The sequence below is a fragment of the Pseudomonas sp. XS1P51 genome, assembly GCF_054897845.1.
Genome location: NZ_CM142707.1, coordinates 1,023,702 through 1,077,237 on the forward strand (window position 1 = coordinate 1,023,702; position 53,536 = coordinate 1,077,237).

Sequence of the window (53,536 nt, forward strand, 5' to 3'; positions counted from 1 at the left end):
CTTGAAGCGCGTCACCCGAGTCAACACAAACGCCGCCAACGTCCCCAGCGCTACGGCGGCAATCGCGGTGTAGCAGGCGATTTCCAGCGAGCGCACCACCGAGCCCATCAGCTGGGTGTTGTCGAGCAAGCCGGCGTACCACTTGAACGACCAACCACCCCACACCGTCACCAGTTTCGAGGCGTTGAACGAGTAGATCACCAGGATCAGCATCGGCAGGTAGATAAACGACAGGCCGAGCACCAGCATCAATTTTGAAAATCCGAAACGTTTCATCCCCGTGCCTCCATCTCTTTGGCCTGACTACGGTTGAACAACAAGATCGGCACAATCAGGATCAACAGCATCACCACCGCCAGGGCAGACGCCACCGGCCAGTCGCGGTTGTTGAAGAACTCTTGCCACAGCACACGACCGATCATCAGCGTCTCCGGGCCGCCCAGCAGTTCCGGAATCACGAACTCGCCGACCACCGGAATGAACACCAGCATGCAACCGGCGATGATCCCGTTCTTGGCCAGCGGCACCGTGATTTTCCAGAAGTTGTTGAAGTTGCTCGAACCCAGGTCCGAACCCGCTTCCAGCAGGTTTTGATCGTGCTTGACCAGGTTGGCATACAGCGGCAACACCATGAACGGCAGGTAGGCGTAAACCACGCCGATGTACACGGCCGTGTTGGTGTTGAGGATCTCGATCGGGTGGTCGGTCAGCCCGGTCCACATCAGGAACCCGTTGAGCAAACCGTTGTTGCTGAGAATGCCCATCCATGCGTAGACGCGGATCAGGATCGCGGTCCAGGTCGGCATCATGATCAGCAACAGCAGAACGTTTTGCGTTTCCTTGCTCGCCTTGGTGACCGCATAGGCCATCGGGAAACCGATCACCAGGCACATCAGCGTGCTCAAGAACGCGACCTTCAACGAGCCGAAGTAGGCCGAGATGTACAACTCATCCTCGGTCAGCAGCGAGTAGTTGCCGATGTTCAGCAGCAGCTGAAATTTCTGCTCGGCGAAGGTGTAGATCTCGGAGTAAGGAGGAATGGCCAGGGCCGCTTCCGAGAAGCTGATCTTCATCACCAGGAAGAACGGCAACAGGAAAAACAGGCACAGCCACAGGAACGGAATCCCGATGACGAGCTTTCGACCACTCGGCATCAGCCGCATGAACTGCTGATTGAGTGTTTTCATGAGCGCAGTACCACGCCGCTGTCGTCTTCCCACCACACGTAAACCTGGTCGTCCCAGGTCGGTCGTGCGCCACGGCGTTCGGCGTTGGCCATGAACGACTGCACGACTTTGCCGCCCGGCAATTCCACGTAGAACACCGAATGGCCGCCGAGGTAAGCGATGTCATGCACCTTGCCCTGGGACCAGTTGTAGCGGGTCTCCGGTTGGGTGGTGCTGACCAGCATTTTTTCCGGGCGGATGGCGTAGGTGATCGACTTGTCCTGCACCGAGGTGCTGACGCCGTGACCGACGTAAATCTTCTGCTCCAGGTCCGGGCTGTGAATGATTGCGTGACCTTCAAGGTCTTCCACAACAGTGCCGTCGAAGGCGTTCACGTTGCCGATGAACTCACACACCATGCGGCTGACCGGCGCTTCATAAATGTCGACCGGGCTGCCGATTTGCGCGATCCAGCCCAGGTGCATGATTGCGATGCGCTGGGCCATGGTCATGGCCTCTTCCTGATCGTGGGTCACCATCACGCAGGTCACACCGACGCGCTCGATGATTTCAACCAACTCCAGTTGCATCTGCGAACGCAGTTTCTTGTCCAGCGCGCCCATCGGTTCATCGAGCAGCAACAACTTCGGACGCTTGGCCAGGGAACGGGCCAACGCCACACGCTGACGCTGACCGCCGGACAACTGATGGGGTTTGCGTTTGGCGTACTGGGTCATGTGCACCAGACGCAGCATCTCTTCAACACGGGCGTCGATTTCGCTGGCGGGCAAACGGTCCTGCTTCAGGCCGAAGGCGATGTTTTGCGCCACGGTCATGTGTGGGAACAGGGCGTACGACTGGAACATCATGTTGATCGGCCGTTCGTACGGGGGCATGTCAGTGATGTCGACGCCGTCGAGCAGAATCCGCCCTTCGGTCGGGCGCTCGAAGCCGGCGAGCATGCGCAGCAGGGTCGATTTGCCGGAACCGGAACCGCCGAGCAGGGCGAAGATTTCGCCTTGATGAATCTCAAGCGAGACATCGTCCACCGCCGTGGTTTCGTCGAATTTCTTGGTGACGCGGTCGACTTTCACCAACACCTTTTTCGGTGACTGGTGACCTTCAAGAGCCTTCCTGTAGATGCTGGAGGCATTTGCCATGTGAAACTCCCAACAGGTTTCAGTCGTCGGGCCAACGCGGCCTGACTTAAGAGTGGATTCCAGGCCAGAGCCGTACGGTGTCAGTCAGTTCAGCGGCGCCCCCTGTGGGAACGAGCCTGCTCGCGATTGCGGTGGATCAGTCACCCTTGATGTCGCATGACACACTGCAATCGCGAGCAGGCTCGCTCCCACAGGGGGATTTGCGCTTGCTTCACTGGCATCGCCCGGCTCGGGCTTATTCGGCACCGCCGTCCTGGCTGCCTGGGTCGTACTTGTTGTTATTGCGGTTCATCTATTACGTGAGCGACCGGCGCGCAAAGGCACGCCCGCCTGACTCACGGGGGCAGTAAATTGAGTGCTTGTGGTTTAAGTCAGCGCTTATTGCGTTGCGCGGCCCGTCGCCGGCATGCATCGCCGAACGCCTGGAAAATACTCAAGTAAGGAGGATTCGAAAGCACCTGCCATTCCGGGTGCCATTGCACGCCGACGGCGAAGGTTGGGCTGTGTTCCACCGAGATCGCCTCGATCAAACCGTCTGGCGTAATCGCTTCGGCACGCAGGCCGGGAGCGAGTCTGTCGATGCCCTGACTGTGAATCGAATTGACCTGGAACACCGACGGCAGGTCCAGCGATTCAAACACGCCACCCGGTTGCACCGTCACCGCATGCGCCGGTGCGTACTGCACCGCCAGATCCGGGCTGTCCGCTTCACGGTGATCCAGCATGCCGGGCAGTTCATGCACCTTCTGATGCAGGCTGCCACCAAACGCCACGTTCATTTCCTGAAAGCCACGGCAGATGCCGAGTACCGGAACGCCCGCCGCAATGGCTGCACGCAATAAGGGAAGGGTGGTGGCGTCCCGCGCCGGATCGTGATCCGTGCCGGGAGCGCTGGCCGGGCCTTGATAGTGGAAGGGCTCCACATTCGAGGGCGAGCCGGTCAGCAGCAGACCGTCGAGATGCGCGAGCACATCAGCGATCTCGGTCAGTTCAGCCAGAGAAGGAATGACCACAGGCAGCCCCAAAGCCGCGACGCTGACAGCACGCAAGTACTTGTCGCCGCTGACGTGGTAGGGGTGCAGGCCAATCTGTTTGACGCACGCAGTAACGCCGATCAATGGCTTGAATGCCATTTTTATCACCTCGAAGTTTCACACTTGAACGAGCTTTTCCGGAGCTTAGCCTTGTTGATTTTAATTAACAACTCTCATGTAAAAAATTCTAAACGCCGCACGTCCGATGCTGAGGATTTTCGCGGCGCGCAAGCCTGATCTGGCACTCTCGTGCCCAAAAAAGGCCAGAAAATAAAGGATGAGAGGCCGAGTGTTCGCTATTGACTTCACTTTGCCGTTCGGGTTGACTGGCTCGGCGAAACAGCAGTGAACATAATAATTAACAGCTAATAGGTGCATCATGTCGGTCCCTCTGCGTACCGTTCAACTCAACGAAGCAAACGCATTCCTTAAGAAATATCCTGAGGTTTTGTACGTCGACCTTCTGATTGCGGATATGAACGGTGTGGTGCGCGGCAAGCGCATCGAGCGCACCAGTCTTCATAAGGTCTACGAAAAAGGCATCAACCTCCCGGCGTCACTCTTTGCTCTGGACATCAACGGCTCCACGGTGGAAAGCACTGGCCTGGGTCTGGACATCGGCGACTCGGACCGGATCTGCTTCCCTATCCCAGATACCTTAAGCATAGAACCCTGGCAAAAGCGCCCGACCGCGCAGCTGCTGATGACCATGCACGAACTCGAAGGCCAACCGTTCTTCGCCGACCCTCGCGAAGTGCTGCGTCAGGTGGTGAGCAAGTTCGATGACATGGGCCTGACCATTTGCGCCGCGTTCGAACTCGAGTTCTATCTGATCGACCAGGACAACGTGAACGGTCGTCCGCAATCGCCACGTTCGCCGGTGTCCGGCAAACGTCCGATGTCGACTCAGGTGTACCTGATCGACGACCTCGACGAATACGTCGATTGCCTGCAAGACATCCTCGAAGGCGCGAAAGAGCAGGGCATTCCTGCGGACGCCATCGTCAAGGAAAGCGCCCCGGCGCAGTTCGAAGTGAACCTGCATCACGTCAATGACCCGATCAAGGCCTGCGACTACGCGGTGTTGCTCAAGCGTCTGGTGAAGAACATCGCCTACGACCACGAGATGGACACCACCTTCATGGCCAAGCCATATCCGGGCCAGGCGGGTAACGGTTTGCACGTGCACATTTCGATTCTCGACAAAGCAGGCAACAACATCTTTGCCAGCGAGGATCCCGAGCAGAACGCCGCGCTGCGACACGCGATCGGCGGTGTGCTCGAGACCCTGCCGGCGCAGATGGCGTTCCTCTGCCCGAACGTCAACTCGTACCGTCGTTTCGGCGCGCAGTTCTATGTTCCGAACTCGCCGAGCTGGGGCATCGACAACCGCACTGTGGCGGTACGTGTGCCGACCGGTTCGCCGGACTCGGTACGCATCGAACACCGCGTTGCCGGCGCCGATGCCAACCCGTACCTGTTGATGGCGTCGGTATTGGCCGGCATTCACCACGGCCTGACCAACCAGATCGAACCGGGCGCCCCGGTGGAAGGCAACAGCTACGAGCAAAACGAACAGAGCCTGCCGAACAACCTGCGCGATGCCTTGCGTGAGCTGGACGACAGCGAAGTCATGGCGCGCTACATCGACCCGCTGTACATCGACGTGTTCGTGGCGTGCAAGGAAAGCGAGCTGGCCGAGTTCGAGAACTCCATTTCGGACCTTGAGTACAACTGGTACTTGCACACCGTCTGATGGGCCAACCCCCATCTTTGATGGCGGACAAATAACCCTGTAGGAGCTGCCGAAGGCTGCGATCTTTTGATCTTGATCTTCGGCGGCATCCCTGACGTCAAAAGCCAGATCAAAAGATCGCAGCCTTCGGCAGCTCCTACAGGGCGCCGGGCTAACGATCACTTATTCCTCTGCGTCGAGTCACAACCATGACAAACACTCGCAGCGACTGGGAACAACGCTTCCAGTCCTTAACAATCGAAAGCCGAGCATTCATCGACGGCCAATACCGCGCGGCACTCAGCGGTGACACCTTCGAATGCATCAGCCCGGTCGACGGCCGTTTCCTGGCCAACGTCGCCAGCACCGACGAAGCCGATGCCAACGCGGCAGTCGCCGTCGCACGCCAAACATTCGAATCCGGCATCTGGTCCAGACTCGCCCCGGCCGAACGCAAGCGCACTCTGATCCGTTTCGCCGATCTCATCCTGGCCAACCAGCAAGAACTCGCCCTGCTCGAAACACTCGACATGGGCAAACCGATCAGCGACTCGATGAGCATCGACATCCCGGCGACCGCCAACGCGATCCGCTGGAGCGCCGAAGCCATCGACAAAATCTACGACGAAGTCGCCGCCACGCCGCACGACCAACTCGGCCTCATCACCCGCGAACCTGCAGGCGTTGTCGCCGCCATCGTGCCGTGGAATTTCCCGCTGATCATGGCCAGCTGGAAATTCGCCCCGGCCCTCGCGGCCGGTAACTCCTTCATCCTCAAGCCTTCGGAAAAGTCGCCACTGACCGCGATCCGCATCGCCCAACTGGCGCTGGATGCCGGCATCCCGAAAGGCGTGTTCAACGTCCTGCCGGGCTACGGCCATACCGTCGGCAAGGCGCTGGCGTTGCACATGGACGTCGACGTGCTGGCCTTCACCGGCTCGACCGCGATCGCCAAGCAACTGCTGATTTACTCTGGCCAAAGCAACATGAAACGCGTCTGGCTCGAAGCAGGGGGGAAGAGCCCGAACGTGGTGTTCGCCGACGCGCCGGATCTGCGCGCGGCAGCACAGGCAGCGGCCAGTGCGATCGCCTTCAACCAGGGCGAAGTCTGCACCGCCGGTTCGCGTTTGCTGGTGGAGCGTTCGATCCGCGAGCAATTCATTCCGCTGCTGGTGGAAGCGCTGCAAGCCTGGAAACCGGGATACGCTTTGGACCCGGAAACCACCGTCGGCGCGGTCGTCGATCAGCGTCAACTGGACAACGTGCTGCGCTACATCCAGGTCGGCAAGGACCAGGGCGCGCAACTGATCGCGGGCGGCAACCGCACCCTCGAAGCCACCGGCGGCCTGTACGTGGAACCGGCGATTTTCGACGGCGTGACCAGCGCCATGACCATCGCCCGGGAAGAAATCTTCGGCCCGGTGCTGTCGCTCATCACCTTCGACACCGCTGAAGAAGCACTGGCGATTGCCAACGACAGTATCTTCGGCCTGGCCGCAGGCGTCTGGACCAGCAACCTGAGCAAGGCCCACACCTTCGCGCGCGGCTTGCGTGCCGGTAGCGTCTGGGTCAACCAGTACGACGGCGGCGACATGACCGCACCGTTCGGCGGGTACAAGCAATCGGGTAACGGTCGGGACAAATCGCTGCACGCGTTCGACAAATACACCGAACTCAAAGCGACCTGGATCAAGCTCTAATACTTCTACAACGGCGGTCGCCGGCAGGTGTCGGCGGCCATCGGAGAATTTTATGAAGCAAACACATGTAAACAGCTACTACGCCGCCACCCGCAACTTCACCGGCGATTTCCCGGTGCTGGAACACGCGGTGGACTGCGACGTCTGCATCATCGGCGCCGGCTACACCGGTTTATCCTCGGCGCTGTTCCTCGCCGAGGCCGGCTATAGCGTGACCGTGCTCGAAGCCGCCAAAGTCGGTTTCGGCGCCAGCGGTCGCAACGGCGGCCAACTGGTCAACTCCTACAGCCGCGACGTCGATGTCATCGAAGAACGTTACGGCGACAAGACCGCCGAAGTCCTCGGCAGCATGATCTTCGAAGGCGCCGACATCATCCGTCAGCGCATACAACACTACGACATCCAGTGCGACTACAAGCCCGGCGGAATCTTCGCCGCGCTGAACAAAAAGCAGCTCAAAGGCCTGGCCGAGCAAAAGAGCAACTGGGAGCGCTACGGCAACAACAATCTGAAAATGCTCGACGCGGCGGACATCAAGCGCGAAGTCGGTTGCGACAACTACGTCGGCGGCTTGCTCGACATGCAGGGCGGCCACATCCACCCGCTGAACCTGGCCCTCGGCGAAGCCTCGGCCATCATCGGCCTGGGCGGCAAAATCTACGAACAATCGGCCGCCGTGGAAATCACTTACGGCGAACCGATCACCGTGCGCACCGCCAAAGGCCTGGTCCGCGCCAAGTACCTGCTGATCGCCGGCAACGCCTACTTGCCGCAAGACCTCGACAACCGCGTCACGCGAAAAAGCATGCCGTGCGGCTCGCAAATCGTCGTCACCGAACCGTTGTCCGAGCAAGTCGCCCGCAGCCTGATCAAAAACAACTACTGCGTCGAAGACTGCAACTACCTGCTCGACTACTACCGCCTTACCGCCGACAACCGCCTGCTGTACGGCGGCGGCGTGGTCTACGGCGCCCGCGAACCGGACGACATCGAACAACTGATCCGCCCGAAAATCCTCAAGACCTTCCCGCAACTCAAGGACGTGAAAATCGACTACCGCTGGACCGGCAACTTCCTGCTGACCATGTCCCGCATGCCGCAATTCGGCCGCATCGAGAAAAACGCCTACTACATGCAAGGCTACAGCGGCCACGGCGTCACCTGCTCGCACCTGGCCGGCAAACTCATCTCGGAAATGATCCGCGGCGACGCCGAACGCTTCGATGCTTTCGCCTCGCTCCCGCACATGCCCATGCTCGGAGGCCGCACCTTCCAGGCCCCACTCACCGCCATGGGCGCCGCGTACTACGCACTGCGTGATCGTTTCGGCATCTAACCCCGACGCACAATCCTGTGGGAGCGGGCTTGCTCGCGAAGAGGCCGTATCAGCCACCATCAATGCCGCCTGACACACCGCCTTCGCGAGCAGGCTCGCTCCCACAAGGAATCCAAGGTGTACACAAAATCTGTGACCAACCGGGACCCAACTGTGGGAGCGAGCCTGCTCGCGAAGAGGCCATATCAGCCACCACCAACATCCCCTGACACCCCGCCATCACAAGCAACCCCACTCCGACAAGGAATCCAAGGTGTACACAAAATCTGTGACCAACCGGGACCCAACTGTGGGAGCGAGCCTGCTCGCGAAGAGGTCGTATCAGCCACCATCAATGCCGCCTGACACACCGCCTTCGCGAGCAGGCTCGCTCCCACAAGGAATCCAAGGTGTACACAAAATCTGTGACCAACCGGGACCCAACTGTGGGAGCGAGCCTGCTCGCGAAGGGGCCATATCAGCTACCACCAACATCACCTGACACCCCGCCATCACAAGCAACCCCACACCTCAAAAGCATCCCCGACAACCTTTTCACCCACCCACTCATCGAACCTGCTGAGCAACACGAACAAACGTGATTTAATACCCGCCTTTCACAATCCTGGGACAGGGAAGCGGTACTTTCGCGGCCAAAAGTCGCCCGCCATCCACCCCCATAACCCTTAAGTATTCTTCGCATAAGGCTGTCATGGACACGGGCTCACGACTCAAATTAGTACGCGAAAGCTACAAACTCTCCCAGCGCGAGCTGGCCCGGCGTAGCGGCGTCACCAATGCCACCATCTCCCTGATCGAACAGAATCGCGTCAGTCCCTCCGTCAGCTCCCTGAAAAAACTGCTCGAAGGCATACCGATGTCTTTGGCGGATTTCTTTACCTTTGACCAACCGCCGCGTGAGCATCAGTACGTGTTCCGCGCCAATGAACAGCCTGATCTCGGGCGTCATGGGTTGCGGTTGCTGCTGATTGGGGCGTCGGTGCCGAGTCGGCAGATGCGACTTTTGCGCGAGCAGTACGCGCCAGGGGCGAGCTCGGGGGAAGAGCCGATTGTGCATTCTGAGGGGGAAGAGTGTGGGCTGGTTACGCGGGGGACGGTTGAGCTGACGGTTGATGGGCAGATTAGTGTGTTGAATGCCGGGGATGGGTATTACTTTCCGACGACGCTGCCGCATCGGTTTCGGAATATTGGGGCGGATGAGGCGGAGATTATTAGTGCGAATACGCCGGCTAACTTTTGATGGGGGGCGGTGATGGGGCCGCTTTCGGCCAAACGCTGTCGGTCAGCACGGGCAGAAAGCGGCCAAAAGCTGCTAATCAATACTGAGCAGAAAGCAGCCAGAAATGGTAAGAGGTTTTTCATATTGCTCAGCGAGTCGCTAGTCCATTGTGCGTTCGGGTTCAAAGCCTGCTGGCGATTTCCTTCCATATGTAGGCGTAGTTGTATTTCAGCCAGCGAACCAGCACTTTATCGAACTGTCTGCGAAACCAATTTCGTTCTCTTGCTGCCAGCCTTTCCTCTATCGAGACTCTGAGTATGTCAGGATCAAAGCCCGTCCATACCGGAGGCACAGCTGCTACAAGATTGGTGAAACACACCGGTGCGACCTCTGAATAAAGGATTTCGTACAGAATGTCAGGGTCGACGCCTCTGACCTTTTTCGCTACATAGTCATATTCGACTGGGAAATCGTTGAATGGCTCGGAGAGTGCGGCTCTGACCTTTGTCAGTTGTGGTTCAGTCAGAAGATGTCCCAATGTGTGAATTCCTCCAGCTCTTCATCCAGTGAGCTCGCCACCGCTTCGCCTGCGACACCACCGGCGACTGTCCCAGCCAAGACAACTGCAATCGCGCAAATAGGGGCAGCAGGACCACAAATCGCGCTGACGCCCATCCCAGCAAGGATACCGCCTACCGCACCAGCACCGACGATGATGCCTTGGCGCGCCGTTTCTTTGGGTTTGTTTTCAGCATTCAATATTTGATAGGTCGCCAGAGCCGCCGTCACGAGAACGCCGAGTTTGCCCATGATCAGGATTTTTTTTTGTGCCGGCCGTGAATCTGGCATTATCCCGGCCCGCAGATTCCAGAATGGTGTAGTGGACCTTGTTCTTTTCTACTTCTGAAAGGCTGTCGTAACCTTTTTGGAATAGGCTTTCAGAGTACATATCTAAAAGCGTTTTGAGCCCCCGTCCTTCTTTTTTCTTCCTTTGGACGATTGCCAAACCCTGCGCAGAGGTGAATTTGCGATGCTCCATCATGATTTTGTTTCGCATCTCATGACTGAACTTCACACCTTCTTGCGCCGTAATCTTTCCAGCTTTCACGTCATCGCGGGGTTGCTGGGACATGCGTTTAATGTTCTTGGTATAGCTTGCCCTGATTTTTTCATCAGAGATGGCATCCAGCGAAAACCTCAGCGCAGTGCCCTCCATCAGTTCTAACGCCCTGTCGAGGGGAGAGTCTTGCAAGGCGTGCTCACGCTGAACGACATAGCTGCCGGTGACAATGTACGGCTCAGTCATAGGATGGTCCTTATCCTAAAATTGTGTTCAATAGGCTCTCGGTGAGGGAGGGGGCCTCTGCGGATGCTCGCTCTTCAAACTTGAGCATCACGCATGTCTTGCCCGATGGATTCGAAAATTTAACGGCGTTGTCCTTATCGAATACACCGGGAAGCGATGAGCCATCCTCAAAATGCGCGGAGCACGATAAGCCCTCATAGCTTTCTTCAGCAGGGGATTCTGAAGCCGATCCAGCGGGCGTAACCCGCTAAGGGTGTGGGAGGAACAAACTCGCAGGGTGTATGGGTATCGCCGATTATCACCGTCCCCGACCCGCCAACTACAACACCGCCGTGGGTGCCACCAGTGTCGATGGTTGCGGCATTCTTGCCGTTGATGAACACAGTCGAAGACAGCCCTGATGAAAGCGCACTGCCGCACGTGCAGGTGTCGCCTTGCCGTGCTGCGGAAAGTCCGTCGAAAAACACGTCGGGAGAGGCTACCCAATGGGATTAGTACCGTGCCCCGGCAACGGGCAACTGTATGGATCACTCTTACGCGCTGCTGGCCTAGCCACTATGACCTCCTGTCAAATCCGTGTGAGCGTCGTAACCTACCAGACCAGATCGCCCAATAGAAATCTCCGTGGTGATGGGCGCATGCAATGATCAGCGCTTGAACCAAGAATTCACTATGAAGCGAAGAAAAAGCTGCATTTGATTGCAAAGGTCAAGGGCAGCAATCAGCTGTGGATTCAACCTGTCGCCACAGTCAGCTATGGGTCGCCTACTGCCAGTCACGAACGGCAGCAGTTGCGCTAAATTTGCCATTCACAATTTAATGCACCCCGGTTCACTCAATCCAAACACCCAAAATTGCCAAATATGATCACTCAATAAAAACCCGCAAAAAGATGCGGGTTTTTTATGGCTGAAATGCGGGTCACTGCGGCTCAGGCACATCAAACCCACGCTGCTCAATCACCCGAAACACATCGCTTACGTCCTGGAGCAAAATCCGGGCGATGTTGGCGACGGTGTTGATGTCATTTTCGGCGTAGTCAGGGAGGCTGGTGCAGCCCATGAGCTGGAGGTAGGGGAGGACGGGGTAGTCGGTAGCGAATTGGGACATGGGGGTGAAGCGGCGGGGCGGATTGTTCGTTGTCATAAGTAAATCTTCCTCGTATCTGAAAGAAGAGCTACTGCCGTTCGCTGCGATTCGAATGGGTGGTAGCTGTGTGCGGGTTCGCAGACCGAGGATACGAGGAACCCGGCAGACCCGAAGGTCTCCCACACACAGCCACCATAAAGCGGATTCCGGGCGCTGTTGCGACCTTCATTCAAATTATGGTGCTGGGTTCTACACGTATCTTAAGGGCTGCGAAACCCCATCGCCGACTTATGTCAGCGACGGGCCGAATATAGGCGTCCATTTTGGTGCTCGCAACTGGCCTGTAGGACGCTTTTTCGATCCTTGCAGCAAGGCGGATCGCCACTGTTTTCGGGCTTCTCGCGGTATTCCGGGTGGTGCGGAGTGCCATGGGAAATGGGGGGGTAGGTTTGGGGGCCGCTTCGCTGCCCAACGGGGGTAAACCCCCTCGCCACGAAAGGTAAATTCCTACACGATTTTCGGACGTCAGGATCAAAAGATCGCAGCCTTCGGCAGCTCCTACATGGATTCGGCGATGGCTTCATGATTTGGTGTGTCAGGCAGAAATGGGAAAGCCCCGAATCACCGGGGCTTTGTCGTTACTGATCGTGCAGTTTTCAAATTGTTATTGCGGGGCGCATAGCGTCATTGTCTGGCCTGCGGTGAATGCGGGTTGTGATCGGTGTGCTTCGGCCCAGCCGCTGCCCACGCGATCAACCCGAACAGTGGCACAAACACGATCACCACCATCCACACCAGTTTGTTGCTCGATTTGCCTTCGGCCTTTCGCACCCGGTTGATCGCCCATAACTCCACCAGTACCAGAACTGCCGCGAGTACGATCCAGATTGTTTCGATTGGCATTAGTCACCTCCTGATAGTCATTCAGTTAGGTGAGTGGGTTTGGGTGGGGTTCATTAAATTTCGGGGTTTTGTGGGATCGGTGGGCAGGGCAGAAATGACTTCATCTTCCAGGGATCAGCACATGTCCACGCGTCGCGGGTTCATCAAGCCGGTATTCGGTTAAATGGTTTGAAGGTAAAGTGCCATCACTGAGCGCAACAACTTTAAAAGGACATTTATGAATTTCCCGAACTCTCGCATGTACCACAGCACCGACGGCATTGAGGGTGAGCAACTCAGCCCCTGCCAGGTGGTGCTGCGCGATGATGTAATGGTCGTCGAGTACGTCGACGGGGCCGGTAACCGCGCGACTTATCACGCTCGACAGGTCGCCGAAGGACAGTTCGAGATACGGCAAGAGCTTGAGGACGATGATTATCTCTACACCGCTACGCTGCGCCGGGAAACCAGCGACTTCTACGATGGCGAGTGGTCCCAGCGCTACGGCAACGAGTACAAGAAGGGTTTGTGGTCCATTGAGCTGGCTTAAGGTCTGAACAGGGGTCGGATTCGTGGGGGAGCAGACAGCGATTTACCATTCAACTTCCGGTCTGCAGCTCGCTTGCATCCCGAGGGTGACGCGACTTTTTCAAGATGGAAAACCGAGCCTGCTACCTTCATCCTTCAACAACACTCTTTAGTGCGCCCAATACGATGACCGATCTGAACGACAGGATTTCCACAAGCGAGCCGCAGCCAGTTGAGGCCTCCCCGCGTCGCCGTTCTTTACTGGCGGCTTGCAGTGTGCACGCCGTGCATGATGGTCTGACCGACGTGATCTACGTGTTGTTGCCGATCTGGCAGCTGCAATTTGGCCTGAGCTTCGCGCAGGTCGGGCTGTTGCGCGGTGCCTATTCGGGAACGATGGCTGGCTTCCAGCTGTTGGCGAGTCGCGCGGCCAAGCGCTGGGGGCGTGAGCGCATGCTGGTGGGAGGAACCGCGCTGGCCGGTTTGGCCTACCTGTTTGTGGGGCTGGCGGACGGGTTGCCGTTGCTGTTGTTGGCGCTGATGTTGGGCGGGTTGGGCGCCAGTACTCAACATCCGTTGGCGTCTTCGATGGTCAGCGATGCCTATGAGGAGGGCGGCGGCGTCAAGGAGGCGTTGTCGCAATACAACTTTGCCGGTGACATCGGCAAGATGCTGATCCCGGCCCTGGTCGGCGTATTGCTGACCGTCGTCACTTGGCGTACCAGCGTCACGCTGCTGGGCTTGCTGGGCCTGGTCGCTGCGGGGTTGCTGGGGTGGTTGATCGCGTCGCGCAGCGTGCCGACTTTCCGATTGAAGAACCCCTCCAGGGCGCCGACCGGAACCGCCTCCGTCAGCGGGCTGCGTGCGCTGCTCATGACCGGCGTGCTGGACAGCGCGGTGCGAATGGGGTTTCTCACCTTCTTGCCCTTCCTGTTGACGAGCAAAGGTGCCGGGACGGCGGGCATCGGTCTGGCGTTGGCGCTGTTGTTCGTCGGCGGTGCGTTCGGCAAGTTGCTGTGCGGTTATCTGGGCGCGCGTATCGGCATGATGAAGACGGTGTGGCTGACGGAATCCGCGACCGCGCTGTTGATCATTCTGGCGGTGTATCTGCCGCTGACCGGCGTCATGGTGATGTTGCCGCTGTTGGGGCTGGCGTTGAACGGCACATCGTCCGTGCTCTACGGCGTGGTGCCGGAATTATCCAGTGCAGAGAAGCGCGAGCACGCTTTCGCGCTGTTCTACACCGGCACCATCGGTGGTGGGGCGCTGGCGCCGGTGCTGTTTGGTCGTCTGGGGGACGCCACCGGGATCCCCGTCGCCGTGATGACGCTGGCGGCGATCTTGTTGCTGACGTTGCCGTTGTCCTGGTGTGTGCAGCGGGGCCTGGACCACGCTGCACAAAGTCAATCCGGCTGTTAGTGCATCTTGCTGTGATCAGCCATGCCGAGAGCCCGAACCTCGGCTTGCACTTCTATCGTTTCTTTCTCGCCCTTGGCGTTTTCCACGATCAACGTCAGGGGCACCTTGCTGCCTTCCTTAACCTGAGCCGTCAGGTCAATCAGCATCACGTGGTAGCCATGGGGATCGAAGCTCACCGGCTTGCCGGCCGGCAGCGCGACGGACTCGACCTCACGCATGCTCATCACATCGTCTTTCATGCTTGATTGGTGAATTTGCACCGTGTTGGCGACGGGCGACTGTACGCGCAGCAGCTTGCTGTCGCTGTCGGCTTGCAGGGTCATAAAGGCTCCGGTCGACTGCTGGCCGGCAACTGTCGCGCGGACCCAGGCGTCGTCCACTCGGGTCTGAGCGGATACCTGACAGGCCATGCCGATCAGGGTGCATCCCAGGACCAGTTGTTTAACACGTCGCGAGAAAGCGCTTTTTGCGCGTATCGAATTCATTAGCAGACTTCCATGACGGTGAGCAGGTCTTCTGCGCACTCTTGAGCGGTAAGGGACGCGGACAGCCCCAGGCGCAAGTTGCCCCGGGAGTCGAAGACAAAGCTGGTCGCGGTATGGGAAAGGGTGTAGCTCGAACCGCTCGGGATTTTTTCAAAGAACACGCCGAACTCCTTGGCGGTGGCGGCGGTTTGTTCCAGCGTGCCGTGCAGCGCCTCGAAACTCGGATCGAACGACTTGACGTAGGCGTCGAGCATTGGCGGTGTGTCGCGCTCAGGGTCCAGGGTGATGAAGATCACCTGCAGTTTTTCGCCATCGCGGCCCATCAGCTTCTTGGCCTGCGCCGCACGGGCCAGCGTCGTCGGGCAGACTGCCGGGCATTGGGTGAAACCGAAGAAGATCATCGGCATCAGGCCGCGATAGCTGCTCAGCAGCTTCGTTTCGCCCTGGGCGTCTTGCAGCTTGAAGGTACGCCCCATGATCTTGTCGCTGAGATCCTTGCCGTACTTGAACGACAGCTTGCTGCTGTCATCGCAGCCGGTGAGCAGACCAAGACTCAACAGGCTTATACCGCGCAGGACCGTGCGACGGGTGAACAACGTACTCATGGGGAAAAATCCTGTGTAGCGACTTGAGATCGATCGCAGCTGACTAATCAGACGAAAAAAGCGCGTGGATATTAACAAACTGTTGCCGTGCGTCGCTCATTGTCTGACGCGAGGTGATTTCGGTACAGGGGCAGGAAACCGGGAAAAATGCGGGTCAGTACCGAACTTGCAGGCGCCAGCGCTGACCCTGACCCGTTACCGGGCTTTCCAGTGACCACCGCCGCTCTCGCAATCAATCTTCGATTGAGTGAGGTTTTCTGCGCTGTAGTAGTAGGTGGTGACCTGAGCCTTGTCGGGAATGTTAATCGCGTTGCTGTTCTTGTCCTTGCTGGTGGAGTGCGGGTTGGCCAGCGATTCCTGAGTCAACGTAGCGATGCAGGTGGCTTGATAATGATCGTCGCACTGTTCGACTTTTTTCTTGGTGCTGGTGAGCATTTCCTTGCTCTCGTTGCTGCAAGACCAGTCGATTGAGTTCACCGGCATGCCTTCGTACTCATAGCAGCTATGGGATTCAACCACCGGCACGGAAGGGCTTTGGGATCGGGTCAGCACGTCACAGCCTTCAGCAAATACCAGGGTGGGGCTCAGGCTGGCGATCAGAAGCAGAAGTCTACTGTTCATCGGGATTTCCTCTCCAATGGCGCCTTGCCTGGTCAAAGGTCGGCGCTGATAGAGTTTCGAAAACGCGATGAGGTGTGGGGTTCAATCCGTTTTGATCCGCTGCCAGCAGGGTGAAATCAAGACCTGAACTGCAACGTCCACCGCGTAGCAGCTGGCGAAGCCTGCGTTCGGCTGCGCAGCAGTCGTGAAACCTGCCTGCATGATTTTCCTGAATCACCGCGTCGCCTGATATCACGACCGCTGCGCAGCCGAACGCAGGCTTCGCCAGCTGCTACAGGGGCGTCATTCTTCACTGCGAAATGAAGTCGCGAATCGCTTGAATAGTCTGGGTCGGCGCTTCTTCCATCAGCCAGTGTCCCGCCCCGGGAATCACCACTTCCGTGACCTTGTCCGCCGCATTGCGCATCACGATCGCTTCATTGTTGCCGAAGGATTTCTCTCCCCCGATGGCCAGTACCGGCATCGTCAGCCGCGTCTTCATCGAGGCTTCGTTGTCCGCCGCGTCCTGACGAATGCTGCGGAACTGGGCGAAGGCGGCGCGCATGTTGCCGGGGCGGGCATAGAGTGCGGCGTAGTGCTGACGGGTGGCTTCATCCACTTTGCCGGGGTCGCCGGCGAACTCGTTCCAGAAGCGGTCCAGGTAGATGCGCTCACGACCGACGACCAGGCGCTCGGCATCCGGGCCGCCAAAGTCGAAGTGCCACAGCATCGGCGAGCGAACAATGTCGTTCCAGGGCGGAATGCCCGGCACGGGCGCATCCATCACCACCAGGCGATCAGTCAGCTGCGGATAGCGCGAGGCGTAGGCGAAGGCGACCATGGTGCCGATGTCGTGGCCGATGACCACCGAGTGTTCGATGCCCAGAGAGGCCAGCACTCCACGGATGTCGCCCGCCTGAGTCTTCTTGTCGTAGCCGCCATCCGGGATCGACGACAAACCCATACCACGAAGATCCGGCACCACCACCGTGTGATCCCTGGCCAGGTCGGCGGCCAGTGGCGCCCACATGTCGCCGGTGTCGCCAAAACCATGCAGCAACACCACGGCGGGGCCCTTGCCGCCGACGCGAACATGCAGTGTGACGCCTTCTACAGGGATGTCTTGGGTACGGAAGGAATTGAGAAATGGCGTCACTTCGGCCTGTGCCGGGAGGCTTAGTGCAAGCAGCAGGGAAGCGGTCCGCAGGAGGCGGATCATGTCGTGTCCCCAAGGGTACGCGTGGAAAGTCACGTACCGCATTCGCCGGCAAACATCACACTCGACAGGGCGAGTTGTCCGAGACAAAACAAGGCACTGATCGGAGGAGCGTAGACCGTTTTGCGACGTCCTGATGTGCCAAACTATAGGTTCGTTTACGTAACCGAGTGGGTCAAACATTGATCGAACGACGTCAATTCAGCGGAGGCATGAAGGGGAAAAACCTCCGCTATCTGAATGAAAACTCCGGCGAGCCTGGGCGAATGACTCGCACAGGCTTTTTGCTGCTCGAGCATTTCTCGCTGCCCGCGTTCACCCAGGCGCTGGATACGATTGTCACCGCCAATCTTCTACGACCCGGGTTGTTCTCTTCCCGAACCTTCGGCTTGAACGACGGCGAGGTCATCAGCGATCTGGGGCTGGTCATCCGGCCTGATGTGCGTATCGATTGTTCAGCGATTCAAGACCTGGATCTGCTGGTGATCTGTGGCGGCTACCGGACAGAGCTGAAGGCGACTGATGAGTTGATCAGCTTGCTGAGAGCGGCGTCCGATCATGGCGTCAGCCTGGCTGGTTTGTGGAATGGCGCATGGTTCCTCGGCAGCGCAGGTTTGCTTGACGGCTATCGTTGCGCGATTCACCCCGAACATCGCCCCGCACTCGCGGAAATCTCCAAGGCGACACATGTCACCAGCGAGCCCTTCGTCATTGATCGAGACCGGCTTACGGCGTCCAGTCCTTCGGGGGCCTTCCACATGGCGCTGGACTGGATCAAGGGCTTGCACGACAAAGCCCTCGTCGAGGGTATTGAGGACATCCTGGCTTTCGAGGAGTCCCGCTACCGGCGCATAAAACCGACGGAAAATGTCTGTGTGAGCGCGCCATTACGCGAGGTGGTGAAGCTGATGGATGCCAACCTCGAAGAGCCTCTGGAACTGGAACAACTGGCGGTCTACGCCGGCCGTTCCCGTCGTCAGCTGGAGCGTTTGTTCAAGGAGCAACTGGGCACGACGCCGCAACGGTATTACATGGAATTGCGCATTACCGAGGCGCGCCGGTTGCTGCAGCACACAGAGTTGTCCCAGGTGGACGTGCTGGTTGCTTGTGGCTTTGTCTCGCCGAGTCATTTCAGCAAGTGCTATAGCTCGTATTTTGGCTACAGACCGTCCAAGGAAACGCGGCTGGTCAAATAATCGTATGAGACGAACCCTGGCCTCGGAAATCCAGGTAAACGAAAACTGGGCGCTTACTGACAGGCGACCGTAGACCAGACCCAGCCCACTAACCGGCTGGTAATCAGTGCCGCGTCGGAGTTTTCATCAACCACGATGAGAACGTGCCGCACCTGTCGTTAAAATACAAAACGCCCGATGCGGTGCATCGGGCGTTGGGGTGAAACAGGTCTAAGGTCTGATCAGCTATCGGTTAAATCGCTCGACCAGTGAATACTGGGTTTTAGCTGTCTGGGTCAGTTCCTTGCTCAGTTCTGCCGAGTGCCTGGCTTGTTCAGACGTTTGATCTGCCAGATTCGCGATGGTCGTGATGTTGCGGCTGATTTCCTCGGCCACGGCGGTTTGCTCTTCTGTTGCCGCGGCAATCTGGGTGGTCATGTCAGTAATGTTCGCGACGGCTTCACTGATACCCACCAGTGCCTTATCCGCCTCAAGCACCCAGGCGACGCCTTCTTCGGCCTGACGATGGCCGCTTTCCATGGTCTTCACGGCATTATTGGACGAGATCTGTAGTTTGGAAATCAGGCTATGGATCTGGGTCGTGGACTGGGTGGTGCGCTGGGCCAACTGACGCACTTCATCCGCGACGACGGCGAAGCCTCGACCCATGTCACCCGCGCGTGCAGCTTCGATGGCGGCATTCAACGCCAGCAAGTTGGTTTGATCGGCGATGCCTTTGATGACGTCGACCATCGTCCCGATTTCATCGCTGTCCTTGGCCAATTGCGCGACCGTCAGCCCCGTTTCACCCACAACAACCGAGAGGCGCTGGATGGCTTCCCGGGTGTCTCGGGCCACATCGCGTCCGCGTCCCGTCAGCACATTGGCCTCCTGAGTGGCGTCAGCGGTGCGCTGGACGTGGCTTGCGACTTCTTGTGTGGTTGCGGCCATCTGATTGACGGCTGCCGACACTTGCTCGGTCTCGACGCGTTGACGTTCAAGCCCGCGCGAACTGTCGGAGGCGAGGCCGTCGGATCTTCCGGCGAGGCCGGTAAGTTGCTCTGCGGTGTCCTGTAGCCGGGTCAGGCAAGTTTTCAGGCGCGATGCCTGGCTGACAAAGGCCGTTTCAAGGCGGGCCTGAGGGCCACGTGCATCGCTGTACATTTTCGCGATCAACTGGTCGGAGGTGGTGGGTTCGGCCATTTCCAGCAGATGCAGCGCCCCGCGTTTTTGTCGGCGCGAGACAAGCAGCCCAGCAGGAACCGATACGCCTACCGCCAGGATTATCGCCTCCGTAGTGCCGAGCAGGACACCGCCCAGCGTACCCACCAGGCCCATCGCCAGGACCGGCAGCCAATCGAGGAGGGCCGGTTGCCATTTATCACTGCCTGGGATGGCGGACTTTCCTTGGCTTATACGCGTGTAGAGGGCTTCGGCGCGACGAATCTGTTCGGCAGTCGGTTTGACCCTGACCGATTCGTACCCGACGACCTGGCTGCCTTCGAAAACAGGTGTGACATAAGCATTGACCCAGTAATGGTCGCCATTCCTGGAGCGATTCTTGACGATCCCCATCCAGGGCTTGCCTTGCTTGAGAGCGCCCCACATGTGGGCAAATATGGCGGAAGGCACATCGGGGTGCCGAACGATATTTTGCGGCGCGCCTATCAATTCAGGCCTGTCGAAACCGCTGATCTCTACGAAGGCGTCGTTGCAGTACGTAATGACGCCGCGTGCGTCCGTTGTCGAGATGAGTTTTTGTTGAGGTCCAAGAGCAACCTCGCGTTGCGTAACCGGTTGATTGTTTCTCATTGTATTGCTCCTATGCCCTAATTTAGAGGCATCGGCAGCGATGATGAAAAAATTAACGCGTATTTCAAAAAAGACGTGCAGCGTGTCGGATAGTGGTTTTATGGGCTGCGGTCGAGCGAAAAATGGAACGAGTGAGCCGGCGTAGGGTCGGGCTTTCCGGTGTCAGCGAGAGGCAGGAATACTGGCATAAATCAGCACTTTTCCCGCTAATGTCGTCGCCGCTTCTCGCCATCAAACCGTGCTGTTCTGGGAGTTTCACACTCAATGCGGCGTCAAGCGGCCTCGTCTTCCAACCATTCGTTTAATCAATAATCACCATCAAGGAATGCAAGTTCAGTTTTTTTGTCATGAGAGGAGGATAGCGTCATACCGAACTCGCCTCTGAAGGAACCTGCGCGATGAGAATGTCTACCTTGCTGGCGCTTGTAGCTGTATTGACCGGGAGTGTTGCCGCCACGGTGCCGGCCTACGCGGCCGAGCAGTCCTGCCATTTTCTCCCGATAGCCGACAGCGCATCCGGCCTGCAGCATGCCCAATCGGTGGGTGTGCTCTACAGCGAAAACACCCTCAACACCCTCGAATACCTTGAGCAGTACCATTCGGTAGCGCTGAACGGTGCGAAGAATCCTGCGCTGGATTCGCGCATCAGCAACGCGTTCGTCAACAGCTCCGATCCGAAACTCGCGATCAACTGGCTGATGGGTTCGCTGCAGAAAGAGTTCGCTTCGGTGACCGTCTACGACAACCTCGACGCATTGGTGCAAGCCCATCCCGACGTGGTGGTGATGCTGGACACCTACAGCCGCCTGGTGTCGAAGCGCAACAATCAGGTCGAAGCGCGTTTCCTGGCCAAGTTTTACGATTCGAACCTGCAATACATCGGCAAGGCCGAAGGTTCACGTGAGAAGCAGATGCCCTCGGTCTGGGTTCACGGAAAAGCGGCCCCCGAAATTGCCGCGCAAATTGACCAGCAAACCGAGCTGCAACGCAGTGCGCTGAAACAGTTCGATGCGTCGTTGAAGGCGTTGGTAACGTCCGGCAACGTCGCTCATGTGGCGGCCAACTGACCTGAAACGGGAACGGTAGCAAGGACCGCTTCAGCCCCTACAAAATCTTCCCCACGCTGTTGCAACTGCTACGCTTGGAGCTGATGGCCTCGAGCCAGTCCATGGCCGGCACGTGAAGCCGGCGACCGAGTACGACTTCAGCTTCAACCTGTGTTTCCATCGAGGGGCGAGCGGCTGTCGGTAACCTGCACGGAGGCAGGCGATGGTGATCAAGGGCATAGGCAATTCGAGTGCGCAGACGGTTCCTGAGCCACCCGACCGGGAAGAAGTGGAGCGCGCGCTGGCGCTGTTGCTGGCCAGTCCCTTGTTCGCCAAGTCCAGGCGGATGGGCAGTCTGCTGCGCTTCATGGTCGAGCACGACCGTCAATTATCGAACACTCCCCTGACTGAGCACGCTATCGGCATTGCGGTGTTTCGCCGTGACCCGGCGGTGTACTGCACCGGCGATGATCCCGTGGTGCGGGTACAGGTCGGCCGGTTGCGGCGCAAGCTCGCCAGTCATTACGCCACCATTGGCCAGAAAGACCCGATACGCCTGAGCGTGCCGGCCGGCTGTTATCGGCTGGCGTACGAGCGGCTCATGCCCAGGCCGACCGGCCCCCGCCATCCTGTCTTGCAGATCCAGCCGTTTACCTGCATCACCCGCGATGGTGACGACTTTACCCGGGGGTTGTGCGAAGAGTTGAGTTGCAGGCTGTTCGAGTCGTTCGAACAGACGCAGACCCGTGCAAACCATGTGTTGATGAAGGTGGCGCGAAACCCTGTAAAAGCACCGGAACCCGTGCGGGCGGGACGCGGCAGCTATTTCCTGGAGGGCAGCGTGCGGGTGGAGCCGACCCGTGTCCGGGCCTCGGTGCGCCTGATTGATGTCGCCCAGGGCCGGATTCGCTGGTCAGAGCAGTTCGATCGCAATCGACCTTACGGCATTGCTACCCAGGAAGATCTGGCGCAGTCAATTTGTCGGTCGTTGACCGGCTATTTCGCCCGGGGCGGCAGTGACGTTTCGTGAACAGAAGGGGCAACCGCAAGGTTGCCCCTCGTTGTGACGATTACACCGTTTTCCATTTACCGTCTTCGTAGAGGCGGCTCGCACTGTTATCAAATGTCAGGTCGATTTCGATGGCCTTGGATCGCGAGGTGCTGAACATGGTGCTGGTCTGCACGTTCTGTTCGAACCACACGAGAATGGTCTCGACAGGGGTCAAAACGGTATCGCCGGAGACCACCTGGTTGGTGGCGACGTAGATGGGGGTGCTGACCTGCTTGCCGTCGATGCCGGTGGACAACTGATTGATGCCGGGGTGGATCGGGCCGTAGTCGTTGACCAGGGTGATGGAGATGTCAGGGCCACCGGTTACCGCCTTGCCCAGCAGACCTTCGGGGCTGAGTTCCGATTGTTGCCCCAGACCGATGGTGACGATGTTGGTCGAGACCTTGACCGTCACGTTGTCCTGAAAACTATTGGACCCGAACAGTTGATACTGAGGTGTCCAACTGAAGCCGTTGTTGCTCAGATACTTGTCATAAGACTGCCAGACGACGTTGTAGGCTTCGGTACCAACCTTCTTCGCAAAGCACAGCTTGTATTTGGCCTGTTTGAGCAGGGTCAGATCAGCATCGGCGATCTCGATCGTGACCGACTTTTGGGTGGCTGCCAGGGTCGACCTCAACACTTTGCTGTAGTCGGCGGGGCTCAGGGCCTTGGTGGCGCCCAGGATCTCCTTGACGGCCTCTTGCACGTCATTTTGAAGTTGCAGGCTTTGATTGCTTACAGCGCTCGACTTACTCATGGCTTTCCTCTTCCTTGGTTGTGTTGGGCAATCAATGGGCAGCGGGCATAACGATCAGGCAGCACCCGTAACGAGTCTTCCATGCCTCCATGAGAGGCGGGCAGTGCAGTCACAACCCTGTAAGCACATTGACGGCTTCACTCTAGGCGGGCGGTGCAGGGCAGCGAAGTGTCTTGGCGTTACAGGCGGGAGGGGCCATGGACCCTGTACCGATCAGGAAGGTAACAGCCTGCGTAACGGGGTTGTATCAAGAGGGCTCTGCGAAGTGAAACAGCGGGGCGGCCGTCCGGCAGCCCCGCTGTCGCTTCAATGCGCCGCGGTACTCACCTTCGCGTCGGCCCAGACGAAATTCCAGCTGGTTCGTTTGCCTTTGGCAATCTCGATCAGCTTGTTCTCATACGTGGTGTGATTGACTGTGCCGGTGTAGGTCAGTTTCCGGGCGGCGTTGGTCCCGGTGACCTCGCCCGGTTTACCGCCTGACTCGACCATGGCTTTTTTCAGATCGGCTTCCGACGGAACGCTGCTCTGGTTTTTTTCGATGGTTACGAAACTCATGATTTCACCTCTTCCGTGATGGGGGATCGGTGGGCAACAGGGGCGCCATTCGCGCCCCTGAAAACACACCGAAGGCCATACTTTATTGGCCTGCCCGGCATCGCAGAAGTGACAACACGGCCGCTGAGGTAACAGTCCGGTTACGCCTGCATTGGGCAACGTAACCGGAACGTATCAGCCGACATCTTTACTGAATGTTGCTTTGCTCCCGGGCGGCGCGGGCAAACTCGATAAAGGCCTTGAGCGCCGCCGGCACATGTCGACGACTGGGGTAGTAAAGGTGCAAGCCGGGGTAGAAGGGGCACCAGTCTTCCAGCACCTGGATCAGACGCCCGTCGGCCACCTGCGCCTTGACCATGTCTTCGAACACGTAAGCCAGGCCCGTACCCCGAAGCGCCGGGCCTAGCATCAGGTCGACGTCGCCGAGCGTCAGCGGCCCGTCTACTTCGATTTCCTGGCTGATGCCACCACGTTCAAACTCCCAGCGATACACCGAACCACTGGGGAAGCGATGGCGGATGCACGGCAAGCCTTGCAGGTCCTGGGGCTTTTGCGGGACGGGATGACGCTCGAAGAATTGCGGCGAACCCACCACCACCGAGCGCATGTACGAACCGATGGGCAACGAGACCATGTCGGCTTCCAGGCGGTCACCAAAGCGTATGCCAGCGTGAAATCCGGCGGACACCACATCGACTAATGCGTCGTCCGTCACCACCTCCAGCTTCACGTCCGGATAAACCTCCAGAAACTTGCTGGCGATGGGCAATAACACCAGTTCGGCGGCCGTGCGACCTGTGGTGATGCGCAAGTTGCCCGAGGGTTTATCGCGAAAATTGTTCAGGTCTTCCAGCGCGTCGTCGATGTCGCGAAACACCGGCTTCAAGCGCGTGTAGAACCGTTCTCCCGCCTCGGTCAGCGCGACGCTGCGCGTAGTGCGGTTAAACAGCCGCACTCCGAGCCGGTTTTCCAGGGCCCGCACCGAATGGCTGAGCGCAGAGGGCGTCAGCCCCAGTTCGATCGCGGCGCGGCTGAAGTTCAGGTGGGCGGCGACGCTCAGGAAGATCGAAAGGTCAGCAGCGGATGGCGATTTCATTTATGAAATCCTTTCACAAGCTCATGAAAAATTATTGGGATTATCACATCAGTAGTGGAGTTTTAAAGTGGCGTCAACTCATCAACAAGGCCCGGCACCGTGCAGGGGTCGATGACTGGAGAAGCTGCTATGCGTACTTGGTTCATTACTGGTGCATCCCGTGGTTTTGGTACTCTCATCGCTGAACACGCCCTGCGTGCCGGTGACGCCGTCATCGCCACTGCCCGCAAAACCGAAGAAATCCAGGCCCGCCTGGGTCACTATCCAAACCTGCTGGCGGTAAAGCTGGATGTCACTCGCGAAGAAGAGGCCCACCAGGCGGTCGCTGAAGGCATCAAGCGCTTCGGTAAAATCGACGTGCTGATCAACAATGCCGGGTTCGGCGTGCTGGGTGCGGTAGAAGAAACCAGTGCCAGCGAGACGGAGCGCCTGTTCGCCACCAACGTTTTCGGCGTGCTCAACGTGACCCGTGCGGTGTTGCCACACATGCGCCGCCAGCGCTCCGGGCACGTCATCAACATTTCGTCGATCGGCGGCTACCAGGCCTACATGGGCTGGGGTGTCTATGGTTCCACCAAGTTTGCGGTGGAAGGCATTTCCGAAGCGTTGCACCAAGAGCTGGCGCCGCTGGGCGTCAATGTCACGGTGGTGGAGCCGGGCTTCTTCCGCACCGACTTCCTCGACGAGCAGTCGCTGGTGAAGACCGCATTGGAGTTGCAGGATTACGACGAAACCGTTGGCGCCATGCGTCGCTATGCCGAGAGCGCCAATCACGCTCAACCGGGTGACCCGGTGAAATTCGCCGAGGCCATGCTCGCACTGGTCAACGCCCCGAACCCGCCACAGCGCCTGGCGTTGGGCAGCGATACCGTGGCGCGCATCGAGGCGAAGAATCAACTGGTGGCCAAGGAATTGGCCGAGTGGCGGGAGCTGGCGTTCTCCACTGATATCAAAGCTTAAATACCCTTGACGCAGAAACCGGGCTTGTCCCGGTTTTTGCGTTTCTATTACGTGGGTTTTTTCATCAGGATGGCCGACAAACGCCCCACGGCTTCTGCTTCGACAGTGCCTTCGTCGCCGCCTTCACAAAAGACTGCGCAACTCGCGGTGTCATCGTCAGAAGTGCTGCGGTAGACCGCCACGACGCTGCCCGGTCCCGCCCCGGTGTGACCGCTCAAGGTCAGGCCGCCAGCTTCCGTTCCCTGCATCATGCCTAGGCCGTAACCGGGGGCAACCCAGGGACGTCCCGGTATGGGGCCGCCGAGTGTGCGTGCCGTTTTCATCTCTTGCAGCAATGAGCGTGGCAGGAAGTCTGCGCCCAGCAGGCGATCCAGGCACAGGGCCGCATCCTCAAGCGGACCGACCAGCAAGCCGTGATAGACCCAACCCGGGTCGTAGGTTGAGGCGGCGCCCATGTTCACACCCTCCAGATCGGCGCGTGTCTCTGCGAGGCGTACGCCGGATAAACCGAGGGGTGAAAAGACGCGTTGAACCAGTACCTCTTCAAGCGCGAGGTCTGTCATGCGTTCAATGAGCCGTGCGACGAACAGATAGCCGACATTCGAATATCGCCAGCCGTCTCCCGGTGCATAGCGCAACCGGGTTGCATCAAGCCGTTGCAGCATTTCGTCGGCCGACCAAGGTGCCTCATTGCGGTTAATGGCAGCGTGGTAGTCGGCGAGCTCGCCATAATCCGCCAGCCCGGCTTCATGCCGCAGTAATTGGCGCAACGTGAAAGGGCCTTCAGGCACAGGGTCATCAAGACGGATTAACCCGTCACGCACCAGCGACAGGGCGGCACCGGTCAGCACCGTCTTGGTAAAACTCCACCAGGGAACCATCGTATCGGGCTGTTCAGGCGGTAGGGGGAAACCGTTTGATACAAGGGAAAAACGCATGGGTGGCTGCTCTGGACAGAGGTGCCGGGGGAGTTTGCCAGAAAGGCGTCAGTCAGCGTCTCGATTGTGTTTGTGTGGAGGTTTGGCTAATCTCGCATAAACCCGCACAGTCAGGCATAAACATGCAAGATCAGCACTCGACAGCCGAGCTCCCTCATCTACGCCGGCAAAAAATCCTCCTGATCCTCGAACGTGACGGCAAGGTCATGGCCTCCGAGCTGAGCCAGCACTTCGCCGTTTCCGAAGACACCATTCGCCGCGATCTGTCGGAGCTGGCCACGGCCGGGCTGGTGCAACGCGTGCACGGTGGGGCGCTGCCGCGTCCCAAGGACACCGGCAAGGATTTTTTCACCCGGGTCAGCGAAACCGATGAGGTGAAAACCCACCTCGCCCGACTCGCCGCACACCGCGTACAAGACGGCCAGATTGTGATGTTCGATTCGGGAAGCACAACGCTGCAGATCGCCCGCTCGCTGCCCTCGGACATTTCCATCACAGCCGTCACCGCGTCGCCGATGATCGCGATCACCCTGGCCGAGTACAAAGGCATCAAGGTGATTCTGGCCGGCGGACAACTGAATCCCGCAACGCTGTCTGCAAGCGGACATGAAACCTTGCGGCTGATCAAGGGCATCAAGGCTGACGTGCTGTTCACTGGCGTCTGCGCGATTCACCCGGAAGTCGGTATCAGCTCGTTGCATTTCGATGAGGTGCCGGTGAAGCAGGCGATGCTTGACAGTGCCTCGCACGTGGTGGCCGTGACCACGGCGGACAAACTGGGGGCGGTGGAGCCGTTCGTTGTTGCACCTTGCAGCCGCATCCATACGCTGATCACTGAGCGTCATGTGGCGTCGGGCGATATCGGGGATTATCGGAAGCAGGGGATCGAGGTGGTGCAGTCGCAGGCATGAAGCGATGTGAATGACTCTGTGTTGACTGCACCGGCCTCATCGCGAGCAGGCTCGCTCCCACATTGGATCAGGGCGCTTTGAGCGAGCGCGGTTGATCAGCCGTGGACCAGCGCAATCGTAAACGACACCACGATCATGCACGCGAATGCAAAATTGAGATTCATGAAATTTCGTCCGAACGATTAAAAGTGGCGCCATCATGCCCACTTCGCAAAAAAATTAAAAATTCGGCTTCATGATTTAAATGATCGACACCAATGATGATTAGGGACTCGGTGCGTCGGGACATGGGAGTCCTGACGCCGGTACCGCGTACTCACGGCGTGCCGAACATCGCCGTCCAGTAAATCCCCGAGTCACTCTTCGGATCAACCGCATACGCCGCGCCCAGCTCCTGGAACTGCGGGTTCATCAGGTTCGCGCAATGACCGGGGCTGGCCACCCAGCCATCGACCACCTTGCGCACGGTGTCTTGCCCGGCGGCGATGTTCTCGCCGATCTGCTGGCCGCTATAGCCCGCCAGTTCCGCCCGGTCGCCCGGGGTGCGGCCATCGCGGTCCTTGTGATCGAAGTAGTTGTTGTTGGCCATCGACCGGGAGTGGGTTTCGGCCGCAGTCCCGAGTGTGGCGTTCCAGGTCAGCGGCGTGGCGGCAGCAAAGGATTGCGTGCCGCACTGGCGTGGCCGGCTGCGTGCGGTGTTGAGTTCGGCCAGCAGTTTCTGACCTTCCGCTTGCCAGTCGCCCAGGCGTGCGCTCAACAGTGGACGTGCCAGCACGATGCGCCACTCACGGTCCTGGCGGCTCACGCCGATATCGACGAATTGCGGGTCCAGCACCACCTTGCAGAAGCTCTCGCGAATCGCGGTCATGGCGGACTGCGCATCCCGCGGCCCGGACAGGCTGATCGCCTGCACATTGACCATCGGATAACCCGCGGTGGCCAAGGCCTGCTGCAGATTGCCGATGCTGGTGACGGACAGCGCCAGGCGTGGATCGCCTGCCAGCGGCGGCAGCTCGGACGAGACCTCACCGCCACACCGCTGCACCTCACTGCGGTAAGCGTTGATCGAGTCGATCAGCTGTTTCTCGTCGACCGCCAGCGCATTCATGGCGAACGACAGACCCAGTGACAGCGTGGCAAGACGCATAGCGGATGATATGAAACGCATGGAAATCCCCCTTGAACGAACTGCGGCCATAATGCGCGAAGTGACCCCCTCAAAGGCAATGGATTTTTCAGAAGGCGCGGGTGTGGCTGCCATCATTTCACTACTACACTGAAGCGATACTGCCCCACTGAGTAATCTCGACCATGCGCCTCGTCTGGATAGCCACCTGTCTCGCCATGACGCTTCTTGCCGGCCCGGCAATCGCCACGGATCAAGAGCAAAAACAAGAATCGGCCGAGAACAAGGCCGAAGTGCTTGAACAAAAAGCCGCAGAGAACAGCAGTCCCGCGTCGGCATCCAAAGCCGAGGCCATTACTCAGTCCGAAGTCCAGGCCGTGGACCCCGCAGGGGCCGCGCCGCTTGACGATGCGATCACGTGCCTGGCCCGTTCCATTTACTGGGAAGCCAAAGGCAAGGACTCCGCCGACATGGAAGCGGTCGCCAATGTGGTCATGAATCGACTGGGTCACGAGGGCTTTCCGGATACCGTGTGTGGTGTGGTCAAGCAAGGCTCCGAAACCAAGAGTTGCCAGTTCTCGTGGTGGTGTGACGGGCGTTCTGATTCGGTTCAGGAAGAGGTTCCTTACGCGCTCGCCAAGGAAATCGCGCGCAAGGCGTTGAATAAACAACTGCCGGATCGCACACGCGGCGCCCTGTATTTCCATGACCGCACCGTGAAACCGGATTGGTCCAATGAGTACATCAGAACGGTGGATATCGGTCTGTTCCGGTTTTACAAGCCGCATGGCGGCGATGCGAAGTAGTCGTCCCTGACTCAGTTCTCGAAGCACGACACGAGGAAGCTCATCACCGCCTGCACCGAGGGGGTGTGCCGGATGTCGCTGTGCACCACCAACCACACCTCACGCATCAGACCCTCACCCACGGCCTCCATCCTTTGCAGGCCATAGTGCTCGCCAAGGAAGTAGGGCAGTGCGGCGATCCCGGCCCCTGTTTTCGCGATGGTCGCCTGGATGTTCAAGTCATTGCTACGCAGCAGGATCGGTCGATCACCTGCTTGCGCCTTGAGCCAGATCTGTTGCGGGGAATGTTCCATGGTCTCGTCATACGCGATGAAGGCCAGGTCTTGCGCAGCGGTCGTGGATAAATAGTCCGCCGAACCATACAGGTGGAACGGCACTGTTGCGACCTTGCGGGCCACCAGGTCCGGCTCCTTGGGGCGGCTCAGGCGCACGGCAATATCGGCTTCCCGTCGCGACAACGAAGCGCTGCCCAGACTGCCAATCAACTGCAACGACAGCTGCGGATGTTTCGTGCGCAACGCATTGATCCGCGGCGCTATCAACGCGCAGGCCAGCGCGGGCGGGGCGCTGACGGTGACTTCGCCGGTGTAGCTGTCCTGTCCGGCCAACGCTGTGCGCTGCACCGCGAAAGACTCACTTTCCATGCGTCGCCCTAATTGGGCGATACGTTCCCCGTCCTCGGTGATGACGTACGCGCGAGGACGCCTGTCCACCAATTTGAGGTTGAGCGAACTCTCCAGGGCGCTGATGCGTCGCGCCACGGTGGCATGGTCGACCTTGAGCTTGCGTGCCGCCCCCGACAGCGACTGCTCGTGGGCGAAGACGATGAAGTAGCGCAAATCCTCCCAGTCGAACATGGGCGTTTTCTCATATGGAGAGTGAATAAATGGGGAATTCTGCCCTGTCGGTAAGGCTGCAAGAATCCTTCAAAACCTGATGGGCAGGTTTAAAGCGTTCAGCGGTGTACCGAGCGTTCATCGCACGACTTGTCGAGGAAATGACCATGACCAAATCAACGCCTCTCGCGTATGCCGGCATCGTGGGTGCCACGTTTTTCTGGGGCACCAACTTCAACGCCGGTGCCTACATCATCAAGAGCATGGCACCGATCAGCGCTTCCATTGAGCGTTTTGCCATTTCGACCGTGTTGCTCGTGCTGATTTTCGGTCTGGCCGGCAAGCTGCGTCTGGCGACGCTGAAGAACAATCTGCTGGCCTTTATCGGTCTGGGCCTGCTGGGGTTTACCGCGTTCAGCCTAGCGACATTCTTCGGTCTGCAAACCACCACGCCCATCAACGGCGCGCTGATCCTGGCGACCACACCGCTGTGGACCATGATCTTTGCGGTGCTGCTGGAAGGCGAGCGCATTGATCGCGGCCGTGCCATCGGGCTGGTCCTGGGTTTGCTGGGTGTCGGCCTGGTGATTACCCGTGGCGATATTCAGGTGTTGCTCGGGCTGAAAGTGGCCACGGGCGACGCGTTCATTCTGGCCGGCAGTATGGCCTGGGCGGCGAACATGGTCGGCACCCGCCGATTCGTCAAGGACTCAACGCCGCTGGAAACCACCACGTTCTCCATGTTGTTCGGTGTCATCGGCCTGATCGTGCTGGGCTTCGTTTACGAGCATCCGCTGGCCGACATCAGCGCTGTTTCACTGTCGATTCATGGCGCTGTCATCTACTTGGCGGTCTGCGGTTCATTGATTGCCTACTTGCTGTGGTTCAAAGGCATCCATGCGATCGGTGCGGCGCGCACGTCGATTTTTTTCAACCTGGCGCCCGTATTCACCATGCTCGTTTCCTCGATACTGGGTGTGCTGCCTAATGTCTGGCAACTGCTCGGCGCCGGTGGCGTGATCCTTGGGGTGCTGTTTGCTTCGGGCCTGGTGTTCGGCCCGGGCAGGGCCATTCCCCAAGGGATCAGCCGCGCTTGATCAAGCGCCAATACTCAGTTCTGCTCTTCGCAGGCCTGGTCCAGCTTGGCGTAAGTAATTGCCTGCACAACACCAGCGGAATTCAGATAAGTGAGCTTGGCCTTAACAATTTCACAGTCGGCGGGATGAGGTTCCTCAATGGCGATGACTTTAACCACGTCTATCGGCATGCCGTAGTGATAAGGCTGAGCTGTCACGTTGGGTGTGTCTGCCTGCGCGTTACCGATGAGTGCAGCAACGGCGAAAGCAGCGGAAGCGAGCAATGCATGAGTGTTCATGGTGTGTCTCCAGTGATGACGATCATGAGTGATCAGAGTTAGCGTCTGCCGTGACTGGATTTGAAAGTCGGGTATTTAGTGCAATGTGGACTCATGCAATCGATAGCGAATGTCCATCACGATCTCAGGTGGCCGTGCACCGTGAGGCGGGGTGATCACTTGCAAGATCAGTATGAGAAAAGCCGTCGGATTCATGATGCATCGTCACAGACCGATCATGTCCCGGTGCACTTCCAGGGCGTTACGCTCCACCCAGTTGTGCGCCAGCAAGCCATCCGGGCGAATTTCCCAGACCGCGGTACCGAGCATCTCGAAAGGGCGCTTGCACGAACGGCCGCCGATAAACCCGTTGTTCTTGCCGGTCAGTTTCCAGCGGGAGGCCACGCGAGTGCCTTCAGCGTTCTGGAACGTTTCAATACAGCTAAATCCGAAGTCTTCGATTTTTGCCAGGAAAACGCCGATCCATTCAATAAAGGCTTCGCGGCCCACGATGTCGGCGCCGCCGGAGGTAATCACGAAGTCTTCGGCCACGAAGCGCGCTGCCGCTTGCGGGTCTTTTGCCTGCCACACTTCACGCCAGAAGCTCTCGACGATCTCTACTGCTGTTGTGCCTGCCATGTTGAATACCTCGTTTTGAAGGGCTTTCAATGCCCGATAAAACGATGTTCGGCGTTTGCTATCCAGAACTCAAACGCATAAATTTAATGGCATCCAGTTGAAAAGCGAATTCATCATGCAAGCCAGTGACCTTGAGATCGACCTGCTGCGAGCATTCATTGCGGTGGCGGAAACCGGCAGTTTTACCGCGGCTGCCGCTGTGATTGCACGCTCGCAATCGGCGGTGAGCCAGAAGATTATTCGCCTGGAAGACATCCTCGGTTTGCGCGTGTTCGAGCGCACCAGCCGCGCGCTGACTCTCACTCCTGACGGCGAACGGCTGCTGGTGGGTGCGCGCAAATTGATGGTGCATTTCGACACCTTCGTGCGTGACATCAAGGCGCCGGCGACGCTGAATCTCCTGCGCCTGGGGATCTCGGAAAACCTGGTACCCACTCAGCTTCCCGGTTTGTTGTCGCGCTTTTGCAAGGCCTATCCCGACATTCAACTGGAGCTCACCACGGGCTTGAGCAACGATTTGCTGGCCGACTACGAAGCCGGGCAACTGGACGTGGTGATCGCCAAGCAAAAAACCGCTACCAGCGCCCAGAGGGGTCGAATCATCTGGCGCGAGCCGTTGGTCTGGATAGCCGCGAAGGACTACGACATTGAATCGTCCAGACCTGTACGCCTGGTGATGATGCGGCCACCCTGCGCATACCGGGCAATCATGGTCGAAGCCTTGGCGTCCGTGCGGCGGGAGTGGGCTTGTGCGTGTCTGGCCAGCAACCTGATGGGCGTGCAGGCGGCCGTCGCCGGCGGGTTGGGGATTACCGCATTGGGCACGTCGTTCCTGCAGGAAGGGATGCGCATTCTGGAGCCGTCTGAAAAATTGCCGACCTTGCCCACCACTGAAGTCGCCGTGATCGGGGACGACGCCCGCACCGAGCACCTTGTCCAGCCCCTGGTTGCACTGCTCACCGAAGGACTGATGTCGGGCAGCCGCCTGACCCGATCCTTGTCCTGACAGGGCCCGCGCTAGAACTTCGCATGGTTCAACGCGTCGACAATGGCCGAGCCGCCAATACCGGTCAGCGACAGCAGCAGCGCCCTGATCAGCGGATCTTCAGCGTAGCGTGAGAACGAGCCGGTCGTGATCGTCGTGACACGCTCGCGGATCATTTTGAACTGAAATCAGTCGTTAACTGGCTTGAGACCGCGCCGCCCCCATCGCGGGCAAGCCACGCTCCCACATTGAAATGCATTCCCCTGTGGGAGCGTGGCTTACCCCCGATGAGGCCATCACCGGCGCAGAAAAAAGGGGGCTTCCACTGCAGGGATGGAAGCCCCCCTTTGCTCGTCAGGCCTTACAGGTTCTGGCTCAGAAAGATCAACGTATTCCCATGCGCCTCAGCCGCAGACCGCTGGTCGTAGCTGTCGCGGTGCGAGCAGTTGAAGCCATGTTCCGCCCCCGGATACACCTGAATATCCACCTTGTCGTTGCTTTCGAAACGCTCGGCGATTTTCTTCACGGCATCCATGGAGATGTGGCTGTCCTGTTCGCCGAAGTGCATCAGCAAGGGCACCTTGATTTCATCGGCCCGCTGCAACTGGTTCTGGATGCCACCGCCGTAATAGGCGATCGCCACGTCGACCAGACCGTTGGCCGCCGTGTGGTACGAGAGCAGGCCGCCATAGCAGTAACCGATGGAGGCGATCCCGCCGTCCAGCCCGGATTGAGCCTTCAGGGCGTTGATGGCCAGCTTGATATCGGCCTGCGCCTTGTGGACGTCGGTGGCATTCATCAGCTCGACGGCGCGTTTCCAGCCGGCTTCGTCGTAGGTCAGTTCGATACGCTCGCCGCTGCGCCAGAACAGGTCCGGTGCGATCACCAGGTAACCGTCGGCGGCGTATTGCTCGGCGACCGAGCGGATGTGTTCATTCACACCGAAGATCTCCTGGATCAGCACAATCCCCGGGCCTTTGAGGGTATGCGGAATCGCCAGGTAAGCGCCGAATTTACCGTCGGGGCTGTCGATCTCGATCCATTGGGTGGTCACGCTCATGGTGGCTCCTGTCTACGCAAGTGAGGAGGGGGTGAAGCCTATTGTGGCGGTGTCGCCTTGAAGCTTGGCAATGCCTGGACCCGCCGCCACCAGTCATCGAAACCGTTGACGGCAAACACTTGCGGTGCATCCGGGGTCATTGCCATGTAGGCGCAGGCCGGTGCCAGGTAAAAGTCGCCGAAGCTTGGGTCTTGCCCGGCGACAAACGGATCGTCGCCCTTGATTTTCATCAGCTCGCGCAGGACCATTTTCGAGTTCTCGATGCCTTTGCGGCGCGACTCTTCGTTCTTCCCGCCGATGAAGTCGGGGAACAGGTGATAACCGAACACCGAGCCCAGTGCGCTATAGCCATAGGAGTCGTAAATGCCCATGACCATGTGGGCACGGGCGCGGTCGTGGGCATTGTCAGGCAGCAGCGACGGGCCGGGCAGGACTTCGTCCAGATACGCCATGATCGCGCCGGTTTCGATCACCCGGAACCCGTCGTGATCGATGACCGGAACCTTGCCGAATGGATGGCGCACCAGGTGTTCAGGCAGGTGCGGTTCACCTTTCATCACATTGACCGGCACCTGGTCGAAATCCGCTTCTTTTTCCGCAAGCAGCATCTTCACTGTGCGCACATACGTGCTGCCGTCAAAACCGTAGAGGGTGAGGCTCATGGCGTTTGCTCCTAGAGTGAGGGACGTTATCGAAACGCTGGCGTATCAGCGGTTGTGGCGACGCCAGAAGAATCGAGCCAGCAGCGCATCGACGCTGAGCTTGCCGGCACCCGAGAGCAACAGCGGCATAAGGGCTGCGAGGTAGATCAGCGGCAGTTTGAAGTTGCCGTGCCCCTTGTTGCTGATGGCGTAACCCTGAGCAAGCTCACTCAATGTAGACCAATCGGCCGGCCAATGAACGGCAGCGGTCGCAACGATGGTCACCACGATCAGAATGATCGCCGAAACCCGCGTTCCCAGACCTGCCAGCAAGGCGAGGGCGCAGATCAGCTCGGCCCACATCGACAGTTCCCAGTTCAGGTTGGCCGGCACGTGGTTGAACGGAAACGGGAAGCGGTCCTGGATGTCGGCGAACCAGTTCCGGCCGGTCCATTTTTCCAGGCCGGACTCAAAGAATTCCCAGGCGAGGAACACCCGCAGGGTCAGGGGCGCGATCCAGCTGCCGGCACGGTCGAGGTTCAGGTGCAGGCCTTTCACGGCCGATGAGAGTGAGGTGTTCATGGGCTTGGTCTCCGTTCAGTCAGGGATGCGGGGCAACGGCGTGCCCCGCGCAAGGGGTTACTCGCCGGCGCCGCACTTGCCTTCGCCACATTTGCCTTCGGCCGGTTTCTCGGCGGTGTCGGCCTGGACCTGGCTGTAGCCGTGGGCCAGTTGTTTCATGCTGAACGCTTCGGATTCGGAGGCGGAAGCCACGTTGGACAGGGCCAGGCCGCCAGCGATGATCAGGCCGAGGGTCAGGGAAGAAGTCGAGAGCTTGAACATGGTGATACTCCGTAGCGTTGAGTGAGTTGAGCGCTTTGATCGGCGTGGCCAATCGACAGGCACAGTTCATCAAGCGGGTGTATCTGCGATGTGTCGTTGGTGCGGGGTTTTATGGGCGGGGTGTGTCCGAAGTGGGGCTGTACACACTCCGATACATGCCGGCCCTGGAAAACACCAAAGCCGCACTGACGAACCCGGTTGGTGTAGGAGCTGCCGAAGGCTGCGATCTTTTGATTTTGTTCAGGGGTGTCGAAGATCAAGATCAAAGGATCGCAGCCTTCGGCAGCTCCTACAGGGGGCAGTGGTGTATGGAGGATTGGGATATCAATGCCATCGAAAACTGTGATCCGCCCCCGACCAGCGGCGTCTAGCGACAGTGTCCCCGCAAACCCATGGGGCGAGACTTCGGAACCCGGCATGCAAGCGCTGTTGAACGAGATCCTTGACGCAGTTCGTCCCCTGATCGGCCAGGGCAAGGTGGCTGATTACATCCCCGCCCTCGGCACGGTGCCGGCCAGTCAGTTGGCCATTGCCGTGTATGGCAATGACGGCGAACTGTTTTGTGCCGGCGACGCCCACACGCCGTTTTCGGTGCAGAGCATTTCCAAGGTGTTCAGCCTGGTGCAGGCCATCGAACACTCCGGCGAAGCCATCTGGGAGCGCTTGGGGCACGAGCCTTCCGGCCAGCCGTTCAACTCGCTGGTGCAACTGGAGTTCGAGCGCGGCCGGCCGCGCAATCCGTTCATCAATGCCGGGGCGCTGGTGATCTGCGACATCAACCAGTCCCGTTTTGCCGCACCGGCCTTGTCGATGCGCGACTTTGTCCGGCGCCTGTCGGGTAACCCGCAGGTCATGGTGGACGGCAAGGTCGCCGAGTCCGAATACCAACACCGCGCGCGCAACGCCGCCATGGCGTATCTGATGCAGTCCTTCGGCAACTTTCACAACGATGTCGAAGCGGTGCTGCGCAGTTATTTCAGCCATTGCGCCCTGCGCATGAGCTGCGTGGACCTGGCCCGGGCGTTCTGTTTCCTGGCCAACGACGGTTTCTGCAAGCACAGCGGCGAACAGATCCTCACGGCCCGCCAGACCCAGCAAGTCAACTCGATCATGGCCACCAGCGGCCTCTACGACGAGGCCGGCAACTTCGCCTATCGCGTCGGCTTGCCCGGCAAAAGCGGCGTGGGCGGGGGGATTGTCGCGGTGGTGCCAGGGCAATTCACGGTGTGCGTGTGGTCGCCGGAACTGAACACCGCCGGCAACTCCCTCGCGGGCATGGCCGCGCTGGAGTTGCTGAGCCAGCGGATTGGCTGGTCGGTGTTCTAGACGTGTGCCGGCGAGTCAGAGCGGCAATGCTTCGACGCGCATGCGTAAACGCTCCAGCGTTCCTTCATCCAGCACCGTGGTGAGATCCAGGTCCTCTCTTGCCTGGAACAGGTTCATTGCATCCCGGGTCCGTTTGCCGACGATGCCGTCGACAGGGCCGGGATGCCAGCCGAGGTACGTCAAATAGGCTTGTGCCATGCGGATTCTCAGGTCCGGCGTGCCGCCATAGGAGAACTTCTGATACGCGGCACTGAGCCGCAAGTCGTAATTATTGATGGCGTAATTGGGCCCGTTGTAGAGGCGGGCGAAGTTGGCCCAGTCCTTTGCGCGCAAGGGCTTCACGGAACCGCCCTCGATCAGCTCGCCCATGGCGCAGAGCAATTGTTCGTTCTCGCCGGCCACCATCCGCTTGACCATGGCCTCGACGTCCGCCGAGTTTGTTTGCCTGAAATTGAACCCCATCGTCTGCCCCAGTCCCCACGAGGTACTTTGCAGGGCCGCGTCCCTGTCCAGGCTCATGGCCAGTTTCAGACGGTCATATTGATGGGATTCCGAGGCTCCATAATTGCCGGGTTGTTTGTTGCTGATGTCCGGGTGTTGCGCGTCGAACCTGCGCTGGGTGAGCCGGCTGAATACATGCCGCTCATAAAGGATTTTCGGACGGCGATCGGTAAAGAACCCGTTGCCGGAGGTTTCTACTGCCAGAACAGCCCAAAGTTGCGCGGCACTGATGTTGGCAAGGTCCAGCGCATCCGCCAGACCTCCATCGTCAAGGGCCGCGCCATGACTTCTGAATTCATCGCTCATGACGGCCTCCTTGGAAAACAGGGAACGCTGCTGTACCTCTTTTAGCGTAGGAGGGCCGGGTTATGGGCCTGCGGGTTTTCGATCACCGGTCAGGCGTGCGGTTAATGACGCTCCCGGGATTTTCCTATACATTTTCCGGCCGCCCATTGCATGGTGAAACCGCTTCATGTCTCTCGCGCTCGAACGTCTAGTCGCTGGCACGCCGATCCCTTTCGCTGGTAACCGCGTCACTGTGGTCAGCCCCGAACTGGCGGCGCGCTTCCAGCCCGGGGACCACCTGTTGGTGGAGCAGGTCAGTGGCGAGTTGTTGCTGATTCCGGTGGCTGACCAGCAGGCGGCCGCTGTCGCGATCGAGCGCGCCGAAGCGGCGTTTACGGCGATGTCCGGTGTGTCGGATCTGGCGATCAACGAGTTCTTCGATCGCTTTGCCCAACGCCTGGAAAATCCGGATTGCTGGGCCTTGATCGAGGCCGCCAACCTGGCGGACATCGAACGGGCCAAGGCGCGCGGACGGTCCACCACACGATTGCTGGCCGATGAGCGCATGCGCCGCGACATGATCGCCGGCCTGCGCGCCTGGCGCGATGCGTCCGCCACTCGCGGCAAAGTGATCAGCTGTGTCGAGCATGACGGCTGGAAAGTCGAGCAAGTGGTTTCGCCGCTGGGCATCGTCGCTTTCGTGTTCGAGGGCCGGCCGAATGTCTTCGCCGACGCCGCGGGTGTGTTGCGCACGGGCAACACTGCGGTGCTGCGCATTGGCAGCGATGCGTTGGGCACGGCGCAGGCGATTGTTGCACATGCGCTGAATCCGGCACTGGCCGAGGCGGGGTTGCCGACGGGTGCGGTCTCGCTGGTCGAAAGCGTCAATCACGCCGCCGGTTGGGCGATGTTCGCCGACCGACGCCTGTCGTTGGCCGTGGCCCGTGGTTCGGGGCGCGCCGTCAGCCAATTGGGCAGCATCGCCCAACAGGCCGGCACCGCCGTCAGCCTGCATGGCACCGGTGGCGCCTGGCTGATCGCCGACAAGGACGCCGACGCCACGCGTTTTGCGGCTGTGGTGCGTAATTCCCTGGACCGCAAAGTCTGCAACACCCTGAACGTCTGCCTGATCCACCGCGACCGCGCTTCTGAGCTGGTGCCGCTGTTTCTCGACGCACTGCAACAGGCCGGCACCGCGCGCAGCCAGGGCTGCAAGTTGCACATCGTCGAGGGTAGCGAAGCGTACTTGCCAACCGATTGGCAGACCGCGAGCGTCGAGGTGTACCGCGCCGAAGGCTACCAGACCGAACCCTTGGCCGAACCGCTGCCCGAGGATCAGTTGGGTCGCGAGTGGGAATGGGAAGAAACCCCGGAAGTCAGCCTGAAGATCGTCGACGATCTGGACAGCGCCATTGCCTTGTTCAACCGCTACAGCCCACAGTTCACCGTGTCGTTGATCAGCGAAGATGCCGAGACACAGGAGCGTTTTTACAACGCGGTCAACGCGCCTTTTGTCGGTAACGGGATTACCCGCTGGGTCGACGGACAGTACGCGCTGAACAAGCCGGAGCTGGGGCTTTCGAACTGGGAGAGCGGTCGCCTGTTTGCTCGCAGCGCGATTCTCTCGGGCGATGGGGTGTTCACGATTCGCAGTCGCATGACGCAGACGGATCTGTCGGTCAAACGCTGAGACGGCAGAATGAGAAGGTCTCCTTGACCGTCAGCTGCAAGGCGGACGGTCACGGGGACAGCGCCCCGACCGCAGGCAAACGCCGCACTATAATTAGGGGTGTGTCTGCGTTTGTGTTCCGAGAGAGGGTTGCGCCATGAAACTTCATTCCTTTCAACATTACTCTCACGATCTGGAAATGGTCGTTCACGACGCATGGATTACCACCAGGGTGAAGTCGGCCCTGGCAATGGCCGAACCCAGCCTTGGCCTGCAGATCCATGTCAAAACCCATGGGGGTACAGTCGCGTTGAGCGGCCGCGTCAATACCCATAAACAATGTGAACAGGCGATTGCTCTGACCCGTTCGGTTCCTGGTGTCGTTGAGATCGATGCCAGGGAATTGCTGACTCACGTATTCACCCCAGGCAGTTTTCCAACAGCGCCCGACGCCGAAGAGAACACTGAGCGTCGGTCACCACCGTCAGCCAAACCGGACGACAAATAAAGCACACGCCATGAGTGATGCAGCGCTCCCGTGAACCGGGGGCGTGGCATCGATCATCTCGCGTTTTCTTGCTGGCTGCCGTCCAGCCGCATCGTCATTTCAGCGCACGCAACAGTGGATTGTGTTTTTTGGTCATTCTCTCGGTTGAAGCAAAAGCGGAGCATGAGTGTTTTGTTCCTTGACCCGCCGAGGTTTAACCGATGAAACGCATCCTCATGTTATTGGCCAACGGTGTCGAGCCGCTTGAGATGGCGGCTTTTACCGATGTGCTGGGTTGGGCCGATTTGCTCGGTGACCAACCCCTGGAACTGGTCAACGCTGGCCTCAGGGCTCAAATCGTGACGACCTTCGGTCTGACGCTCAATCCCTCACATCTGTTGAGCGAACTCGACCTCGACAGCTTCGATGCCCTGGCACTGCCCGGCGGATTTGAGCCGGCAGGCTTTTATGAAGAGGCCTTGAGTGAACCGTTTCTGGCGACCATCCGTCACTTTGTCGAGTCCGGTAAAACCGTTGCCAGTGTCTGCGTATCGTCGGTGTGCCTTGGCGCCGCCGGCGTGCTGCAAGGCAAGAACGCGACGACCTATCACCAGGAGGGCGGCAAACGGAAAAACCAACTGGTTGAAACCGGTGCCCGTTTTGTCGACCGCCCCGTGGTGGTCGATGGCCGCCTCATTACCTCAAGTGGGCCAGGCACCGCCACCGAAGTTGCCTTTGTACTGCTGGAGCAACTCACCAGCGCTGCCAACGCGGCGCATGTCCGCAAGAAAATGCGTTTTGCCACACCCGATCGCGATTGGTACGAGACACCTCAGGTGCCTTGATCCTTGCCGTATCGGCGACCTCACGCGGCTTGCACCGCTTTGCCATAAACGGCACAGGTGGTCGGGTGCTCGACCAGCGAGATGAAGCGGCGGCTGCTGCCCTCCAGGGCATCGATCGAGCCGGTCTCGATGTCGTAGACCCAGCCGTGCAGGTTGAGTTGCCCTTTTTCCTGAGCCAGTCGCACGCTCGGGTGGGTCTGGAGGTTGGCCAGTTGGGCGATGACATTTTCCCGCACCATCGAACTCACCTTGGCCGCGTCACTGGCATGCGGGCGAGATTCATTGATGACTTTCGCCGACTCGGCGTGTTGCAACCAGCCGCTGACGGCCGGCAGGTGGTCCATGCATTTGCACGAGGCGACGGCGGTCATGGCGCCACAGTCCGAATGGCCGCAGATCACGATGTCGGTGACACCCAGTACCGCAACAGCGTATTCGACCGTGGCCGAAACACCGCCCGGATGCGGGCTGTAGGAGGGCACGATATTGCCGGCGTTGCGGATGACGAACAGTTCACCGGGTTCTTGCTGGGTCAGCAGTTCCGGCACCACGCGGCTGTCGGAACAGGTGATGAACAAGGTGCCGGGGTGTTGCGTGGTGGCCAGGTGTTTGAACAGGTCGGTCCGTTGTGGAAAGGCTTCTTGCTGGAATTTCAAAAAACCGTCGATGAGCGCTTTCATGGGGCATCCTCCACACGAACGTGGTGAGTGAACAAAGTGATAGGGGGCGCGGGGTTGGCCCGCACGCACGTGCGGGCCGGTATCCACTTAGAAAGGACGCAGTGGCAGGAACTTGCCGTCGAGGGTGATCACGGCGCGGGAACCGCCTTCCGGGTCTTCGACTTTCTTCAGGTCGAGCTTGAAGTTGATCGCGCTGATGATGCCGTCGCCGAATTGCTCATGAACCAGGGCTTTTAAGGTGGTGCCGTAGATCTGGATCATTTCGTAGAAGCGGTAGATGGTCGGGTCGGTCGGGACACCCGAGAGGCTGCCGCGCAGCGGGATGATCTGCAGGCGGGCCACGGCGTCGGCGTCCAGGTCCAGTTTCTCGCCAATCACTTTGGCGGCGGTTTCCGGCAGTGGGTGCTGACCGAGCAGGGCGGCGGTGACATAAGCCAGGCCGAGGCCGGTGCCGTCAGCCAGATCCTGCCAGGACAGGTTTTTGCGCGCCTTGGCGTCGAGAACCGACGTGGTCAGGGCCAGGCTTGGGTCGTTATAGGCGTGGGACTGTTGCATGGGGTTTCTCCTGTCGGGGTGGTGTTGCTGGGGTGTGGAGCAATCTTCTGTCGATTGATCCATAGCGTCCAAGACCGATATACAATGCGGAGCATAAGTACAGCCTATGGATGGTGATCCTCCATGCTGCTCCGACATCTGCGCTATTTACTGGCGGTCGCCGACCACGGCGGCTTCACCCGCGCCGCCGAGGCGCTGCATGTGTCCCAGCCGACGCTGTCCCAGCAGATCCGGCAACTCGAGGAAACCCTGGGCGTCAGCCTGTTCGACCGAACCTCACGCACGGTGAAACCGACCGATGCGGGCGAGGCCTACATCGAATGCGCCCGGCGGGTGCTGGTGGAACTGGAGGCGGGCAAGCGTGCGCTGCATGACGTGAAGGACTTGTCCCGCGGCACCTTGCGGCTGGCCATGACGCCGACATTCATGGCGTACCTGGTGGGACCGTTGGTGCGCGACTACGTGGCGCGGTTTCCAAACATCCACCTGGAGATTTTCGAGTTGTCGATGGACGACATCGAGGCCGGGCTGGTGGATGACTCACTGGATATCGCCATTGCGTTTACCCAGGTCAGGAATGCCGACATCGAGTCGATCCCGGTGTTTACCGAGACGTTGGGCGTGATGGTGGGGCGCGATCACCCGCTATACGAAAGCCAGGCCGCATTGTCCGCTGAGGAAGTGGCGCAACTGGAGTTTGCGTTGCTGGCCAAGGATTTCGTGACCCGCACCCTGATCGATGAGTACTTCGCCCAGGAGCAGATCACGCCGAAGGTCGTGATCGAGGTCAATTCGGTGAGCACGTTGCTGGAAGTCATTCGGCACACGGCCATCGCCACCATCCTTCCAGAACCCATTGCCACTCAGGATCGCGCGTTACGCAAGATTCCGTTGCAAGGGGAGGCGCCCAAGCGAGGGGCCGCGCTGCTTCGACGCAAAAACAATTATCACAGCGCGGCGTCGGTGGCGTTTATGGACCTGGTGTCGGGAGCGGCCAGGTCAGTCATCCACTGATTGGCATACACCGTTGGGTGTCTTGCCCGTGGAGGTCACGGCCACCGAGTCATCCTCGGCGAGGACGATCGAGAGCGTGATGCCCGAGCCCTTTGCTTCAAAGCTGCGGTCATTGATGGCTTTGGTTTCAGCTTCCTTGTTGTTAATCAACACCGGCCCGTCCTGATCCGCGTGGACGACGACTTTTCCGGGGCAGTCCACATCAAATGAGGGAACGCCAAGAATACTGTTGGCCTGGGCAACCGATGTCATTGCCAGCAACAACGTCAATGTCAGCGTTTTCTTCATCGCAAGTCTCCAAGGGACCAACAGCGGATACGGTTAACAATAGCCTTGTTTGGTACACACGAGACAAACAAAAAAGCCCCGCTCGATGATTCGAGCGGGGCCTTTTTTGTTGCGATGAATGATGGGACAAATTGTCAGGGATTATCAGTAGAAACGATCAATCACCCGAACTTCGTTCTGATTCTGCATCGAGGCCCAGGCCTGTTTCAGCGTTTGCAGAACATTACCGATAAAGTCCTTGTCGGCCGCGGCTTTCTTGCCGACGTAGCCCTGGCCGCGACGGTACATCTTCAGTCGGGCGAGCAGGTTCTGATTGTTCTGGTCGAACTCCGCTTCATGAGCGTGTGGCGACAGGCAGTCGATATGAACCTGGCCCGATTTGCTGATCCACAGAATATGGCTGTCGTGGCTGTCTTTTTGCGCAGCGAACATACGAGCCAGTTCATCGATAGTGGGTTGATTGTTCAGATTCATAATAAAGCCCCTTGACCATTTGGTGATCTTTCAAAGTTGATTCGCTAATACAGGTAGCCCATCGGTTAGTTGATCCCTGGCACCGAAACCAGGACGTCAGCGGTCGGCCGTCGAATGTGACGGGGTCCCGCGTCTGTTGCATGTAGTCGTGTTGAATAACTGCTACGCAATAGCGTCACAACGAAGAGAAGCGGCGAAAACCTTCAGGCCACTGCCGACGTTTTCAGGGTCGGCCACAAGCTTCATGAGGATTGCTCGCCAGCGCTTCTCGTCCTTGTACTGGACGTTCAGGCCAGGTCAGCTTCTTCAATCTGCCTTGTGGGCAGCGCGTATCCGGGAAAAACAGCTCGGCGGTCAGACGAGCTTGCTCAAACATGTTGCCTGTACTCCCGATCGGGGAGACGTCTGCATCATGCAAGGGCAAATCGGAGGCGTCAACGGTTTTGTAGTGATTATTTTCAGTCACTACATATTGTCGGACAAAGCCGTTTGGAATTAGAAAGGAGAATTGGAAAGCGCCGGTCAGGGCGATGACTGCGAGGCCTGGAAGCGATAAAAGGTACAGGGATAACCGTCCACCGGCAGCAGTTGCCGGGTGAACTCGCCGCCGGTGAGCTCGGGTATGACCCGTTCCCAGAACAGCCGCGCAGGCGGGTTCGCGTCGATGTGGAAAATCTGCCATTGACCGGGAAACTGGTTCAAGAGGGTGGAAACGACAAACTTCCCGACACCTTGGCCACGAAAGCGTCGACTGACGAAAAAATAGCCGATGTTGTACTGGGCACCGTCGAGATGGGTGTTGTCATCCACGGTCACGAAACCGGCCAGCTCTGCGTCGACGTTGATCAGATAGGGGTGGGTGGCGCGGTTTCGCCAGTAATCCTGTAGGGGCTGGATGTTGAAGAAACCATGCCCGCCGAATTTCAGCGGCAGCCATTCGCTGAAGTCGTACATGTAGAACTGCATCAGGTTTTCAATCGTTTCCAGTTCGTCGCGCTGGGCGGCGTGCAGTGCTATCGAAGGCATGCGGGTTGGCTCCTGGTGTCGCCGGTTTGAGAACACTAGACCATCGCTGTCCATTTGACGTGTTCGATCAAACCTTGCTCGCCGGTTTTGCCGCGCGTTTGGTGCCGGTCGAGGGTTTGCGCTTGGCGGGCTTGCGTTTGTTTTTCCACGGCGTAGCGCCACGGCCGGCGGGGCTTGCCGGGCCGCTGATGGTCAGGCTCAGACCGGCGCAACGGGCGACCTGCTTGCTCATCCACGCGGCCTGCTTGGTGACGAATTCTTCCAGGCTCATTTCACCGCTTTGCACCATGTCCAGCGCCTGTTCCCAGATCGCCGTGGTCCCAGGGTCCGCAATGGCACGCGGCACGGCATCGATCAGGCTGAAAGCGGCCGGCGTCGCGGCCAGGGCCTTGCCGTTCTTTATCAGATAGCCGCGGTCGAGCAGGCCCTGGATGATCGAGGCGCGGGTCGCTTCGGTGCCGATGCCGGTGGTGTCCTTGAGTTTTTGCTTGAGCAGCGGATCTTCCACCAGTTTGGCGACGTTCTTCATCGCCTTGATCAGATCGCCTTCGGTAAACGGCTTGGGCGGTTGCGTCCAGAGGTCCTTGAGCTTCACGTCGGCCACCGCGCAGTCACGTCCTTCTGCCAACGCCGGCAGGGTTTGCGGTGCCGGTGCCTCGCGGCCCTTGGCCGGGGCAAGGGCCTCGGGCAAGGCGCGTTTCCAGCCGGGTTCGACGATTTGCTTGCCGACGGCGCGCAGGGCCTCACCGGCACAATCGAAGTCGGCCTGGGTCCGGTCGTATTCATGATTGGGCAGAAACTGCGCCAGATACCGCGCACGAATCAAGGTGTAGACCGCTCGTTGCTTGCCCACCAGTCGATCGAGATTTTTCGCTGCCGACGTGGGGATGATGCCGTGGTGAGCGCTGACCTTGGCATCGTTCCACGCCCGTGAGCGCCGCTGAGGCTCCAGGTGATCGTGCAAGGCGTTCAGGGCCGGGTCAGCCTGCCTAAGTGCCGCCAGAATGCTCGGTGCTTCGCTGTGCTGACTCACGGGCAGGTAACCGCAGTCGCTGCGCGGGTAAGTGATGACTTTGTGGGTTTCGTAGAGCGCCTGGGCGATGTCGAGGGTTTCCTGGGCGCCGAGCCCGAGCTTCTTCGAGCAGACTTCCTGCAGGGTGCCCAGATCGAACGGCAGCGGCGCCACTTCACGCATGCGCTCGGTGCGCAGCTTGATCACCCGGGCACTCGCTGCGCCGCCAATCGCTGCAGCCGCCTGTTGGGCCAGCGCCTGATTCAGGCAGCGATCCTGATCGTCGCAAACCTCGGAGGCCGCACGCCACTGGGCGGTGAACGCGGTGCCGTCGTGCAGCAGTTGTACGTCGATGGCCCAATAAGCGACCGGCACGAAATCGGCAATGCTGCGGTCGCGATCCACCACCAGGCGCAGGGTCGGCGTTTGCACCCGACCGACCGGCAATACGCCCTGATAGCCGGACTGACGGCCCAACAACGTGAACAAGCGGCTCATGTTCATCCCGATCAGCCAGTCGGCCCGTGAACGTCCCAGTGCCGAGTGGTAGAGGCTGAACGTCTCCGCCCCCGGCTTGAGGGCTGCCAACGCCTTGCGGATCGATGCATCGTCCAGCGCCGACAGCCATAGCCGCCGGATCGGTCCGCGATAACGACAATGCTCCACCAGTTCCCGGGCGATCATCTCGCCCTCACGGTCGGCGTCGGTGGCAATTACCAGTTCATCGGCCTCGCCGAGCAGGCGTTTGACCGCCTTGTACTGGCTGGCCGTGCGCGGTTTGACGGTCATCTTCCATTTTTCTGGAATGATCGGCAGGTCCGCCAGCACCCAGCGTTTGTAGCGCGCGTCATAGGCGTCCGGCGGTGCGGTTTCCAGCAGGTGACCGATGCACCAGGTCACCGTGACGTCTGTTCCCAGCCAACAGCCATCGCCTCGACGCCTGGCGCCGAGCACGGCCGCAATGTCTTTGGCCTGGGAAGGTTTTTCACAGAGGTACAGCCGCATAACCACCATCGTTCATCAACTGCCGAGAGGCTGACAGAATGGCGGCTGATGAACGATGGGGCAATCTTTATCTGTATGGATGTACAGCGTGTGAGTTGCGATTCATTGCAGACTGTCCCGGTTGCCACGGTCCTGTGGGAGCGAGCCTGCTCGCGAAAGCGGTAGCACAGGCAAATCCATGTGTTGATGTGCCGCCGCCATCGCGAGCAGGCTCGCTCCTACAATTTAGTAGTTCAGGTTAACCACCGGTTGAGTCAGCTTCGCGTCGGGTGCCAGCCTGAGAATGGCCAGCAACGTTGCAGTCATGACATTCACGTCATTGTCGAACCCGCCGTGGGAGGTGTCCGCTTTGGTGCCCGCGCCATAGTTCATTTTCGGGTCGTTGAAGATGTGCAGGGTTTTCGCGAACTCTTCGGGCAGTCCGCGCCCCGTTGCGGCAAAACCGGCGGGAATGGTGTTGCCCCAATAGAACCGATTCCACTGTTCGGTCATATTTCTGGCGGCAATATTCCACAGCGCCAGGTCGGGATTGCTGAAGTCCTGGCAGTTCCCGTCCAGGCTGCTGGCCATGCCCAGCAGCGGCATGCGTTGCAGTTCTTCATAGGCGCGGGACACGAGGTAAAGCAGCGATTTGTGGTACGCGCCAATCACGTTGTCCTGCTGTTCACGCTGGTCGGACATCAGGTGGATGTGGAAGTCCTTGCGCTTGAGTCCACCGTCCTCGATGACTTTGCGGTAGGTCTGGTTGGCGAAATCGAGGGTGCACGCCGGGGCCAGCAGCGTCGATGTCTCGATGGGCAAGCCTCGGGCCCACAGCAGCCGGATCAAGTGGCCGTTGACCAGGGAACCCGCCGAGTGGCCGATCAGATGAAGTTCGACTTTTTTCTTGCCCAGGTCGTCGGCGAGTTTTTTCAGGGCCTCCGCCATTTCCACCAGGCCGCGCGGCGTGAAGCCCGTCGCGGCGGCGGCTTCGGCATTCTGCTTCATCTGGCTCCACTGATCGCCACCGGGTTTTTTCGTCGCCAGCTCCACGGTGCGATCGAGGCCTTCAACGGTTTTGTCTTTGATCAGTTTCAACACGTCGCTGATGCCGCCGGCCTCGAACACCCCTGGCAAGGTGTCCTGAACGATGCCCGCCAGGGTTTCGAGAACCCCGGTGCGCCAGGTGATAAACAGCGGATAAATGCCGTTTTCCAGAAAGTAGGGGGCCATCGCACAAATTCGATTGATGGAGTCCTGCTCTGAATTGAGTCCGCCATGAGAATAAATGGCGATGCGCAGCACGGCGGGCTTGTTGGCCGCCGGCAGTTTGTCGTACCAGGCGCGCGGTGCCTCGTAGACGATGCGCTTGACGCCCGCCCGGACGTTTTCCACGTCGGTGAGTCGGGGGCCGATGCTGCCATTGTTTTCCATCACGATGGTCAGGCCGTAAGCCTGATCGTTGGTCAGCGGGGCAGGCCCTTTGCGGTCAGGGTCGCGGGGGCTGGCGGTGAACAGCGAGAAGCCTTCACGCTTGGCGCTGGAGCTCGACAACGCGTTGCGAAACGGTGATTGAACATCGGCCCTGGAGCGGGACGGGCGCGAATTGTGTGATAAGCCGCCGTGTTCGATCGGCACACCGAGGGCCACGGTCCAGGCGTCGGTGCCATTGGCCAGCCAGTCCTCGAACGTGAGGATGGCGAAGCCCGAAAATCCCCAGTCGGTTGACCAGGAGTTCTGCACGATAAACCCCTGGCTGGTGTACCCGATCAAGGCAAAGGCGTGACCGCCCTGGCTGTTCGTCGGCCACTTGATGACGGGGAGCTGGGCGATGCTCTCGAACGCCACCGCCGGGTTTTTTTTGCTTTTGGGCCGCATCAGCGCCCACCCCTGATGCACATTGGCAGAGACGTAAAGCGCCCCGGTTTCGTACAGCGCGGCCATCATGGCGGTGACATCGTCTTTCTCGACGCGGTAGTAAACCCCCAGCGGCCGGGTCACGGCGTCCATGGCCCAATTCTCGACCGGCGCTTCAAACGCCGGCACCGAGCCATCGGGCTTGACGGTGTAGGGCCACAGCTCCTGCGCGCAGACGCCGTGCTTGTGCCATCCCTTCAACGCACCGCGACAACTGGACCCGGCGTAATCCTCGCCGGGCCATTCGTCATACAACTTGGCCAGGTGATAGAGCTGGCGCGGGCTGCTTTTGGTGGACGCCTTGTCTCGCCGCCACAATAGAAAATTGACCACCGCCGCCAGCCCGAACCCGGTGCATGCCCCCTCGTTGCCCTGGAACAGCACCATGTCTCGGCTCAGGTAACCCGAGAGCTCGGAGGCAATGTCCTTGTCGGCAGGCCAGGAGGGCGGCAGTGACTGGACTCGCGGGGTAAAGATGCGATCGCGCAAGTCCAGGCGATCCGGACGCGCGTCCAGGGTGATGACGGTTTGGTCGAGGGAAAACTTTGAAGCGGGCATCTTGGTGACCCTCAAGTTCTGAGACTCGAACCCCCACGCCACGACTGCCTGACTGCGAAGCAGGGATGTCAACGGTGCTATTGATCGTAGACGATGTTTCTGCGGGTTTGAGCCGTTGGTCCGTTCATAGCGGCATCTGGTTTTTGATCCAGTCCAGAATCGAGCTATGCCGTGGTGCCCAGCCCAGTTCCGCCCGTGCGCGTTTGGCGATCGCCCGGCTATTGGTGCCGAAGGTGTAATGCACGTGCATGGGGTCCCAGTGTTGGTCCGCTTCTTCCACTGACCACGACTGGACCGGCCCCAGTTCCATGCGTTCGGCGAGGGCGGCGCCAATGTCGGCGAACGACGCCTCGCCGTTCTCGATGAAAGTTGCAGACGTGGCTGTTCAAGCGGGACGATCAGCCCGTCGAGCTGGAACTGCCACGTTCGATGATCTGCAATTCGGTGGAAGGGCGCATGGACCTCGCCGTGCAGGGGCTCGGCATTACCTACTCTGCCGACTTTGTGGTTCGCGAGGCGTTGGCGGATGGACGACTGGTCGAGGTGCTCGAGGATTTCACCAGGGAGAAAGGGCAGTTCAATCTGCTTTGGCCGTCCGGTCGACAGGTGCCGCCGAAGCTGCGGGTGTTCATCGAGTTTGTGGCGGCGCACATGCCGTTGACGCGCTGACCGCAATCGGGCTTTTGATACTCATGGTCTTTACTACCCTGCATCAGGGTAAATTTAACCAATGCTCTGTGGTTCAAATGACCCAGCCAAATCCAATGTTTTGATTAATAGCCCGTTGAGGGTTGGCATGATTAATGAGTGGCATAAGGTCGAACGGCCTGTCTGCGAAACGTCTTGCGCCGATGGCCATACCCAGTGGGGCGACGCTTATGTTTGAAGTTTTCGGTAGCAACCTTGAGCAAACGGCCGAGTGTTTTGCGGCACATCTGGCGGTTTCCAAACGCCCGGTTGCGGTGGGCGATGCGTGTTCAGGGCCGAAAGGGCGCTGGTCGATCGCCGGCCTGTTGTGGGCGGGCATCGTGGGTTGTCTGCTGGCTCAGTCGTGAGTGTTGAGAGCGTACGGGCGTATGCCGTCGACGCATTCAATGAGAAGAGACAAACACCGCGTTCTCCATGGGCGGCGGCAGCGCAAACGAGCCTTTCATGCGCGTCACTTCATCGGTCGGCGTACGACCGAACAGCCTTTTGAATTCGCGGCTGAACTGCGAGCCGCTTTCATAACCGACTTCCGAGGCCGCGAGCGCGACGCTGTAGCCGTTGCGCACCATCAGTAGCCGAGCCTGATGCAGACGCGTGGACTTCAGGTATTGCATCGGCGAGGTGTGGGTGATCGCTTTGAAATGGGCGTGAAAGGTCGGCACGCTCATGTTGGCCTCCTTGGCCAGGTCTTCCACTTCCAGCCGTTCGCCGAGGCTGGTGTGGATTTTGCGCAGGGCTCGGGATATTCGACCGAAGCGGCCCCGGGCGGTGAGGGCGGCGCGCATTGATCCGCCCTGGGCGCCCGTAAGGATCCGGTAATAGATTTCCCGCACCAGGGCTGGCCCGAGAATGCGACTGTCCAGCGGCGAATCGAGGGCTTCCAGCAAACGCAGCACCGACTGGCTCAGTTGCGGCTCCATGGGCGAGGCGTACATGCCCAGGGGCTCGGCACCGGGTTCATCGTCGAGTTGCAGCATCAGGTCGGCGGCGAGGTTGAAGTCCAGGTGCAGATAGATCGCCAGCAGCGGTTCCTGCACGCTGGCGTCGGTTTCCATGGTGAAAGGCACCGGGACCGCAACGGCCAGATAGTGCCGGGCATCGTAGAGGTACGTTGTTTTCCCCCAATAACCGCGTTTGCGTCCCTGGCAGACGATGACGATGCCCGGATCGTAGAGCACCGGCGTGCGTTCCAACGCACGGTTTGAGCGCAGCAGGCGCACGTCTGCCAGCGCCGTGAGGTTGTAGCCTTCATCCGGCGCGAGACGCGTCAGCAGCGCGATCATCTTCTGCTGCTCATTGCTTTGATCAAAGTGTGAATCGCTCAACGCTTCATCCAGCCTGTTATCACAGGCCTTGAATGTGAGCTGGTCGGCGCTGCAAATCAATCACTTCATAGGAATAGGCAAAAGACCGACAGCATTGGGCGTTCATCCATGACCGTCACGCTTCTACCATGGCCTTCAACGGGACTGCCGTGTTGTGCGGCAGCGGAACCCATGGCGGAGCGAGAACATGAATGCAAAAAAGACCCTCTTCATCACCGGCGTCAGCAGCGGTTTTGGCAAGGCATTGGCCAACGAGGCACTGGCCGCCGGGCATCGGGTGATCGGCACCGTGCGCAGTGAGTCGGCGCGTACCGAGTTCGAGCAGCATGCTTCGAACCAGGCTTTCGCTCGGTGCCTGGACGTCACCGACTTTGCGGCCATCGATGCGCTGGTGGCCGAGATCGAAGCGAGCCTCGGCCCGGTGAATGTGCTGGTCAACAATGCCGGTTATGGCCACGAAGGCGTTTTCGAAGAATCGGCCCTTGAGGAAATGCGTCAGCAGTTCGAGGTCAATGTGTTCGGCGCGGTGGCCATGACCAAGGCCTTCGTACCGTTCTTCCGCCAGCGCCGGGCCGGGCACATCATCAACATCACCTCCATGGGTGGCTTCATCACCATGCCGGGCATCGCTTATTACTGCGGGAGCAAATTTGCGCTGGAGGGGATTTCCGACACCTTGAGCAAGGAACTCAAACCCTTCGGCATCGCGGTCACCGCCGTGGCGCCGGGATCGTTTCGCACCGACTGGGCCGGGCGCTCGATGCGGCGTTCCGAACGCAGCATCGCCGACTACGACGCTTCATTCGACCCGATCCGCAGCGCGCGGCAGAGCAAGAGCGGCAAACAGTTGGGCGACCCGGTGAAAGCTGCCCGAGCCATGCTGACGTTGATCGACAGCGACGCACCGCCAGCCCACCTGTTGCTGGGCAGCGATGCCTTGCAACTGGTGCGCGAACGGCTGGCGACGATGGCGCGGGAAATTGACGCGTGGGAGGCAGTGAGCCGGTCTACGGATGGTTGAAGCGTTGAACGCAAGTCAGCCCTCGTCCCCGCGCAAACTGTCCGCCAAGTGATTCAGCACCGCGCGGGTCTTCGCCCCCATGCGCTGCCCTAACGGGATCAGCGCATGCACCGGCGGGCCGTCAACATCGGCGCCCGGCAGCACATGCACCAGTTTTCCGGCATCGACATAGGGCTGCGCCACCCGGTCGAGAATCTGCGTGATGCCCATGCCGTGCACGGTGGCTTCGATCAGTACTTGCCCGTCGCTCATGACCATGACCGGGTCCATGGCGATGTCGCGGACAAAGCCGTTATCGAGCAACGTCCAGGGACGCAGGCGTCCGGTCGAACCGCGAAAGACGATGGCGTCATGGCTGGCCAGTTCGCTGACCGCATTCACCGGCCCGCGACGGGCCAGGTAGTCGGGAGAGGCGTACAGACCGAAGCGCAGGTCGCACAACTTGCGCACGGTCATGTCGCTGTCCTGAGGCAGTTCGCCGATGCGCACCACGATGTCCCAGCCTTCGGCCACCGGATCGGACATGCGGTCAGTCAGCGCCAGTTCCAGGGTCACCTTCGGATAGCGTTGGCGCATGGCGGCGAACGTCGGCAGCAGCAGACGACCGAAGCCGGCTGGTAAATCCAGCCTTACCCGGCCGATCGGTTCTTCGCGTCGGGCGGCCAGTGACAGCTCGGCTTCGCGCAGTCCGTCCAGTGCAGCCTGGGCCGCCACCAGATAAGTCTCGCCGTCTTCGGTCAGGCGCACCGCGCGGGTGGTGCGTTGGAACAGCTTGGTGCCGAGCCGC

General features: G+C 59.4%; 59 protein-coding genes and 3 pseudogenes (2 of these 62 only partly in view). 23 read left to right on the forward strand and 39 right to left on the reverse strand.

Annotated elements, in window-relative coordinates; translation table 11 throughout:
• The 4 genes from ACYZUD_RS04830 to ACYZUD_RS04845 all read right to left on the reverse strand — a co-directional run.
• A protein-coding gene (locus ACYZUD_RS04830) for an ABC transporter permease subunit (protein WP_462022871.1) crosses the window boundary here: on the reverse strand, positions 1 to 276 show its 5' portion. The gene continues 609 nt to the left of window position 1, outside the view; the window shows 276 of its 885 coding nt (coding positions 1-276); the start codon lies at positions 274 to 276; the stop codon falls past the left edge of the window.
• A complete protein-coding gene (locus ACYZUD_RS04835) occupies positions 273 to 1,154 on the reverse strand; it encodes an ABC transporter permease subunit (RefSeq protein ID WP_462025184.1) in 882 nt (293 codons plus the stop codon). The genes ACYZUD_RS04830 and ACYZUD_RS04835 overlap by 4 nt, the downstream gene beginning before the upstream one ends.
• 29 nt (positions 1,155 to 1,183) lie before the next feature.
• Positions 1,184 to 2,326 carry a polyamine ABC transporter ATP-binding protein gene (potA, locus tag ACYZUD_RS04840; RefSeq protein ID WP_462022872.1) on the reverse strand — a complete coding sequence of 381 codons (1,143 nt, stop codon included), beginning with the start codon at positions 2,324 to 2,326 and terminating at the stop codon, positions 1,184 to 1,186.
• 371 nt (positions 2,327 to 2,697) lie between these two features.
• A complete protein-coding gene (locus ACYZUD_RS04845) occupies positions 2,698 to 3,459 on the reverse strand; it encodes a gamma-glutamyl-gamma-aminobutyrate hydrolase family protein (RefSeq protein WP_462022873.1) in 762 nt (253 codons plus the stop codon).
• 280 nt (positions 3,460 to 3,739) lie between these two features.
• Here ACYZUD_RS04845 and ACYZUD_RS04850 point away from each other — a divergent pair, with 280 nt between their 5' ends.
• From ACYZUD_RS04850 to ACYZUD_RS04865, 4 genes are all read left to right on the forward strand, one after another.
• Positions 3,740 to 5,116: a glutamine synthetase family protein gene (locus ACYZUD_RS04850; RefSeq protein ID WP_462022874.1), complete on the forward strand. Its 1,377-nt coding sequence runs from the start codon at positions 3,740 to 3,742 to the stop codon at positions 5,114 to 5,116.
• A gap of 188 nt (positions 5,117 to 5,304) precedes the next feature.
• Complete coding sequence (locus ACYZUD_RS04855; RefSeq protein WP_462022875.1) at positions 5,305 to 6,795, forward strand: aldehyde dehydrogenase; 1,491 nt, start codon at positions 5,305 to 5,307, stop codon at positions 6,793 to 6,795.
• Positions 6,796 to 6,847: 52 nt separating this feature from the next.
• Positions 6,848 to 8,131 carry an NAD(P)/FAD-dependent oxidoreductase gene (locus ACYZUD_RS04860; protein WP_462022876.1) on the forward strand — a complete coding sequence of 428 codons (1,284 nt, stop codon included), beginning with the start codon at positions 6,848 to 6,850 and terminating at the stop codon, positions 8,129 to 8,131.
• Between the two features lie 691 nt (positions 8,132 to 8,822).
• Positions 8,823 to 9,371 carry a cupin domain-containing protein gene (locus ACYZUD_RS04865; protein WP_007895886.1) on the forward strand — a complete coding sequence of 183 codons (549 nt, stop codon included), beginning with the start codon at positions 8,823 to 8,825 and terminating at the stop codon, positions 9,369 to 9,371.
• Between the two features lie 160 nt (positions 9,372 to 9,531).
• On the opposite strand, the gene ACYZUD_RS04870 is transcribed toward ACYZUD_RS04865, so the two are convergent.
• The 5 genes and pseudogenes from ACYZUD_RS04870 to ACYZUD_RS04890 form a co-directional block, all read right to left on the reverse strand.
• Positions 9,532 to 9,888 carry a DUF7079 family protein gene (locus ACYZUD_RS04870; RefSeq protein ID WP_223433039.1) on the reverse strand — a complete coding sequence of 119 codons (357 nt, stop codon included), beginning with the start codon at positions 9,886 to 9,888 and terminating at the stop codon, positions 9,532 to 9,534.
• Positions 9,873 to 10,656: pseudogene (locus tag ACYZUD_RS04875) on the reverse strand (hypothetical protein). Before ACYZUD_RS04875 ends, ACYZUD_RS04870 begins: the two are co-directional and overlap by 16 nt.
• Before the next feature lie 10 nt (positions 10,657 to 10,666).
• A pseudogene (locus tag ACYZUD_RS04880) lies at positions 10,667 to 11,215 on the reverse strand (PAAR domain-containing protein).
• 362 nt (positions 11,216 to 11,577) lie between these two features.
• Positions 11,578 to 11,802: a fructose-bisphosphate aldolase gene (locus ACYZUD_RS04885; protein ID WP_462022877.1), complete on the reverse strand. Its 225-nt coding sequence runs from the start codon at positions 11,800 to 11,802 to the stop codon at positions 11,578 to 11,580.
• A gap of 627 nt (positions 11,803 to 12,429) precedes the next feature.
• Complete coding sequence (locus ACYZUD_RS04890; protein ID WP_462022878.1) at positions 12,430 to 12,648, reverse strand: PLD nuclease N-terminal domain-containing protein; 219 nt, start codon at positions 12,646 to 12,648, stop codon at positions 12,430 to 12,432.
• Between the two features lie 217 nt (positions 12,649 to 12,865).
• Here ACYZUD_RS04890 and ACYZUD_RS04895 point away from each other — a divergent pair, with 217 nt between their 5' ends.
• Both ACYZUD_RS04895 and ACYZUD_RS04900 read left to right on the forward strand, forming a co-directional pair.
• Positions 12,866 to 13,177 carry a hypothetical protein gene (locus tag ACYZUD_RS04895; RefSeq protein ID WP_462022879.1) on the forward strand — a complete coding sequence of 104 codons (312 nt, stop codon included), beginning with the start codon at positions 12,866 to 12,868 and terminating at the stop codon, positions 13,175 to 13,177.
• 164 nt (positions 13,178 to 13,341) lie between these two features.
• Positions 13,342 to 14,574, forward strand: coding sequence for an MFS transporter (locus tag ACYZUD_RS04900; protein WP_462022880.1), 1,233 nt, complete (start codon positions 13,342 to 13,344; stop codon positions 14,572 to 14,574).
• Here the strand turns inward: ACYZUD_RS04900 and ACYZUD_RS04905 are convergent.
• The 4 genes from ACYZUD_RS04905 to ACYZUD_RS04920 form a co-directional block, all read right to left on the reverse strand.
• Positions 14,571 to 15,059 (reverse strand): copper chaperone PCu(A)C, encoded by a 489-nt coding sequence (locus ACYZUD_RS04905; RefSeq protein WP_462022881.1) that lies wholly within the window; start codon positions 15,057 to 15,059, stop codon positions 14,571 to 14,573. The two genes, ACYZUD_RS04900 and ACYZUD_RS04905, sit on opposite strands and share 4 nt — an antisense overlap.
• Positions 15,059 to 15,664: an SCO family protein gene (locus ACYZUD_RS04910; protein WP_462022882.1), complete on the reverse strand. Its 606-nt coding sequence runs from the start codon at positions 15,662 to 15,664 to the stop codon at positions 15,059 to 15,061. Before ACYZUD_RS04910 ends, ACYZUD_RS04905 begins: the two co-directional genes overlap by 1 nt.
• 195 nt (positions 15,665 to 15,859) lie before the next feature.
• Positions 15,860 to 16,285 carry a hypothetical protein gene (locus ACYZUD_RS04915; protein WP_462022883.1) on the reverse strand — a complete coding sequence of 142 codons (426 nt, stop codon included), beginning with the start codon at positions 16,283 to 16,285 and terminating at the stop codon, positions 15,860 to 15,862.
• Positions 16,286 to 16,574: 289 nt separating this feature from the next.
• The gene (locus tag ACYZUD_RS04920) at positions 16,575 to 17,483 is read right to left on the reverse strand and encodes an alpha/beta fold hydrolase (RefSeq protein ID WP_462022884.1); all 909 of its coding nucleotides are present in this window, start codon (positions 17,481 to 17,483) and stop codon (positions 16,575 to 16,577) included.
• Positions 17,484 to 17,662: 179 nt separating this feature from the next.
• Between ACYZUD_RS04920 and ACYZUD_RS04925 the strand changes: the two genes are divergently transcribed.
• Positions 17,663 to 18,676, forward strand: coding sequence for a GlxA family transcriptional regulator (locus ACYZUD_RS04925; protein ID WP_462022885.1), 1,014 nt, complete (start codon positions 17,663 to 17,665; stop codon positions 18,674 to 18,676).
• A 225-nt stretch (positions 18,677 to 18,901) separates the two neighbouring features.
• Here ACYZUD_RS04925 and ACYZUD_RS04930 read toward each other — a convergent pair whose 3' ends face one another.
• Positions 18,902 to 19,993 carry a methyl-accepting chemotaxis protein gene (locus tag ACYZUD_RS04930; protein WP_462025185.1) on the reverse strand — a complete coding sequence of 364 codons (1,092 nt, stop codon included), beginning with the start codon at positions 19,991 to 19,993 and terminating at the stop codon, positions 18,902 to 18,904.
• Positions 19,994 to 20,194: 201 nt separating this feature from the next.
• Positions 20,195 to 20,467: pseudogene (locus tag ACYZUD_RS04935) on the reverse strand (PAS domain-containing protein); the annotation flags it as partial.
• Positions 20,468 to 20,865: 398 nt separating this feature from the next.
• Here ACYZUD_RS04935 and ACYZUD_RS04940 point away from each other — a divergent pair.
• Positions 20,866 to 21,534: an ATPase gene (locus tag ACYZUD_RS04940; protein ID WP_462022886.1), complete on the forward strand. Its 669-nt coding sequence runs from the start codon at positions 20,866 to 20,868 to the stop codon at positions 21,532 to 21,534.
• A gap of 202 nt (positions 21,535 to 21,736) precedes the next feature.
• The gene (locus tag ACYZUD_RS04945; RefSeq protein ID WP_462022887.1) at positions 21,737 to 22,543 is read left to right on the forward strand and encodes a hypothetical protein; all 807 of its coding nucleotides are present in this window, start codon (positions 21,737 to 21,739) and stop codon (positions 22,541 to 22,543) included.
• Positions 22,544 to 22,583: 40 nt separating this feature from the next.
• On the opposite strand, the gene ACYZUD_RS04950 is transcribed toward ACYZUD_RS04945, so the two are convergent.
• From ACYZUD_RS04950 to ACYZUD_RS04960, 3 genes are all read right to left on the reverse strand, one after another.
• Positions 22,584 to 23,324, reverse strand: a complete 741-nt coding sequence (locus tag ACYZUD_RS04950) for a hypothetical protein (RefSeq protein ID WP_462022888.1) — start codon at positions 23,322 to 23,324, stop codon at positions 22,584 to 22,586.
• A gap of 306 nt (positions 23,325 to 23,630) precedes the next feature.
• Complete coding sequence (locus tag ACYZUD_RS04955; RefSeq protein ID WP_462022889.1) at positions 23,631 to 23,879, reverse strand: hypothetical protein; 249 nt, start codon at positions 23,877 to 23,879, stop codon at positions 23,631 to 23,633.
• 187 nt (positions 23,880 to 24,066) lie between these two features.
• Positions 24,067 to 24,975, reverse strand: a complete 909-nt coding sequence (locus tag ACYZUD_RS04960; RefSeq protein ID WP_462022890.1) for a LysR family transcriptional regulator — start codon at positions 24,973 to 24,975, stop codon at positions 24,067 to 24,069.
• Positions 24,976 to 25,104: 129 nt separating this feature from the next.
• Between ACYZUD_RS04960 and ACYZUD_RS04965 the strand changes: the two genes are divergently transcribed.
• Entirely contained in the window at positions 25,105 to 25,935 is an 831-nt protein-coding gene (locus tag ACYZUD_RS04965) for an oxidoreductase (protein WP_462022891.1), read from the forward strand.
• A 47-nt stretch (positions 25,936 to 25,982) separates the two neighbouring features.
• Here ACYZUD_RS04965 and ACYZUD_RS04970 read toward each other — a convergent pair whose 3' ends face one another.
• Entirely contained in the window at positions 25,983 to 26,873 is an 891-nt protein-coding gene (locus tag ACYZUD_RS04970) for a serine hydrolase domain-containing protein (RefSeq protein WP_462022892.1), read from the reverse strand.
• A 122-nt stretch (positions 26,874 to 26,995) separates the two neighbouring features.
• Here ACYZUD_RS04970 and ACYZUD_RS04975 point away from each other — a divergent pair, with 122 nt between their 5' ends.
• Positions 26,996 to 27,784 carry a DeoR/GlpR family DNA-binding transcription regulator gene (locus ACYZUD_RS04975; RefSeq protein ID WP_462022893.1) on the forward strand — a complete coding sequence of 263 codons (789 nt, stop codon included), beginning with the start codon at positions 26,996 to 26,998 and terminating at the stop codon, positions 27,782 to 27,784.
• A 316-nt stretch (positions 27,785 to 28,100) separates the two neighbouring features.
• On the opposite strand, the gene ACYZUD_RS04980 is transcribed toward ACYZUD_RS04975, so the two are convergent.
• Positions 28,101 to 28,952, reverse strand: coding sequence for a CAP domain-containing protein (locus tag ACYZUD_RS04980; protein WP_462022894.1), 852 nt, complete (start codon positions 28,950 to 28,952; stop codon positions 28,101 to 28,103).
• A 143-nt stretch (positions 28,953 to 29,095) separates the two neighbouring features.
• Here ACYZUD_RS04980 and ACYZUD_RS04985 point away from each other — a divergent pair, with 143 nt between their 5' ends.
• Positions 29,096 to 29,716: a cell wall hydrolase gene (locus ACYZUD_RS04985; RefSeq protein ID WP_462022895.1), complete on the forward strand. Its 621-nt coding sequence runs from the start codon at positions 29,096 to 29,098 to the stop codon at positions 29,714 to 29,716.
• Between the two features lie 11 nt (positions 29,717 to 29,727).
• On the opposite strand, the gene ACYZUD_RS04990 is transcribed toward ACYZUD_RS04985, so the two are convergent.
• Positions 29,728 to 30,573 (reverse strand): LysR family transcriptional regulator, encoded by an 846-nt coding sequence (locus ACYZUD_RS04990; protein WP_462022896.1) that lies wholly within the window; start codon positions 30,571 to 30,573, stop codon positions 29,728 to 29,730.
• 146 nt (positions 30,574 to 30,719) lie between these two features.
• Between ACYZUD_RS04990 and ACYZUD_RS04995 the strand changes: the two genes are divergently transcribed.
• Complete coding sequence (locus ACYZUD_RS04995) at positions 30,720 to 31,649, forward strand: DMT family transporter (RefSeq protein ID WP_462022897.1); 930 nt, start codon at positions 30,720 to 30,722, stop codon at positions 31,647 to 31,649.
• A gap of 14 nt (positions 31,650 to 31,663) precedes the next feature.
• Here ACYZUD_RS04995 and ACYZUD_RS05000 read toward each other — a convergent pair whose 3' ends face one another.
• A complete protein-coding gene (locus ACYZUD_RS05000; protein WP_462022898.1) occupies positions 31,664 to 31,927 on the reverse strand; it encodes a DUF2790 domain-containing protein in 264 nt (87 codons plus the stop codon).
• A gap of 204 nt (positions 31,928 to 32,131) precedes the next feature.
• Positions 32,132 to 32,545: an ester cyclase gene (locus ACYZUD_RS05005; protein ID WP_462022899.1), complete on the reverse strand. Its 414-nt coding sequence runs from the start codon at positions 32,543 to 32,545 to the stop codon at positions 32,132 to 32,134.
• Between the two features lie 115 nt (positions 32,546 to 32,660).
• On the opposite strand from ACYZUD_RS05005, the gene ACYZUD_RS05010 reads away from it, so the two are divergent.
• Positions 32,661 to 33,551, forward strand: coding sequence for a LysR substrate-binding domain-containing protein (locus tag ACYZUD_RS05010; RefSeq protein ID WP_462022900.1), 891 nt, complete (start codon positions 32,661 to 32,663; stop codon positions 33,549 to 33,551).
• 11 nt (positions 33,552 to 33,562) lie between these two features.
• Here ACYZUD_RS05010 and ACYZUD_RS05015 read toward each other — a convergent pair whose 3' ends face one another.
• The 5 genes from ACYZUD_RS05015 to ACYZUD_RS05035 form a co-directional block, all read right to left on the reverse strand.
• Entirely contained in the window at positions 33,563 to 33,706 is a 144-nt protein-coding gene (locus ACYZUD_RS05015; protein ID WP_462022901.1) for a hypothetical protein, read from the reverse strand.
• 185 nt (positions 33,707 to 33,891) lie between these two features.
• Complete coding sequence (locus tag ACYZUD_RS05020) at positions 33,892 to 34,590, reverse strand: dienelactone hydrolase family protein (RefSeq protein WP_462022902.1); 699 nt, start codon at positions 34,588 to 34,590, stop codon at positions 33,892 to 33,894.
• A 38-nt stretch (positions 34,591 to 34,628) separates the two neighbouring features.
• A complete protein-coding gene (locus tag ACYZUD_RS05025) occupies positions 34,629 to 35,252 on the reverse strand; it encodes a glutathione S-transferase family protein (protein WP_462022903.1) in 624 nt (207 codons plus the stop codon).
• Between the two features lie 45 nt (positions 35,253 to 35,297).
• Entirely contained in the window at positions 35,298 to 35,813 is a 516-nt protein-coding gene (locus ACYZUD_RS05030; RefSeq protein WP_462022904.1) for an HvfX family Cu-binding RiPP maturation protein, read from the reverse strand.
• Between the two features lie 57 nt (positions 35,814 to 35,870).
• Positions 35,871 to 36,074, reverse strand: a complete 204-nt coding sequence (locus tag ACYZUD_RS05035; protein ID WP_059405530.1) for an HvfA family oxazolone/thioamide-modified RiPP metallophore — start codon at positions 36,072 to 36,074, stop codon at positions 35,871 to 35,873.
• 17 nt (positions 36,075 to 36,091) lie between these two features.
• Between ACYZUD_RS05035 and ACYZUD_RS05040 the strand changes: the two genes are divergently transcribed.
• Together ACYZUD_RS05040 and glsB are read left to right on the forward strand one after the other, a co-directional pair.
• Positions 36,092 to 36,445 (forward strand): hypothetical protein, encoded by a 354-nt coding sequence (locus ACYZUD_RS05040; RefSeq protein WP_462022905.1) that lies wholly within the window; start codon positions 36,092 to 36,094, stop codon positions 36,443 to 36,445.
• 46 nt (positions 36,446 to 36,491) lie between these two features.
• Positions 36,492 to 37,400, forward strand: coding sequence for a glutaminase B (gene glsB, locus ACYZUD_RS05045; RefSeq protein WP_462022906.1), 909 nt, complete (start codon positions 36,492 to 36,494; stop codon positions 37,398 to 37,400).
• Positions 37,401 to 37,415: 15 nt separating this feature from the next.
• Here glsB and ACYZUD_RS05050 read toward each other — a convergent pair whose 3' ends face one another.
• Entirely contained in the window at positions 37,416 to 38,207 is a 792-nt protein-coding gene (locus ACYZUD_RS05050) for an N-acetylmuramidase domain-containing protein (RefSeq protein WP_462022907.1), read from the reverse strand.
• A gap of 166 nt (positions 38,208 to 38,373) precedes the next feature.
• Between ACYZUD_RS05050 and ACYZUD_RS05055 the strand changes: the two genes are divergently transcribed.
• From ACYZUD_RS05055 to ACYZUD_RS05065, 3 genes are all read left to right on the forward strand, one after another.
• Entirely contained in the window at positions 38,374 to 39,876 is a 1,503-nt protein-coding gene (locus ACYZUD_RS05055; RefSeq protein ID WP_462022908.1) for an aldehyde dehydrogenase family protein, read from the forward strand.
• A gap of 136 nt (positions 39,877 to 40,012) precedes the next feature.
• A complete protein-coding gene (locus ACYZUD_RS05060) occupies positions 40,013 to 40,363 on the forward strand; it encodes a BON domain-containing protein (RefSeq protein ID WP_462022909.1) in 351 nt (116 codons plus the stop codon).
• A 200-nt stretch (positions 40,364 to 40,563) separates the two neighbouring features.
• Positions 40,564 to 41,187, forward strand: coding sequence for a DJ-1/PfpI family protein (locus tag ACYZUD_RS05065; RefSeq protein WP_462022910.1), 624 nt, complete (start codon positions 40,564 to 40,566; stop codon positions 41,185 to 41,187).
• Positions 41,188 to 41,207: 20 nt separating this feature from the next.
• On the opposite strand, the gene ACYZUD_RS05070 is transcribed toward ACYZUD_RS05065, so the two are convergent.
• Positions 41,208 to 41,867 carry a carbonic anhydrase gene (locus tag ACYZUD_RS05070; RefSeq protein WP_462022911.1) on the reverse strand — a complete coding sequence of 220 codons (660 nt, stop codon included), beginning with the start codon at positions 41,865 to 41,867 and terminating at the stop codon, positions 41,208 to 41,210.
• A gap of 87 nt (positions 41,868 to 41,954) precedes the next feature.
• Positions 41,955 to 42,422, reverse strand: coding sequence for a cyanase (cynS, locus tag ACYZUD_RS05075; protein ID WP_462022912.1), 468 nt, complete (start codon positions 42,420 to 42,422; stop codon positions 41,955 to 41,957).
• Positions 42,423 to 42,545: 123 nt separating this feature from the next.
• Between cynS and cynR the strand changes: the two genes are divergently transcribed.
• Positions 42,546 to 43,436: a transcriptional regulator CynR gene (gene cynR, locus ACYZUD_RS05080; protein WP_462022913.1), complete on the forward strand. Its 891-nt coding sequence runs from the start codon at positions 42,546 to 42,548 to the stop codon at positions 43,434 to 43,436.
• Here cynR and ACYZUD_RS05085 read toward each other — a convergent pair.
• The 6 genes from ACYZUD_RS05085 to ACYZUD_RS05110 all read right to left on the reverse strand — a co-directional run bounded on the left by ACYZUD_RS05085 (position 43,422) and on the right by ACYZUD_RS05110 (position 50,005).
• On the reverse strand, positions 43,422 to 43,724 hold the full coding sequence (locus ACYZUD_RS05085) for a hypothetical protein (RefSeq protein ID WP_462022914.1): 303 nt from the start codon (positions 43,722 to 43,724) through the stop codon (positions 43,422 to 43,424). The genes cynR and ACYZUD_RS05085 overlap by 15 nt on opposite strands.
• A gap of 144 nt (positions 43,725 to 43,868) precedes the next feature.
• Positions 43,869 to 44,198: a hypothetical protein gene (locus ACYZUD_RS05090; RefSeq protein WP_031319009.1), complete on the reverse strand. Its 330-nt coding sequence runs from the start codon at positions 44,196 to 44,198 to the stop codon at positions 43,869 to 43,871.
• A gap of 522 nt (positions 44,199 to 44,720) precedes the next feature.
• Positions 44,721 to 45,224: a GNAT family N-acetyltransferase gene (locus ACYZUD_RS05095; protein ID WP_462022915.1), complete on the reverse strand. Its 504-nt coding sequence runs from the start codon at positions 45,222 to 45,224 to the stop codon at positions 44,721 to 44,723.
• Positions 45,225 to 45,291: 67 nt separating this feature from the next.
• Positions 45,292 to 47,241, reverse strand: coding sequence for a DNA topoisomerase III (locus tag ACYZUD_RS05100; protein WP_462022916.1), 1,950 nt, complete (start codon positions 47,239 to 47,241; stop codon positions 45,292 to 45,294).
• 225 nt (positions 47,242 to 47,466) lie between these two features.
• A complete protein-coding gene (locus ACYZUD_RS05105; protein ID WP_462022917.1) occupies positions 47,467 to 49,695 on the reverse strand; it encodes a C1 family peptidase in 2,229 nt (742 codons plus the stop codon).
• A 124-nt stretch (positions 49,696 to 49,819) separates the two neighbouring features.
• On the reverse strand, positions 49,820 to 50,005 hold the full coding sequence (locus ACYZUD_RS05110) for a hypothetical protein (protein WP_462022918.1): 186 nt from the start codon (positions 50,003 to 50,005) through the stop codon (positions 49,820 to 49,822).
• Between the two features lie 59 nt (positions 50,006 to 50,064).
• Here ACYZUD_RS05110 and ACYZUD_RS05115 point away from each other — a divergent pair, with 59 nt between their 5' ends.
• Together ACYZUD_RS05115 and ACYZUD_RS05120 are read left to right on the forward strand one after the other, a co-directional pair.
• Positions 50,065 to 50,364 carry a LysR substrate-binding domain-containing protein gene (locus tag ACYZUD_RS05115; protein ID WP_462022919.1) on the forward strand — a complete coding sequence of 100 codons (300 nt, stop codon included), beginning with the start codon at positions 50,065 to 50,067 and terminating at the stop codon, positions 50,362 to 50,364.
• A gap of 209 nt (positions 50,365 to 50,573) precedes the next feature.
• Positions 50,574 to 50,750: a hypothetical protein gene (locus ACYZUD_RS05120; RefSeq protein ID WP_462022920.1), complete on the forward strand. Its 177-nt coding sequence runs from the start codon at positions 50,574 to 50,576 to the stop codon at positions 50,748 to 50,750.
• A gap of 36 nt (positions 50,751 to 50,786) precedes the next feature.
• On the opposite strand, the gene ACYZUD_RS05125 is transcribed toward ACYZUD_RS05120, so the two are convergent.
• Positions 50,787 to 51,686 (reverse strand): AraC family transcriptional regulator, encoded by a 900-nt coding sequence (locus ACYZUD_RS05125; protein ID WP_462025186.1) that lies wholly within the window; start codon positions 51,684 to 51,686, stop codon positions 50,787 to 50,789.
• A 229-nt stretch (positions 51,687 to 51,915) separates the two neighbouring features.
• Between ACYZUD_RS05125 and ACYZUD_RS05130 the strand changes: the two genes are divergently transcribed.
• Positions 51,916 to 52,749 carry an oxidoreductase gene (locus ACYZUD_RS05130; RefSeq protein WP_462022921.1) on the forward strand — a complete coding sequence of 278 codons (834 nt, stop codon included), beginning with the start codon at positions 51,916 to 51,918 and terminating at the stop codon, positions 52,747 to 52,749.
• A gap of 15 nt (positions 52,750 to 52,764) precedes the next feature.
• Here the strand turns inward: ACYZUD_RS05130 and ACYZUD_RS05135 are convergent, their stop codons facing one another.
• Positions 52,765 to 53,536, reverse strand: the 3' portion of a protein-coding gene (locus ACYZUD_RS05135; protein ID WP_462022922.1) for a LysR family transcriptional regulator. It continues 140 nt past the right edge of the window; 772 of the gene's 912 nt are visible here — the last part of the coding sequence; its start codon lies beyond the right edge, outside the window — the gene reads right to left on this strand; it ends in the stop codon at positions 52,765 to 52,767.

Excerpts from the sequence above, each read along its gene's own strand:
- ACYZUD_RS04835 (WP_462025184.1), bottom strand. The coding sequence starts at position 1,154 with ATGCCGAGTGGTCGAAAGCTCGTCATCGGGATTCCGTTCCTGTGGCTG.
- potA (WP_462022872.1), bottom strand. The coding sequence starts at position 2,326 with ATGGCAAATGCCTCCAGCATCTACAGGAAGGCTCTTGAAGGTCACCAG.
- ACYZUD_RS04845 (WP_462022873.1), bottom strand. The coding sequence starts at position 3,459 with ATGGCATTCAAGCCATTGATCGGCGTTACTGCGTGCGTCAAACAGATT.
- ACYZUD_RS04850 (WP_462022874.1), top strand. The coding sequence starts at position 3,740 with ATGTCGGTCCCTCTGCGTACCGTTCAACTCAACGAAGCAAACGCATTC.
- ACYZUD_RS04855 (WP_462022875.1), top strand. The coding sequence starts at position 5,305 with ATGACAAACACTCGCAGCGACTGGGAACAACGCTTCCAGTCCTTAACA.
- ACYZUD_RS04860 (WP_462022876.1), top strand. The coding sequence starts at position 6,848 with ATGAAGCAAACACATGTAAACAGCTACTACGCCGCCACCCGCAACTTC.
- ACYZUD_RS04865 (WP_007895886.1), top strand. The coding sequence starts at position 8,823 with ATGGACACGGGCTCACGACTCAAATTAGTACGCGAAAGCTACAAACTC.
- ACYZUD_RS04885 (WP_462022877.1), bottom strand. The coding sequence starts at position 11,802 with ATGACAACGAACAATCCGCCCCGCCGCTTCACCCCCATGTCCCAATTC.
- ACYZUD_RS04890 (WP_462022878.1), bottom strand. The coding sequence starts at position 12,648 with ATGCCAATCGAAACAATCTGGATCGTACTCGCGGCAGTTCTGGTACTG.
- ACYZUD_RS04895 (WP_462022879.1), top strand. The coding sequence starts at position 12,866 with ATGAATTTCCCGAACTCTCGCATGTACCACAGCACCGACGGCATTGAG.
- ACYZUD_RS04900 (WP_462022880.1), top strand. The coding sequence starts at position 13,342 with ATGACCGATCTGAACGACAGGATTTCCACAAGCGAGCCGCAGCCAGTT.
- ACYZUD_RS04905 (WP_462022881.1), bottom strand. The coding sequence starts at position 15,059 with ATGAATTCGATACGCGCAAAAAGCGCTTTCTCGCGACGTGTTAAACAA.
- ACYZUD_RS04910 (WP_462022882.1), bottom strand. The coding sequence starts at position 15,664 with ATGAGTACGTTGTTCACCCGTCGCACGGTCCTGCGCGGTATAAGCCTG.
- ACYZUD_RS04915 (WP_462022883.1), bottom strand. The coding sequence starts at position 16,285 with ATGAACAGTAGACTTCTGCTTCTGATCGCCAGCCTGAGCCCCACCCTG.
- ACYZUD_RS04920 (WP_462022884.1), bottom strand. The coding sequence starts at position 17,483 with ATGATCCGCCTCCTGCGGACCGCTTCCCTGCTGCTTGCACTAAGCCTC.
- ACYZUD_RS04930 (WP_462025185.1), bottom strand. The coding sequence starts at position 19,993 with ATGGGCCTGGTGGGTACGCTGGGCGGTGTCCTGCTCGGCACTACGGAG.
- ACYZUD_RS04940 (WP_462022886.1), top strand. The coding sequence starts at position 20,866 with ATGAGAATGTCTACCTTGCTGGCGCTTGTAGCTGTATTGACCGGGAGT.
- ACYZUD_RS04945 (WP_462022887.1), top strand. The coding sequence starts at position 21,737 with ATGGTGATCAAGGGCATAGGCAATTCGAGTGCGCAGACGGTTCCTGAG.
- ACYZUD_RS04950 (WP_462022888.1), bottom strand. The coding sequence starts at position 23,324 with ATGAGTAAGTCGAGCGCTGTAAGCAATCAAAGCCTGCAACTTCAAAAT.
- ACYZUD_RS04955 (WP_462022889.1), bottom strand. The coding sequence starts at position 23,879 with ATGAGTTTCGTAACCATCGAAAAAAACCAGAGCAGCGTTCCGTCGGAA.
- ACYZUD_RS04960 (WP_462022890.1), bottom strand. The coding sequence starts at position 24,975 with ATGAAATCGCCATCCGCTGCTGACCTTTCGATCTTCCTGAGCGTCGCC.
- ACYZUD_RS04965 (WP_462022891.1), top strand. The coding sequence starts at position 25,105 with ATGCGTACTTGGTTCATTACTGGTGCATCCCGTGGTTTTGGTACTCTC.
- ACYZUD_RS04970 (WP_462022892.1), bottom strand. The coding sequence starts at position 26,873 with ATGCGTTTTTCCCTTGTATCAAACGGTTTCCCCCTACCGCCTGAACAG.
- ACYZUD_RS04975 (WP_462022893.1), top strand. The coding sequence starts at position 26,996 with ATGCAAGATCAGCACTCGACAGCCGAGCTCCCTCATCTACGCCGGCAA.
- ACYZUD_RS04980 (WP_462022894.1), bottom strand. The coding sequence starts at position 28,952 with ATGCGTTTCATATCATCCGCTATGCGTCTTGCCACGCTGTCACTGGGT.
- ACYZUD_RS04985 (WP_462022895.1), top strand. The coding sequence starts at position 29,096 with ATGCGCCTCGTCTGGATAGCCACCTGTCTCGCCATGACGCTTCTTGCC.
- ACYZUD_RS04990 (WP_462022896.1), bottom strand. The coding sequence starts at position 30,573 with ATGTTCGACTGGGAGGATTTGCGCTACTTCATCGTCTTCGCCCACGAG.
- ACYZUD_RS04995 (WP_462022897.1), top strand. The coding sequence starts at position 30,720 with ATGACCAAATCAACGCCTCTCGCGTATGCCGGCATCGTGGGTGCCACG.
- ACYZUD_RS05000 (WP_462022898.1), bottom strand. The coding sequence starts at position 31,927 with ATGAACACTCATGCATTGCTCGCTTCCGCTGCTTTCGCCGTTGCTGCA.
- ACYZUD_RS05005 (WP_462022899.1), bottom strand. The coding sequence starts at position 32,545 with ATGGCAGGCACAACAGCAGTAGAGATCGTCGAGAGCTTCTGGCGTGAA.
- ACYZUD_RS05010 (WP_462022900.1), top strand. The coding sequence starts at position 32,661 with ATGCAAGCCAGTGACCTTGAGATCGACCTGCTGCGAGCATTCATTGCG.
- ACYZUD_RS05015 (WP_462022901.1), bottom strand. The coding sequence starts at position 33,706 with ATGATCCGCGAGCGTGTCACGACGATCACGACCGGCTCGTTCTCACGC.
- ACYZUD_RS05020 (WP_462022902.1), bottom strand. The coding sequence starts at position 34,590 with ATGAGCGTGACCACCCAATGGATCGAGATCGACAGCCCCGACGGTAAA.
- ACYZUD_RS05025 (WP_462022903.1), bottom strand. The coding sequence starts at position 35,252 with ATGAGCCTCACCCTCTACGGTTTTGACGGCAGCACGTATGTGCGCACA.
- ACYZUD_RS05030 (WP_462022904.1), bottom strand. The coding sequence starts at position 35,813 with ATGAACACCTCACTCTCATCGGCCGTGAAAGGCCTGCACCTGAACCTC.
- ACYZUD_RS05035 (WP_059405530.1), bottom strand. The coding sequence starts at position 36,074 with ATGTTCAAGCTCTCGACTTCTTCCCTGACCCTCGGCCTGATCATCGCT.
- glsB (WP_462022906.1), top strand. The coding sequence starts at position 36,492 with ATGCAAGCGCTGTTGAACGAGATCCTTGACGCAGTTCGTCCCCTGATC.
- ACYZUD_RS05050 (WP_462022907.1), bottom strand. The coding sequence starts at position 38,207 with ATGAGCGATGAATTCAGAAGTCATGGCGCGGCCCTTGACGATGGAGGT.
- ACYZUD_RS05055 (WP_462022908.1), top strand. The coding sequence starts at position 38,374 with ATGTCTCTCGCGCTCGAACGTCTAGTCGCTGGCACGCCGATCCCTTTC.
- ACYZUD_RS05060 (WP_462022909.1), top strand. The coding sequence starts at position 40,013 with ATGAAACTTCATTCCTTTCAACATTACTCTCACGATCTGGAAATGGTC.
- ACYZUD_RS05065 (WP_462022910.1), top strand. The coding sequence starts at position 40,564 with ATGAAACGCATCCTCATGTTATTGGCCAACGGTGTCGAGCCGCTTGAG.
- ACYZUD_RS05070 (WP_462022911.1), bottom strand. The coding sequence starts at position 41,867 with ATGAAAGCGCTCATCGACGGTTTTTTGAAATTCCAGCAAGAAGCCTTT.
- cynS (WP_462022912.1), bottom strand. The coding sequence starts at position 42,422 with ATGCAACAGTCCCACGCCTATAACGACCCAAGCCTGGCCCTGACCACG.
- cynR (WP_462022913.1), top strand. The coding sequence starts at position 42,546 with ATGCTGCTCCGACATCTGCGCTATTTACTGGCGGTCGCCGACCACGGC.
- ACYZUD_RS05085 (WP_462022914.1), bottom strand. The coding sequence starts at position 43,724 with ATGAAGAAAACGCTGACATTGACGTTGTTGCTGGCAATGACATCGGTT.
- ACYZUD_RS05090 (WP_031319009.1), bottom strand. The coding sequence starts at position 44,198 with ATGAATCTGAACAATCAACCCACTATCGATGAACTGGCTCGTATGTTC.
- ACYZUD_RS05095 (WP_462022915.1), bottom strand. The coding sequence starts at position 45,224 with ATGCCTTCGATAGCACTGCACGCCGCCCAGCGCGACGAACTGGAAACG.
- ACYZUD_RS05100 (WP_462022916.1), bottom strand. The coding sequence starts at position 47,241 with ATGCGGCTGTACCTCTGTGAAAAACCTTCCCAGGCCAAAGACATTGCG.
- ACYZUD_RS05105 (WP_462022917.1), bottom strand. The coding sequence starts at position 49,695 with ATGCCCGCTTCAAAGTTTTCCCTCGACCAAACCGTCATCACCCTGGAC.
- ACYZUD_RS05110 (WP_462022918.1), bottom strand. The coding sequence starts at position 50,005 with ATGGAACTGGGGCCGGTCCAGTCGTGGTCAGTGGAAGAAGCGGACCAA.
- ACYZUD_RS05120 (WP_462022920.1), top strand. The coding sequence starts at position 50,574 with ATGTTTGAAGTTTTCGGTAGCAACCTTGAGCAAACGGCCGAGTGTTTT.
- ACYZUD_RS05125 (WP_462025186.1), bottom strand. The coding sequence starts at position 51,686 with ATGATCGCGCTGCTGACGCGTCTCGCGCCGGATGAAGGCTACAACCTC.
- ACYZUD_RS05130 (WP_462022921.1), top strand. The coding sequence starts at position 51,916 with ATGAATGCAAAAAAGACCCTCTTCATCACCGGCGTCAGCAGCGGTTTT.